Below are 55,268 nucleotides of genomic sequence, written 5' to 3' on the forward strand. Positions count from 1 at the left end.
GCCATGGCCCAAAATGTTAAAAAACTGGCTCTGCTCCTCTCGAAGAGAGGAAAAAGCCTTGTGATCCGGCTAATTAATAAATTGAATTTCCTTAATTTGTTTATCTCCCTGAAATATACAACCCCAAGCCCTTTTCTTGCGAAAAAGCTTGGGGTTTGTCATCAAGCTCACAACCCTGAAATCCAGGGTTGTTTTTTTCATACGAGTCAACGCAGGTTGAAAACGCCTAACGTGGATAAATGGTTGGATTCCTGCTGAATCACATCTGTCAGGGAAATTTGCAACAAATTGCATAGAGCGGTGAGATAGAAAAGGTTTTTTCCCATCTCCGTTTTGACAATATCCTGACAGTGGTCGCACAATTGTCCAGACAAGTGAGTCTTAAAGTAATCTTTCCATTCTTCACGGGGTGCATCTTTCGGATATGACTGTTTGTCCGCCTTGATCTTGATGCAACCGCATTCAGTCACGGCTTTGGTTAAAGCCCGGTTTACCCGGGAACTTGACTCCTGGTATTTGGATGTGACATCTAGAAAACTGCGATGCCGAAGCAACAGATCATTCACTTGTTCTTGAAAGGAATGAAGATGACCGTCGCTCATGCCTTTCACCTCTTTTTAAGAATGGAGACAGCTGGACACACCTTGAAAAACAGGATATATGAAAAGACCTTTCAGGTGGTTTTCATGAAATCATTCAAATCAACCGGGATCCAGGCGGCCACTCCAAACGAATCATATTTGATTTTATTATATAGGGTGCAGATTTGTAGTGTCAATTTTTTGACTTTATCCACGACATATTTTAAGAAAAGGGATTGACTATTTGCCGGATAATATGCTAATATATTCATTTTCATTGACTAAACCTTGTTTTTGTGATATCTTGGAAATAGATATTGCCTCTGGAGGTGGATCGTTTGTTCAATGTTGGCGATAAAGTGGTATATCCGATGCATGGTGCAGGTGTGATTGAATCAATCGAAGAGAAGGAAATATTGGGAGAACGGCAGAAATACTATGTTATGCGGATGCCCATAGGAAATATGAAAGTGATGGTTCCTTTGAACAATGTAGATATTATCGGTCTGCGCGAAGTAGTTGACGAAATGACGGTTGACAAGGTGTTGAAACAGATGAAAGAAAAAGACAATCATGACACGCTTAACTGGAACCGTCGCTATCGTGCCAATATGGACAAAATAAAGAGCGGAGACATCTATGAGGTGGCAGAAGTAGTCTGCTCTTTAATGCTTCGCGATGAGGAAAAAGGTTTATCCACCGGAGAGAGGAAAATGTTGGATAATGCCAGACAGATCCTGGTCAGTGAACTGGTATTGGCAAGTGACATGAATGAGGAAGAGGCACTGGAGTTGATTGAAGGAATTTTTTTAAAAAAGAACTAATCAATTATTATTCTCTTTTTGTTACAAAAAGGTCATAAGAAAAATTTCAAGTTTCGGGTTTTCATTATGGCAAAATGTCTATAATGATTACTAGCAGAGTTTTGGGAGGAGGTGAAGCCCCGTGCTGAAACGTTTTGTTGAATTAGCTTTCACTTTGGTCGGAGCATCCGCTGGTTATTACTTTGGTCCTGAATTTTTCGGGTTGCTTCAGGAGTCTCCTCTGAATTTTGGCGAAGTTCCTGGCCCGCAATATATTGGAGCTGTACTCGGAGCTCTCATCATGTTTGTTACAACTTTTTGGCTATCCAATAATGTGGTGAAATGGATTCGCTGGAGTGAAGAGCGGCTGGTAAAAATACCTGCTGCGGATGGACTCTTCGGGGCCCTCGGCTTGATTTTCGGGTTGATTGTCGCCTTTCTGATCCAGCAACCGCTGGCTCAGTTGCCGATCCCCGGCGTGAATCGTGTCCTGCCTTTTATTTTTTCCGGTTTGCTTGGGTACCTTGGATTCAGAGTGGGATATAAAAAACGGGATGAACTAATCTCTATTTTTACACTTGGACGCCAAAACAAAGAAAATAAACTGAAAAAAGAAGAAAAACCTTATGTTGAGCATAAAATTTTGGATACCAGTGTAATTATTGATGGGCGTATTGCCGACATTTGTCGCACGGGATTTTTGGAAGGAACTCTTGTCATACCAAGCTTTGTGCTGGAAGAACTTCAGCATATCGCTGACTCTTCGGATGTTTTGAAACGGAATCGGGGACGGCGTGGACTGGATATCCTTAATAAAATTCAAAAAGAGCTGGATGTAAACGTACTGATTTATGAAGGGGACTTTGAAGAGGTCCAGGAAGTTGACAGCAAACTTGTGAAACTGGCCAAGGTACTTTCAGGGAAAGTTGTGACCAATGACTTTAACCTGAACAAGGTGTGTGAATTGCAAGGTGTCAGCGTATTAAACATCAATGACCTGGCCAATGCTGTCAAACCTGTCGTTTTGCCGGGAGAAGAGATTAATGTTCAGGTCATTAAGGATGGGAAAGAACATAATCAGGGCGTTGCATACTTAGATGATGGAACCATGATTGTCATTGAAGGTGGGCGTGATTATATCGGTGAACGGATTGATGTGTTGGTAACCAGTGTTTTGCAAACATCGGCCGGCCGAATGATTTTTGCCAAGCCCAAACTTTTGGAGAAAGCTCTGTAAAAACCGTCCTCTCTTTCAAGAAAAACGAAAAATGCCGTTGCTTGAAGCCCGTGATTGGTTTATATTCAAAACCAAGGACGGGCATTATTTTGTGCAAAAAGCGAAAGGAGACAGATGTTTGAGCGTTGGAGTGATCATTCCTGCCGCTGGTCAAGGAAAAAGAATGGGAATGGGCGAACGGAAGCAATTTTTGCAGTTCCATGGGCAGCCTGTCATCATACATACGTTGGCGTTGTTTGAAGGATTGCCGGAAGTAGATGAAATTGTTGTCGTTACTCAGGAAGAGGAGATTGCACGGACACAGAAAATGATTGAAGAAGCCTGTATTCACAAAGTAACCTGTGTTGTTTCCGGAGGAAAAGAACGACAGGAAAGTGTTTATCTGGGCTTGAAAAAAATCAGGACGGACTGGGTAATGGTACATGATGCTGTCCGTCCTTTTGTAAGTCGTGAAGCGATTTCCCGTTTGTTAAAGGTAGCAAGGATGCATGGTGCGGCAATCCTGGCTGTTCCTGTGAAAGATACGGTAAAAATGGTTGATGATGCCGGGGTTGTAGAACAGACTCCCGACCGTAAACGTCTGTGGGCAGTACAGACTCCCCAGGCTTTTCGGCGGGATATTCTGCTTTCTGCTCATGAGCAGTTTTTAAAATGGGATGCCATGGCTACCGATGATTCCATGCTGGTGGAAGAAATGGGAATCGATGTGAGAGTGGTTGAAGGGGAGTATACGAATATCAAGCTGACAACACCAGATGATTTGTTCATGGCGGAAGCGATTTACCAGATGAGGAGTAAGAAGAAATGATTCGTATTGGACAGGGATTTGATGTGCATCGGTTTGCTGAAAACAGGCCACTGATTATTGGGGGAATCGACATCCCATATCATAAAGGGCTGTCCGGTCATTCAGATGCTGATGTATTGTTGCATGCCATTACGGATGCCATTTTGGGCGCGACGGCGATGGGAGATATCGGAAAGCACTTTCCCGATACCGATGAATCGTTTAAAGATGCAGACAGTGCAGTATTATTAAGTGAAATATGGAAACAAGTAATAAAAAAAGATTATTCTTTGGGTAATCTGGACGCGACCATTATTGCACAAAAACCAAAGCTGGCTCCATATATCCATAAAATCGAACAGAGAATTGCAGAAATCCTGGGAGTTGAAGTGGAACGGGTCAATGTTAAGGCAACGACCACGGAAAGGCTTGGTTTTACCGGCAGGGAAGAAGGAATTGCCTCAATGGCCGTAGTTTGCCTGGTAAAAAACAAAGCCTGGCATAAAATGGAAAAGGAGAGATAGAAATGGACAGGGTTCGCACGCGTTATGCACCAAGTCCGACGGGTCACTTACATATTGGTGGAGCAAGGACGGCGTTATTCAGTTATTTGCATGCCAGACATCATGGCGGCGATTTCATTGTTCGTATTGAAGATACTGATACAGAAAGAAATGTTCCGGGCGCGGATGAAAAGCAAATGACTATGTTGAAATGGCTTGGCATCCGTTGGGATGAAAGCGTGGATATTGGCGGTCCTTACGGACCTTACCGCTGTCTGGAAAGAATGGGCTTTTACAATCGGTATATTGAACAGCTTTTGCAAGAAGGAAAAGCTTATTTGAGTTACAGCACACAGGAAGAACGGGAAAAAGAACGCCAGGAGCAGCTTGCCCGGGGAGAAGTCCCGAAATACAGCGGTTGGGATCGGGAACTGACCGCAGAACAGCGGGCCAGATTTGAAGCGGAGGGGAGAGTTCCCAGCGTACGTTTTCGTGTGCCCGAAGGAAAAACGATTGTGATTGAAGATGAGATCCGCGGAACGGTAAAGTTTGACTCAGATGGAATTGGCGACTTTGTCATTCGCCGACCGGATGGGCGCCCCACTTATAATTTTGCGGTTGTAGTAGATGATGCTTTAATGAAAATTACCCATGTCTTGAGGGGAGAAGAACATTTATCAAATACACCCAAGCAAATCATGGTTTATGAAGCGCTCGGCTTTAAACCTCCCGTTTTTGCTCATATTCCGCTGATTTTGAATTCGGAAGGCAAAAAAATGAGCAAACGGGATGAAACGATTATTCAATTTATTGATCAATATAAGGAATTGGGATATTTACCGGAAGCAATTGTCAATTTCCTTGCCTTGTTAGGTTGGGCCCCGGAAGGGGAAGAAGAAATGTTTACGCAACAGGAATTAATAAATCTCTTTACTCTTGATCGGGTATCAAAAGCTCCGGCCGTGTTTGATGCAGGAAAGTTGAAATGGATGAATGGGCAGTATATTAAAAAAGCACCATTGGAACGGATCGTTGAATTGGCCATTCCTTATCTGGAAAAGGCGGGCCGGATTCAAACTCCGCTTGCGGAAGAGCAAAAAGACTGGGTAACCCGTTTGGTTGCCCTGTATCAGGAGCAGTTGGAATATATCGCACAGATTGTTGAATTGACCGATTTGTTCTTTCAGACAGAAGTCCGTTATTCGGATCAGGTCAAAGAAATTCTGCGGGAAGAACAGGTTCCGGCTGTACTGGAAGCATTTTCAAGGCAAGTGGAACAACAGAAGTCGTTTGAACCGGATGATATCAAGCAGATGTTCAAGCGTGTTCAGAAGGATACCGGTTATCGGGGGAAAAAACTGTTCATGCCTGTGCGCGCGGCAGTAACAGGGGTCGATCACGGGCCGGACCTCCGTGAATCGCTCGCGTTGATTGGCCGCGACCAGGTATTGAAACGGTTGCGTGCGGCAATTGACAACTTGTAATTTTATCCGGCAAAATAGTAATAGAATATAAAATAGCTATGATTGGGAGAGTAAGATGTTTGAGAATATTCCAGAGAGGGGCTGGCTGGTGTGAAGCCCTGTTCCTGAACATTTGAAGTGCACCCATGAGCTGACCTCCGAAATGTTTATAAAAGGCAGAGTAGGAGTGTTCCGGACTCCCGCCGTTATCGGATGAGAGAGGGGCAATCAAAGCCCAAGCAGAGTGGAACCGCGGAAAACCGTCTCTGCAGCCATCACGGCTGCAGAGATTTTTTATATTCAATCTGTTAAAGAGGGGGAACTGAAAATGTCACTGTGGAGCAGGAAAAAAGGGACGCAAAGAACTCTGCAGGCTGATATTCAAGCCGTGTTTGACCGTGACCCGGCAGCCAGAAGTACACTTGAAGTCATTTTGACTTATTCCGGGTTGCACGCCTTGTGGGCGCATCGGTTGGCTCACTGGTTCTACAAGAAACGTTTGTTGTTGATTGCACGTATAATATCGCAACTCAATCGTTTTTTTACCGGCATTGAAATCCATCCGGGGGCAAAAATCGGCCGTGGGGTGTTTATTGACCACGGAATGGGCGTAGTGATTGGCGAAACGTGTGAAATTGGGGACTATGTCACGATCTATCAGGGCGTTACCCTGGGAGGAACCGGTAAAGAAAAAGGCAAGCGGCATCCCACGATTGAGGATCATGTAATGATTGCTTCAGGTGCAAAGGTTTTGGGTTCGATTCGCATAGGGCGATTTGCCAAAATTGGTGCAGGTTCCGTTGTTTTAAGAGATGTTCCTGCCAATTCCACCGTTGTCGGGGTACCTGGCCGGGTAGTGATTCAGGATGGAGTGCGGGTGAAAGATGATCTGGATCAGGTTAACTTGCCCGACCCGGTTGCGGAGATGTTCCGTTCCATGCATGAGGAAATTGAATTGTTAAAAGTACAGTTGAAGGAAATGGAAAAAAAACTGAAGGCGCAGGAAGAGAAATCAACAAAGGGGGGAACTTCCAACGATGACGATAAGACTTTACAATACACTAACCAGAACGAAGGAGGAAATGCGGGTTCGCAATAATGAGGTTCGGATGTATGTATGCGGTCCGACCGTCTATAACTATATTCACATTGGAAATGCCCGTGTATTTGTCTTCTTTGATGTAGTGCGCCGGTATCTGGGCTATCTGGGGTATAAGGTAACCTATGTGCAAAATTTTACAGACGTAGATGACAAACTGATCAACGCTTCCAAGAAAACCGGGAAGCCCGTACCAGAGATTTCAGATCGTTATATCAAGGCGTATTTTGAGGATATGGATGCTTTGGGTGTAAAACAGGCTGATATTCACCCGCGCGCAACCGAACATATTCCGGAAATGATTGAAGCCATCAGTGCTTTGATCGAGAAGGGGTATGCTTATGAAAAAAACGGAGATGTTTACTTTCGCTCTCTGAGAAAAAAAGACTATGGCAAGCTGTCCCACCAGTCGCCCGAAGAATTGAAAGCAGGAGCGCGGATTGAATTGAATGAGCAGAAAGAACATCCGCTTGATTTTGCCCTGTGGAAAGCGGCAAAACCTGGTGAAATCAGCTGGAAAACACCATGGGGAAGGGGACGGCCCGGCTGGCATATTGAATGTTCCGTAATGGCACGCAAATATCTGGGTGATACTTTGGATATTCATGCAGGCGGGGCAGACCTCTGCTTTCCCCATCATGAAAACGAAATCGCACAGAGTGAAGCCTGGACCGGAGAAACTTTTGTACGTTATTGGCTGCATAACGGGTATATTAATATGGGAGACGAAAAAATGTCGAAATCCTTGGGGAATGTGAAGCGCGTGGTGGAATTGCGCCAGGAATATTTACCCGAGGCGATCCGATATTTTCTCTTGTCCGCCCATTACCGGCATCCGATTTCCTTTAGCGAAGAAGTGATGAAACAGGCTGAAGGAAGCGTTGAACGGATGCAAACGGCTGTAAATAATCTGAATCACCGTCTGAATGCCGCTTTGCCCGGAGATGTTGATGCGGATGTGGCGCAAAAGTTGTCGCAGTTTACGGACCAGTTTAAAGCTGAAATGAATGATGACTTTAACACGGCCAATGGCATCAGCGTGTTGTTTGAAGTAGTGAAACTGGCCAACGAAACAGTGGCTAAACCGGTTGTATCCAAAGAAACAATCCGTTTGCTTCTGTACTGGTTTAAAGTACACGGGGAAGAAGTTTTGGGACTGGTTAAGACCGAAGCCGAAAATACCCTGGAACAGGAAATTGAAGCGCTCATTGAGGAAAGGCAAAAAGCGAGAAAAGCACGTGATTTTGCAAAAGCAGATGCAATCCGCGGCCAACTGCTGGCTAAAGGGATTATTTTAGAAGATACACCACAAGGAGTAAGATGGAGAAGAAAATGAACAAAATGATCTTTGGAATGCTGGATCCACTGACAAAATTGCCTCACGAGCATAATCCGTTGCTGTTGGCCTATATTGGCGATGCGGTCTACGAAATGTTTATTCGGCATCATTTAATTGCCCGTGGGGTGGTACGTCCCCAGGATTTGCAAAAAGAGGCGGTTAAATTTGTATCTGCCTTCGCCCAGTCTCATGTTTACCGCACACTGGAAGACGGTTTAACAGAGGAAGAAAGGGACATTCTCAAACGCGGCCGAAACGCCAAGTCAGGGAGCGTCCCAAAGAATGCCAGAGTTTCTGATTACAGGCAGAGCACTGGTTTGGAGGCATTGATCGGTTATCTCTATTTAAAGGGAGAAGAGTGGCGTTTGCACGAGTTGATGAGAACAGCCATTGAGATAGTAGAAAAGAAGGAGTATAGAGAAAATGACTGATTTGGTCTATGGAAGGCACCCCGTTTTGGAAGCCTTGCAATCAGAACGCTCTGTGGAAAAGGTGCTTCTGGCTGAAAATATTAACAAAAACAGTGTGCGACAGATTGTTGAGCGGGCAAAAGAAGAAAAAATCCCATACCAGTGGGTGCCTCGTGCCCGCATTGACCAATTGGCGGAAGGGCAAAACCATCAGGGGGTTGTCGCACAGGTTGCCCCTTATAAATACGCTTCCCTCGACATGCTTTTCGCACGGGCCGCACAGAAACAGGAGAATCCGTTCTTTCTGATTCTGGATGGAATTGAAGATCCACATAACCTGGGCTCTATTTTGCGTTCAGCAGATGCAGCGGGAGTCCATGGCGTGATAATTCCCAAACGAAGAGCGGCAGGAGTCACTTCGGTGGCGGAGAAAACTTCGGCAGGCGCAGCCCAACATGTGCCGGTTGTCCGGGTAACCAATCTGAACCGGGTTGCTGATGAACTGAAAGAGCAGGGAATTTGGCTGGTTGGAAGCGATGGCAGTGCGGAGCAAACCTATACGGAAGTTGATTATTCCATGCCGGTTGTACTCGTGATCGGCAGCGAGGGAAGCGGAATCCATTCGCTTTTGAAAAAAAAGTGCGATTTTCTGGTGAAACTTCCGATGAAAGGAAAGGTCACCTCCTTAAATGCATCAGTGGCGGCGGGCATTCTCATGTACGAAGTTTTGCGCAGCCGGTCGGTATATGGTTAAGCGGGACGAGTGGCTGGTGGTGGATGGGTACAACGTGGTTGGGGCAAGGTTGGGCATGCGCTGGAACCCTGTTTCAATCGAGGAGGAACGCTTGAAATTGATCCGTGATTTGTCTGAGTACCAGGCGATCACGGGCAGGCAGGTTCACCTTGTATTTGATGCGCATTCCACTCCGGAAGCCCGGACGAAGACGGATGAAGAGAAAATTTTTGTTTATTACACCCGCCGGGAAGAAACGGCAGATGAATTTATTGAACGCTTTGTCAAGAAGCATAAGAGCCCGCATCGTTCCATATATGTGGCAACGTCCGATTATTTGGAGCAGAAAATGGTGTTTGGTCAGGGAGCTTACCGGATTTCTTCCAGGGAGCTGTTGGAGGAGATTCGGATCGCAAAAGAGAAATTAAGTGGAAAATTAAGAAAAAGGAAACAGGAAAGGCAAAGAAATACGCTGGAGGAAAGATTGAGCGTCGAACTGAAACAAATATTAGAAAAATGGAGAAGGAAAAAATAGGTGAAAATTTGACGTTTTTGTTTCGATTCGGATATAATAACGTTACTGTTACTGTTACTGTTACTGTGGGTTAATATACCGAGGGTTACAGGCTACTTGGTCGGGAGGGAAAGCGGTGAGTGTAAATCTTCAATCCAGTGATTTCGTCGTTTATGACAAGGATGTCGACTACAATACACTAGCCGACGAAGAGCTGGTATATGGCGTACGTGTTGGAGATCATCAAGCACTAGAATACTTGATTAATAAGTACAAAAATTTTGTCAGAGCTAAAGCCAGGTCGTATTTTCTCATCGGAGCCGATCATGAAGATATCGTGCAGGAGGGGATGATTGGGCTATTTAAAGCGATTCGAGACTTTAAAGGGGACAAGCTGGCTTCGTTTAAAGCATTCGCCGAGTTGTGCATCACACGCCAAATCATCACAGCGATTAAAACGGCTACCCGACAAAAACACATTCCGCTAAACTCTTATGTATCATTAGACAAGCCTGCTTATGACGACGATACAGACCGTACATTGTTGGATAAAATCCCTGGAAGTCTATCTAACCCTGAAGAGATTTATATCAGCCAAGAAGAGTATAACGATATTGAAGATAAAATAGCCAAGATTCTTAGTGACCTGGAGCGTAAAGTCCTGATGTTGTATCTGGATGGACGTTCCTACCAGGAAATCGCTGTCGACTTAAATCGACATGTGAAGTCCATCGACAATGCTTTACAGAGAGTAAAGCGAAAATTAGAGAGATATCTCGAAGTTCGTGAAATCTCTCTTTAATACAAAGGATATCATAATGGATTCATGTTCGCAAAAGAACAGGTACACTATACCTGTTCTTTTGCATACCCTTAATTTCGACAAAAATCACCATATTCCTTTCAAGTAAAAAAAAATGTATTAAAAATTTGTGCTGATTGTATATTATTTAACAATTTGTTCACAAACGGCGGACAAAAAGAATGAAAACATGGATGTTGAATTGTGTGTTTTTTGTCAATAATGTATTCAAAAAACGCATTACATTGACAGTTAATGGTCTGTGTGATAATGTAGTTTGGGTATTTTCTATAGTCATTCACAGGTTTGAACGTTGATTTTCAGATTGGGAGGTGTCGGAAATGCGGGTTAATATTACATTGGCTTGTACGGAATGTCGTTCGCGCAACTATGCTTTGACCAAAAACAAAAGAAAGCATCCGGATCGTATGGAATTGCGCAAATATTGTCCGCGCTGCAATGCACATCAAATCCATCGTGAAACCAAGTAATTTGGGTTTAGCTGCTTGATATGAGATGGGGGTGACAGCATGGCTGCTTTTCTCGTAAATCTCGGACGGGGAATTCGGAGAAGCATAAAGGGAACAACAGGTTTTTTCCGCGGCAGTGTGCAGGAACTGAAAAAAGTTCGCTGGCCGAACCGGCAGGAAATGGTTAACTACACAACCGTGGTGTTACTGATTGTTTTTTTACTGGCTCTCTTTTTCTTTCTGATTGATGCTGGAATTTATCAACTGGTTAGACTAATCACTAAATAACGCAGTCACTTTTATAAGGGGGGACAGGGTTAAGACCCTGATGAGCATGGAGAAGAATTGGTATGTGGTTCACACGTATTCCGGCTACGAGAACAAGGTCAAAACAAACCTGGAAAAGCGTGTCCAGTCCATGGATATGCAAGATAAAATTTTCCGAGTTCTTGTACCGATGGAAGAAGAGGTCGAACATAAAGACGGAAAAAAGAAAATGGTAATGAAAAAAGTCTTTCCGGGTTATGTGTTGGTGGAAATGGTCATGACCGATGACTCGTGGTACGTCGTGCGAAACACACCTGGAGTTACAGGCTTTGTGGGTTCATCAGGAGCTGGTTCCAAACCGACTCCCCTTATGCCGGATGAGGTTGATGCAATTTTACGTCAGATGGGTATGGAAGAGTCCAGAGCAACAGTTGACTTCTATGTTGGTGAAAGTGTAAGAGTAAAAGATGGACCGTTCGCTAATTTTGTTGGAAAAATTGATGAGATAGATGCCAGCCGTTCAAAAATCAAAGTGATGGTCAATATGTTTGGACGGGAAACACCTGTTGAACTTGAATACAGTCAGGTGGAAAAAATTTAGCGAATATAAAGCTTTTGTTTCTAGAATGGGTGTGGTAAAGTATAACTGTTTGTTACCCCCGTCTTTGGGGCGAGCGCAAGCCCGAGTGAAAAAGGGAACTTGCCTTTCCGTGGGAGGGTAATACCCGAGAAAACCACATGTTTGAAGGAGGTAGTTTTAGCGTGGCCAAAAAAGTTATCAAAGTGGTCAAGCTGCAAATTCCCGCTGGTAAAGCCAATCCGGCACCGCCAGTAGGTCCGGCACTCGGTCAAGCCGGTGTGAATATCATGGGTTTCTGTAAGGAATTCAATGCTCGCACCGCCGATCAGGCTGGACTGATTATTCCGGTTGAAATTACGGTCTTTGAAGATCGTTCCTTCACCTTTATTACCAAAACTCCCCCGGCAGCTGTTTTGCTGAAAAAAGCTGCTGGTATTGAATCTGGTTCCGGTGAACCGAACCGGAATAAAGTAGCGACCATTAAACGGGACAAAGTGCGTGAAATCGCTGAGATGAAAATGCCCGATCTCAACGCGGCAAACGTTGAGGCTGCCATGCGTATGGTGGAAGGCACAGCGAGGAGCATGGGGATCGTTATTGAAGACTGATGATTGGGAGCCAGGCTGCTCTGCCACGAGCAGCTTCAGGCTTGTGGGAGGATCTTCCGCTATGACCACGAAGGGAGGAAATGAACGTGGCGAAACATGGTAAAAAATATCTCGAGGCTGTAAAAAAAGTGGATCATGACAAGATTTATGAGCCTCAGGAAGCATTGGAACTCGTAAAAGAGATTTCTACTGCTAAATTTGATGAAACCGTAGAAGCTGCATTCCGCTTGGGGATTGACACCAAAAAAGCGGATCAACAGGTTAGGGGTGCTGTCGTGCTTCCGCACGGAACCGGGAAAACCAAACGTGTCCTTGTCTTTGCAAAAGGGGAAAAAGCAAAAGAAGCTGAAGCTGCGGGAGCAGATTATGTAGGGGATGAAGAAACCGTCAACAAAGTCAGCGAGGGATGGATCGATTTTGATGTTGTCGTTGCAACTCCTGACATGATGGGAAAAGTAGGCCGTTTGGGCCGTATTTTGGGCCCCAAAGGCATGATGCCAAACCCGAAAACAGGTACTGTTACTTTTGAAGTGGAAAAAGCCGTTAAAGAAATCAAAGCAGGTAAAATCGAATACCGTGCCGACAAAGCCGGTAACATCCACGCTGCAATCGGTAAAGTATCTTTTACAACTGAACAGCTTCTTGAAAACCTGCAGACACTGGCTGATGCATTGTTGAAAGCCAAACCCGCTGCAGCCAAAGGAACCTATATGAAAAGCGTAACGGTTTCTTCCACGATGGGTCCTGGAGTTGCTGTCAGCTCTCAACGGTTAGGTGCCAGCTGATTCCGCTTTTTGAAACAGGATTTGCCATGGTGAGGGGAAAAAGGCGCATTGACCCATCTCACCTTTTTTGATATAATCCATCCGTGGAATACCAAAAAACGTAAATTGCGATCCGAGTGTCAGCTCTGTTACGAATTTCAGGAACGGAATGGTTGCGGGTCAGAAGAACCTTGCAGTTTATTGTCTGAGCAGTTTACACTGGTCTTTGTAAAAATGGGATACAGCTTTTACCGTAGACAGTAGGTGCTTGTAACTGCGCTTAATATCCTACCGAGGTAAGTTTGAATATATGGATGACTGATCTGTGAATCCATATGGGTAACGAAGCCTTCGCCTGTCTACGGAGGCTTTTTCTATTTTCTAAAAACTCCTGGTGAGGAGGTGTGCCGCGTGTCCAAAATGATTGAAAAGAAAAAACAAATTGTAGCAGAGATCGCTGAAAAACTTGAGAAAAGCAAAAGCACAATTATAGCTGACTATCGCGGTTTGAACGTAAAACAGATGAATGAGCTTCGCAAACAATTGCGCGAAGCCGATGTGGATTTCCAAGTGCTCAAAAACACTTTGACCCGCCGGGCTGCTGAAAAAGCTGGCGTAAGTGAATTGAACGAGCATTTAACTGGACCAACCGCTGTTGCATTCAGCTATGAAGATGTAGTTGCGCCAGCGAAAATTCTTCATGGCTTTGCCAAAGAGAATAAAGAGCTGGAAATCAAAGGCGGGATGGTAGAAGGCAAAGTTGTTTCGATTGATGAAATAAAAGAGCTTGCCGAATTGCCATCTTACGAAGGATTGCTCTCCATGCTTCTTAGCGTATTGCAAGCACCTATTCGCAATTTTGCGTTGGTTGTCAAAGCTGTTGCTGATAAAGACGGTGAAGCGGGCGAAGCTGCGGAGGCTTAATAAAGAACGAAATTTTATTTGAACGTAGGGAGGTTTCCTTTATGTCTAAAGAACAAATTATTGAAGCGATTAAGGGAATGAGCGTTCTTGAACTGAACGAACTCGTAAAAGCAATTGAAGAAGAATTTGGTGTAACAGCTGCTGCCCCGGTTGCAGTAGTAGGCGGAGGAGCAGGCGGAGATGCTGTTGAAGAAAAAACAGAATTTGATGTAATTCTGGCCAGTGCTGGTTCCTCCAAAATCAACGTTATTAAAGCGGTTCGTGCAATTACCGGACTTGGCTTGAAAGATGCAAAAGCACTTGTTGACAATGCTCCGTCTCCTGTAAAAGAAGGAGTTTCCAAAGAAGAAGCGGAAAAAGTGAAAGGACAACTTGAAGAAGCCGGTGCAACTGTAGAAGTGAAGTAATTGGATCTGGCCAACCCGCCGTCGTCGGTCGGCGGGTTCTCTTTTATGCCCGGACACATCCCGGGAAAGAAGCGGCCATCAAGTATCCGGTGACCGAAAGCATCCGCAAAAGGAGATCAGAGTCCATGTCAGATCATTACTTTTCTGCCAAACCGGAGGCACAAGAAGAAGGACGCCGGGTTCGTGCTGTCCTGTTGGGACAGCCATTTACCTTTTATACAGATGCCGGTGTTTTTTCAAAAAAAGGTATAGACTTTGGCAGCCGACTCCTGATTGAAACTGTGAAGATTGAGCCGAGGTCTCATGTATTGGACCTGGGTTGTGGCTACGGGGCGATTGGAATCGCTGTTGCAAAGACGGTTCCGCACGTAAAGGTGACGATGGTTGATATTAATGAACGTGCGATCCGGTTGGCTAAAGAGAATACCGAGTTAAACCAGGTGGAGAATCAGGTGAAAATTATGATCAGTGACCGTTTTTCTGCCCTCGAAGGAGAAGCGTTTGATCACATTTTGTTAAATCCTCCGATCCGAACAGGCAAAAAAACGGTTTACGCTATGTTTGAAGAAGCATCCAAAGCACTTGTCTCAGGCGGATCTTTATGGATCGTTATCCGTAAACAGCAGGGAGCTGTTTCTGCGAAAAAGGAATTGGAGCAACTGTTTTCCAGTGTGGATGTCGTTGACAGGAAAAAGGGATATTGGGTGATTCGGTCACGAAATGATTGACACCAATTTTTGCTTATGATAGTGTTATAAATTGCAGAAAGTGGCTTCTCTTTTAGGACAAGTAATGAACAAATTGTGTAAAACCAGTTGGTTTATGAAATATTCCAACTGGATAAAATAGGTAAATAGACTGCTTCTAGGTAAAAATGAGGTTTTATTTTCACTCATTTTCTTTTTTTACTGTGACCTGTCGCTAAAAAAACTGAGCGACTTTGACTGGGTGCGAGGGGGGAGTTTGTGTGGCTGGTAAATTAATCCCGTGTGGTCGTCGGCAACGTCGGAGTTATGCTCGCATTAAAGAGGTTTTGGAATTGCCAAACCTGATTGAGATTCAGCAAAAATCATACGAGTGGTTTTTGGATGAAGGATTGCGCGAAATGTTTCGCGATATTTCGCCAATCGAAGATTTTACAGGCAACTTGGTGTTGGAGTTTATTGATTACAGTTTGGGTGAACCGAAATATACGGTTGAGGAAGCCAAGGATCACCAGGTAACCTATGCTGCACCTTTACGTGTGAAAGTCCGTCTGATCAACAAGGAAACGGGCGAGGTAAAGGAGCAGGAAGTATTTATGGGTGACTTCCCGCTCATGACTGAAACAGGCACCTTTATCATCAATGGTGCAGAACGTGTTATTGTCAGCCAACTGGTTCGTTCGCCTAGTGTGTATTATAACACGAAAGTGGACAAAAACGGGAAGCCTACTTTTACTGCAACCGTCATTCCAAACCGTGGTGCGTGGCTGGAGCTTGAAACGGACGCAAAGGATATTATTTATGTCCGGATTGATCGTACGCGCAAAATCCCTGTAACGGTTCTTTTGCGTGCTCTTGGTTTTAGCAGCGATGCTGAAATCCTTGATCTGCTGGGTGAAGATGAATTTATTCGCAATACCCTGGATAAGGACAATACGGGGAATACGGAAAAAGCGCTTATCGAAATTTATGAGCGGTTGCGTCCCGGTGAACCGCCAACTGCGGAAAATGCCCGCAATTTGCTGTACGCACGTTTTTTTGATCCGAAACGTTATGATCTGGCAAATGTCGGTCGCTACAAGATTAACAAAAAACTTCATATCAAGAATCGATTACTTAATCAAAAATTGGCTGAACCTATTGTCAATGCCGAAACCGGTGAAATTTTGGCAGAATCTGGACAAGTGCTTGAACGCCGGCTGCTGGACAAGTTGCTTCCTTACTTGACTGGCAAAAATGCCTATGGGCACAAGTCTTTCAAGGTGCGCAGGGGAGTACCTGATGAAGGTACGATTGAGCTGCAATCTATCGATATTTTTTCGCCCAATGAAGATGGAAAAGTGATCAAGGTTATTTCCAACGGGGAAATTGATGATTCGATCAAACATATTACTCCCGCGGATATTCTGGCTTCGATCAACTATTTCATCAATCTGCTGCATGGAGTTGGCTCCACGGATGATATCGATCACCTTGGAAACCGCCGCCTCCGTTCAGTCGGGGAACTTCTGCAAAACCAGTTCCGAATCGGTTTGTCCCGGATGGAGCGGGTAGTTCGCGAACGGATGTCGATTCAAGATGCCAATGCGATTACTCCGCAAGCTTTGATCAATATCCGTCCAGTCATCGCAGCGATTAAAGAGTTTTTTGGCAGCAGCCAGTTGTCTCAGTTTATGGATCAGACCAACCCGCTGGCCGAACTGACACACAAGCGTCGTTTGTCGGCATTGGGTCCTGGTGGTTTGACCCGGGAGCGTGCGTCGTTTGAAGTGCGTGATGTTCACCACTCACACTATGGTCGGATGTGTCCGATCGAAACTCCTGAAGGTCCAAACATCGGGCTGATCAACTCACTATCGACATTTGCCCGTGTAAATCAATACGGCTTTATTGAAACACCTTACCGTCGGGTCGATCCTGATACGGGACGGGTAACTGATCAGATTGATTATCTGACTGCAGATGAAGAAGACAATTATTACGTTGCACAAGCGAATGCACCACTGAATGAAGACAATACGTTTGCCAATCCAACGACGACTGTTCGTTACAAGGATGAGATTATCAACGTACCCCGGGAATGGGTGGATTACATGGATGTTTCTCCGAAACAGGTTGTATCTGTGGCAACCGCATGTATTCCATTTCTGGAAAACGACGACTCGAACCGGGCTTTGATGGGATCAAACATGCAGCGGCAGGCTGTTCCGTTGCTTAAGCCGGAAGCGCCGTATATCGGGACAGGCATGGAGCATATTGCAGCCCGCGATTCCGGGGTAATGATTCGTGCGAAACGGCCTGGCACCGTCGTTCGCGTTACGGCAGACGAAGTTTGGGTCCGTCATGAGGAAGAGGTTGACGGCCGTATTGTGCAAGGTGATATCGATAAATATAGATTGACGAAATTTGCTCGCTCGAACCAAGGAACATGCATTAACCAGCGCCCTGTTTGCCGGCATGGGGAAAAAGTCAAGGCAGGCGATACCCTGGCGGACGGTCCTTCGACGGAACAGGGGGAACTGGCGCTCGGGCGCAATGTCGTGGTTGCCTTTATGACCTGGGAAGGTTACAACTACGAAGATGCCATTTTGCTAAGCGAAAAGTTGGTTAAAGAAGATGTTTACACTTCAATTCATATCGAAAAACATGAATGTGAAGCACGAGATACAAAACTGGGACCGGAAGAAATCACACGCGATATTCCCAATGTCGGGGAAGACGCACTGAAAAACCTGGATGAACGCGGAATTATTCGTGTGGGAGCGGAGATCAAACCGGGGGACATCCTGGTAGGCAAAGTAACTCCCAAAGGAATGACGGAATTAACCGCCGAAGAACGTTTGTTGCATGCTATATTCGGCGAAAAGGCCCGTGAAGTTCGAGATACCTCGCTGCGTGTTCCTCATGGTGAAGCCGGAATAGTTGTGGATGTCAAAGTCTTTACCCGGGAAAACGGGGATGAGCTGCCACCTGGTGTCAACCAGTTGGTTCGTGTTTACATCGCCCAGAAACGGAAAATTTCCGAAGGGGACAAAATGGCGGGCCGTCACGGAAACAAAGGGGTTATTGCCCGGATTATGCCGGAAGAAGATATGCCGTTTTTGCCGGATGGAACTCCCGTCGAAGTTGTCCTGAATCCGCTTGGGGTGCCATCACGGATGAATATCGGTCAGGTCCTGGAAGTTCATCTTGGAATGGCGGCCAAAACATTGGGCTTGCATATGGCAACACCGGTATTTGACGGCGCTACGGAAAATGATGTATTTGAAACGCTGGAAGAGGCCGGACTTAATCCTGACGGCAAAACCATTCTGTACGACGGACGAACGGGTGAACCATTTGAGAATCGGGTAACCGTGGGTGTCATGTACATGATCAAACTGGCACACATGGTTGATGATAAAATCCACGCCCGTTCGACAGGGCCATATTCACTGGTTACGCAGCAACCGCTTGGAGGGAAAGCCCAGTTTGGCGGTCAGCGCTTTGGTGAGATGGAGGTTTGGGCATTGGAGGCATATGGTGCAGCTTATACCTTGCAGGAAATTCTCACTGTGAAATCGGATGATGTCGTTGGCCGTGTCAAAACATATGAAGCGATTGTAAAAGGTGAAAATGTGCCAGAGCCGGGTGTTCCTGAATCCTTCAAGGTTCTGATCAAGGAGCTGCAAAGTCTGGGATTGGATGTCAAGATTCTTTCCGAAGACGAGCAGGAAATTGAGATGCGTGAACTGGATGAGGAAGATGAACCGGCCAGTGAGAAATTAGGATTTGATTTACAAGTTGACGAGGAGAAAGTTCGATCCAACTCTTCATCGTAGTGCGTAACGGGATATCACTTTTTGCTATCCCGCACGCACAACGGGATGAATCCTGAGGGAGGAATCGCCCAATGCTCGATGTGAATAACTTTGAATGTATGAAAATTGGTCTCGCCTCTCCTGAAAAAATCCGTTCTTGGTCTCGTGGTGAGGTGAAAAAACCCGAAACAATCAATTACCGTACGCTAAAGCCTGAAAAAGAAGGCCTGTTCTGTGAAAAAATTTTTGGGCCGACCAAAGACTGGGAATGTCACTGCGGAAAGTATAAACGCGTACGTTATAAAGGGGTTGTTTGTGATCGATGCGGGGTTGAAGTGACACGGGCCAAAGTGCGGCGTGAACGCATGGGTCACATAGAACTGGCAGCTCCTGTTTCACATATCTGGTATTTTAAAGGAATTCCCAGCCGGATGGGTCTGGTGCTGGACATGTCCCCGCGTTCGCTGGAGGAAGTGATTTATTTTGCTTCTTACGTTGTTGTTGAACCGGGACCCACTCCGCTTGAGAAAAAACAACTTTTATCCGAGAAGGAATATCGCGCTTACCGCGAAAAATACGGCAATTCCTTTACAGCAATGATGGGTGCAGAAGCCATCAAGCGATTGCTCTCGGAAATTGATCTGGATAAAGAAGTGGAAGCATTGAAAGAGGAATTGCTGACAGCTCAGGGACAAAGAAGAAATCGTGCCGTCAAGCGCCTGGAGGTATTGGAGGCATTCCGCTCTTCCGGAAACAAGCCTGAGTGGATGATTTTGGATGTGCTTCCGGTGATCCCGCCGGAATTGAGACCGATGGTACAGCTGGATGGCGGACGGTTTGCAACTTCTGACCTGAATGACCTCTATCGCCGGGTAATTAACCGGAACAACCGGTTAAAAAGACTGCTTGATCTGGGTGCACCTGACATTATTGTCCAAAACGAAAAAAGGATGTTGCAGGAAGCGGTGGATGCCCTGATCGACAACGGGCGACGCGGTCGTCCTGTCACTGGTCCCGGAAATCGTCCTCTCAAATCGTTGTCACATATGCTGAAAGGGAAACAAGGGCGTTTCCGCCAGAATTTGCTTGGGAAACGGGTAGACTATTCCGGCCGTTCCGTTATTGTGGTTGGACCTTATTTGAAGATGTATCAATGCGGGTTACCCAAGGAAATGGCTCTGGAACTGTTTAAACCGTTTGTCATGAAAGAGCTTGTTGCAAAAGGGCTGGCCCATAATATCAAGAGCGCCAAGCGGAAAGTGGAACGTGTTCACCCGGAAGTTTGGGATGTTCTTGAAGAAGTGATTAGGGAACATCCGGTACTGTTGAATCGGGCTCCTACCCTGCACCGTTTGGGAATCCAGGCATTTGAGCCGGTTCTGGTTGAAGGGCGCGCCATCCGGTTGCATCCTTTGGTATGTACTGCATATAACGCTGACTTTGACGGGGACCAAATGGCTGTCCACGTTCCCCTGTCAGCGGAAGCCCAAGCGGAAGCCCGTTTGTTGATGCTGGCAGCACAAAACATTCTGAATCCGAAAGATGGCAAGCCGGTTGTAACCCCGTCGCAAGACATGGTGCTGGGTTCTTACTACCTGACAATCCAAAAGGATAACGAAATCGGGGAAGGCAGTGTCTTCTACTCAATTGGCGAGGCCATCAGTGCGTATCAGCAAGGATACATTACGTTGCATACGAAAATTGCCATTCCTGCCAGAAACATCAACAAAACGTCCTTTACGGAAGAGCAGCAGAACGCTTTGCTGGTAACGACTGTCGGAAAACTGATCTTTAATGAAATCTTCCCGAAAGATTTCCCTTATATCAATGAGCCGGGAAAAGCCAATTTCCAACGGACTCCGGACAAGTATTTCATTTTCGAAAAAGGAATTGACATCAAGGAGTTTGTTAAAAAAAACGAAAATCCAAGTGCGTTGAAAAAAGGAAACCTTGGAGCGATTGTTGCCGAATGCTTCCGCCGGTTTGGCACGACAGTCACTTCTGAGATTCTGGATAAGGTGAAAGAGCTGGGATATAAATATTCAACCAAAGCCGGAATCACGATTTCTGTCTCTGATGTTTCTGTTCCGGAAGAAAAACAGGAAATTCTGGCCAAGGCTGATGAAGATGTCCAAAAAGTATTGAAGCAGTACCGGCGCGGACTGATTACCGATGAGGAACGGTATGAGCGTGTCATCGCCATTTGGAGCAAGGCCAAGGACAAGATTACCGAAGTTCTGATGAAAAATATGGGTGAGTACAATCCGATTTACATGATGGCCAATTCCGGTGCGCGGGGGAATGTATCACAAATTACCCAGCTGGCCGGTATGCGCGGCTTGATGGCCAACCCTGCCGGCAAGATTATTGAGCAGCCGATTCGCACCAATTTCCGTGAGGGATTAACCGTGTTGGAGTACTTCATTTCAACCCACGGAGCACGGAAAGGCTTGGCTGATACGGCGCTAAGGACAGCCGACTCCGGTTACCTTACCCGCCGTTTGGTCGATGTTGCCCAGGATGTCATTGTGCGTGAAGAGGACTGCGGAACCGATAAAGGGATTACCGTTACCAGACTGGCCGATGGCAGTGAAGTGATCGAAGAGCTGTATGATCGGATTTTGGGGCGCACCTGTTTCCAAACCATTCGTCATCCTGAAACAGGTGAAGTGATTGTTGGCCGCAATGAATTGATCGATGAGGAAATAGCCGCAAAAATTATCGAAGCCGGTATTGAAGAAGTCGTCATCCGTTCCGTTCTCAAATGCCGCACCAAACACGGTGTATGCAAAAGGTGTTACGGACGCAACCTGGCTTTGGGCAAACAGGTGGAAATCGGCGAAGCGGTTGGAATTATCGCAGCACAGTCGATCGGTGAGCCTGGAACCCAGCTTACCATGCGTACTTTCCATACAGGCGGTGTTGCGGGAGACGACATCACGCAAGGTTTGCCGCGGATTCAGGAACTGTTTGAAGCCCGAAACCCAAAAGGACAGGCCGTAATCAGCGAAATTGCCGGTACCGTCAAGGATATCCGTGAAAACAAAGACCGCCGTGAAATTGAAATTGAAGGCATGGTAGAATCAAAAGTTCATGTAGTACCCTATGGTGCACGATTGAAAGTGGATGTGGGAGACGTTGTTGAAGCCGGTGACGAGTTGACAGAAGGATCGATCGACCCGAAAGAACTGCTTCGCATTAAAGGAGTCAGTGGCGTGCAGGCTTACATTCTGCAAGAGGTACAGAAAGTGTATCGTTTGCAGGGGGTGGAAATTGATGATAAACATGTCGAAGTGATGATTCGGCAAATGATGCGCAAGGTGCGTATTACCGATTCCGGTTCGACCGATTTGTTGCCGGGGTCTGTTGTGGATATTCATGACTATGAAGAAGCCAATCGAAAAGTATTGCTGTCAGGCGGAGATCCTGCTGTCGGCCGGCCGATTCTGCTTGGAATCACCAAGGCATCGCTAGAAACCGATTCGTTCCTGTCGGCGGCATCTTTCCAGGAAACGACCCGTGTTCTGACTGATGCGGCGATCAAAGGAAAAGTTGACCGTCTGCTCGGCTTGAAAGAGAATGTGATTATCGGCAAACTGGTACCGGCCGGTACCGGCATGTCACGTTACCGGGCATTGGGATATAAACTGGCTAATGAGGTTAAAAGCGATGATTCCAAGTCCAGGGAAACCGTGATGATTGAATAGAGATTGTTGTTGACTTTGCTCATTGTTGGTGGTAATATATGCTCGTGTGCTTGGAGGTAATTACTCACTTTGGAGGGCGAAACAATGTCTTATGAAAAAGTGAAACAAGCAAATTCGTTAACGATTGGTACCAAGCAAACCAAAAAGGCCATAGAACAGGGGAAAGCAACCCAGGTTATTGTGGCTGAAGATGCGGATCCGCATGTGATACAACCGGTTATCACGCTTTGTCATGAACGGGGAATCGCTGTGACACGTGTCGACTCAATGAAAAGGCTGGGAAAGGCTTGTGGCATTGAAGTTGGTGCGGCGACAGCGGCGATCATCGAATAGTGTCATCTTTGCAAGATGAGCGACGAAAATATGGGTCGGCTGCATGGAAATTGTGGTCGGCCTCCTGAAATAAAGGTCGTTCGGTTTTTTATAGTGGTGTATGAAACACCTGGATCTGTGGACTTGTTTATTCGTAAATATTCCGTTGAAGGGGGTGCCTGTAAATGCCAACAATTAACCAGCTTGTACGCAAAGGGCGTCAAAGCAAAACAACCAAATCCAAATCTCCAGCACTTCAATATACCTACAACACGTTTAAGAAACAATTCGTATCGCAAAGTGCGCCGCAAAAACGGGGAGTCTGTACCCGTGTAGGCACGATGACGCCAAAGAAACCGAACTCCGCCTTGCGTAAATATGCTCGTGTTCGTTTGAGCAATCAAACCGAGGTTACCGCATATATCCCGGGAATCGGTCATAACCTGCAAGAGCACTCCGTTGTTCTTGTGCGTGGTGGACGTGTGAAAGACTTGCCTGGTGTACGTTATCATATTGTACGTGGTACTTTGGATACGGCTGGCGTTGCCAACCGCATGCAAGGACGCTCGAAATACGGTGCAAAACGTCCAAAAAAATAATGTTGCCTAAGATCGAACAATACGGGATGAATAGGAGGGAGAAGCATGCCACGTAAAGGACCAGTACCTCGTCGGGATGCGTTGCCGGACCCGATTTATAACAGCAAGCTGGTAACCCGGCTTATTAACCGGTTGATGTATGATGGTAAAAAAGGGGTTGCCCAGCGTATTTTGTACGATGCTTTCGATCTCATTCGTGAGCGTTCCGGAAATGACCCGATGGAAGTGTTTGAACAGGCATTAAAAAATGTCATGCCGGTATTGGAAGTCAAGGCGCGCCGTGTAGGCGGTGCCAACTACCAGGTACCGGTTGAAGTAAAACCGGAACGCCGTACCAGCCTTGGGTTGCGTTGGATTGTATCCTACGCACGTCTTCGTGGTGAGAAAACCATGGAAGAACGGTTAGCCAACGAAATTATGGATGCGGCAAACAATACAGGGGCAGCCGTGAAGAAAAAAGAAGATACACACCGTATGGCAGAAGCGAACCGTGCATTTGCACATTATCGCTGGTAATACACTATATTTGTCAACATGAAAGGAGAAATTTCCGATGGCCCGTGAATTCTCCTTGGAAAATACACGTAATATTGGGATTATGGCTCACATTGATGCAGGTAAAACAACAACTACTGAGCGGATTTTGTTCTATACCGGTCGTGTGCATAAAATCGGTGAAACACATGATGGAGCAGCAACCATGGATTGGATGGAACAGGAGCAAGAACGTGGAATCACGATTACTTCGGCTGCAACTACTGCCCAGTGGAAAGGACATCGGATCAATATTATCGATACACCGGGTCACGTTGATTTTACTGTTGAAGTTGAGCGTTCTCTACGTGTATTAGATGGAGCTATAGGGGTATTTTGTGCGAAAGGTGGCGTTGAGCCACAATCCGAAACAGTTTGGCGCCAGGCTGAACATTATCGGGTACCTCGCATTGCCTATGTAAACAAAATGGATATCATTGGTGCCGATTTTTATGGCGCGGTTGAACAAATGCGTGAACGTTTAGGCGCGAATGCTGTTCCGATTCAATTGCCGATTGGTGCTGAAGACACCTTTGAAGGGATCATCGATCTCATCACCATGAAAGCAATTTTTTATACCGATGATTTGGGTACCACCGTCGAAACTCGCGAAATTCCTGAAGAATACAAGGAAAAAGCGGAAGAATATCATACGGCATTACTCGAAGCGGTTGCTGAACTTGATGAAGAGTTGATGATGAAATATCTTGAAGGGGAAGAGCTGACCGTTGACGAGATAAAGGCAACTCTTCGCAAAGGAACCTGTAATGTTGAAATCATTCCGGTTCTTTGCGGATCTTCCTACAGAAACAAAGGGGTTCAACCTTTGTTGGATGCAGTTGTCGATTATATGCCGTCTCCGGTGGATGTTCCGGATATCCGGGGTACATTGCCGGATGGTACGGAAACATCCCGCAAATCAGACGATGACCATCCTTTTGCAGCTTTGGCATTTAAAGTGATGACTGATCCATATGTCGGGAAACTGACTTTCTTCCGTGTATATTCCGGCACACTCAGTTCCGGTTCCTATGTGTTGAACGCAACCAAAGGTAAACGGGAACGGATTGGTCGTATCTTGCAAATGCATGCAAATCATCGTCAAGAAATCGATACGGTGTATGCCGGGGATATTGCTGCCGCTGTTGGACTGAAAGATACAACCACAGGTGAAACACTTTGCGATGAAAAAAATCCCATCATCCTGGAATCGATGGAATTCCCGGAACCCGTTATCGAGATTGCGATTGAGCCCAAGACCAAAAGTGACCAGGATAAAATGGCTGTGGCTCTGTCCAAACTGGCTGAAGAAGACCCGACTTTCAAAACCCATACGGATGAAGAAACCGGTCAAACCATTATCAGCGGAATGGGCGAACTTCATCTGGACATCATCGTGGACCGTCTGAAACGCGAATTTAAGGTGGAAGCCAATGTAGGTGCCCCTCAGGTTGCCTACAAGGAAACTTTCCGCAGCTCTGCCAAAGCAGAAGGCAAATTCATTCGCCAATCTGGTGGACGCGGTCAATATGGTCATGTCTGGGTGGAATTTGAACCGTTGGAAGAAGGAGCCGGTTTCGAGTTCGTGAACAAGATTGTCGGCGGGGTTGTTCCGAAAGAATATATCCCGGCGGTACAACAAGGGATCGAAGAAGCAATGCAAAATGGTGTCTTGGCAGGTTATCCCCTGGTAGATATACGTGCGACACTGTTTGATGGATCCTATCACGATGTTGACTCCTCGGAAATGGCCTTTAAAATTGCCGGTTCAATGGCTTTGAAAGCAGCCAAAAACAAATGTAACCCGGTTCTCCTTGAACCTGTCATGAAGGTAGAAGTTGTTGTGCCTGAAGAGTACATGGGAGATGTAATGGGAGACATCAACTCACGTCGCGGACGTGTTGAAGGTATGGAAGCCCGTGGTGGTGGACAAGTGATTCGTGCGATGGTGCCACTTGCTGAAATGTTCGGTTATGTCAATACCTTGCGTTCCCGTACACAAGGTCGCGGCGTCTTCACAATGTTCTTTGATCATTATGAAGAAGTGCCGAAAAACATTGCCGAAGATATTATCAAAAATGCAACTGGCGAATAACGGACGAGCCTGATAAACTACCTGGTGAAGCGGAAAAGAATTCGCTTCACTGATTACAATAGATCTATTAAAATATTACTTAGTCCTAAGTAAAGGGAGGATTAATAGTCATGGCAAAAGCCAAATACGAACGTACAAAACCTCACGTTAACATTGGAACAATCGGTCACGTTGACCATGGTAAAACCACTCTTACCGCTGCAATCACCACGGTTTTGTCTCAATCTGGTGGTGCTCAAGCACAAGCTTATGACCAAATTGACAAAGCTCCAGAAGAAAAAGAACGTGGAATCACCATTTCTACTGCTCACGTTGAGTATGAAACGGAAAAACGTCACTATGCTCACGTAGACTGCCCCGGACATGCTGATTATGTCAAAAACATGATTACCGGTGCTGCCCAAATGGATGGAGCCATTCTCGTTGTGTCCGCCGCTGACGGTCCAATGCCACAAACCCGTGAACATATCCTGCTTTCCCGTCAGGTTGGTGTTCCGTACATCGTTGTATACTTGAACAAATGCGACATGGTTGATGACGAAGAACTTCTCGAACTCGTTGAAATGGAAGTTCGTGAATTGCTGAGCGAGTATGAATTCCCGGGAGATGACGTGCCGGTTATTCGCGGATCTGCCTTGAAAGCACTTGAAGATCCGACTGGCGAAGCAGCCCAATCCATTCATGAACTGATGGACGCAATCGACGAATATATTCCGGCACCAGAACGCGACACCGACAAACCTTTCCTGATGCCGATTGAAGACGTATTTACCATTACCGGTCGTGGTACTGTTGCAACCGGTCGTGTTGAACGCGGAACCATTAATCTCAGTGATGAAGTAGAAATTGTTGGTTTGGCGGAAACCCGCAAAACGGTTGTAACCGGAATCGAGATGTTCCGTAAACTTCTCGACAGTGCCCAAGCTGGTGACAACATCGGTGCTCTCCTGCGTGGTATTGATCGCAAAGAAGTTCAACGTGGTCAAGTGCTTGCCAAACCAGGTACCGTAAACCCGCACACCAAATTCAAGGCACAAGTTTACGTTCTCTCCAAAGAAGAAGGTGGACGTCATACTCCATTCTTCTCCAACTATCGTCCGCAATTCTACTTCCGTACCACCGACGTAACAGGCGTCATCAAGTTGCCGGAAGGCGTGGAAATGTGCATGCCTGGTGATAACGTGGAAATGGAAGTTGAACTGATTGCTCCGATCGCCATCGAAGATGGCACCCGCTTCGCTATTCGTGAAGGTGGACGTACCGTAGGTGCAGGAGCCGTTACCGAAATCATCGAGTAATGGATGATTTATCGAACAAAGCCGTTATCCGTTTGGATAGCGGCTTTGCTTTAATAAAAGGAAGTTCCAGTTCCTATCATCTGGTAGAGTTTTTGGCTATGGGGAAAATAAGAAGTTTTTTTGCAAGAAAGATTTTTTGTCGTCGGTCAACTCCAGTTCCTGTTCCAGGCAGTACTGATCCGTAGAAATGTTTGATGAGGCAGAGAAGGAATGAATTCACAGATCTTCTTCTTTCAGACTGAGCAGATCCGTGTTGTTATCAGTATTTTCAAAATATACGAGGAGTTTTTTTTCCGGCAGACGGACTGGCGTTGGTAGCTGATTCCTTCCAGATTGGGAACAGGGTGTAAAACTTGTCCGCAAATCAAGGATTACTCTTAACCCCAATTTTTTCAGGCAGGATTTGTCCTTCTGGTCAACTGGACAAATTGGTCTGACCGGTACAGGCATCTCCAGCGGATTCTTGCGTCCGTCATGGGCTTCGGATCACCAGGATTACGGAATTTTGGGGGCTTTGTAAATGCAGGCGGTGTTCGGCTGAAATAATTTGTTTCGATGGAACTGAAAACGGAAATTCAGTCGCCGGCCTGGAGATGGACATGTAAGATAACATGATTTTGGCGGGAAAGCGTTGTAAGGTGGGTTCCTTTCTGAAATATTTTCTGAAGGGAATTATGTGCAAAGATTTTTACGGGGGCCAAGGTGAAAGCGTGAAATGAAACTTTAACCGTCCATCGCTCAGTTGATTGGCATCAACAGTGGATGCATAAGCTCACCTTCTTGTGCAGAATTAAGAAACAAACAATCAATTGTTGTATTATGATCACTTATTGGTATTTTGCCAAAAACAAACATCATACCGTTTTATTTGCTGATGTTTGATTAATTCGACAAAACGCTTCCATATCGGCAAATTTTGGACCTTGGCAAAGATAAACGGTATTTTTCCGAAAAGAAACGGAAAAAAACTTGCATATCGCTTGTTTTTTCTTTATAATCGTGAATGTTGTCATGAACGCGATGAAACGGAAGGTTGCCGACACACCCGGCCCCTTTGCCATGGCCGGGCGGGAAATTTTCGTGGAGAAGTTCATTTGAAAAATGGGCGAGAAGGAGGGTTTGACATGGCAAAACAAAAGATTCGCATTCGGTTAAAGGCTTACGACCACCGCGTATTGGACCAATCTGCGGTAAAAATCGTAGATACAGCCAAGCGGACGGGAGCCAGTGTTTCTGGACCCATTCCGTTGCCAACGGAAAAATCCGTCTATACGATTTTACGAGCGGTTCATAAATATAAGGATTCTCGTGAGCAATTCGAAATGCGCACTCATAAACGTCTTATTGACATCATGAATCCAACTCAGCAAACGGTTGATGCGTTGATGAGATTGGATCTGCCATCCGGTGTCGATATTGAAATCAAATTGTAATCTCTCACTCTGTTAATGGTAGGAGGTGTGCAAGGTGAAAGGGATTCTCGGAAAAAAAATCGGGATGACTCAAGTCTTTAACGAAGACGGAGTCGTAACCCCTGTAACAGTGATTGAAGCAGGTCCATGCGTAGTGTTGCAGAAAAAAGATGTTACGACTGACGGTTATGAAGCCATCCAGCTTGGTTTTGCAGAGAAAAAGGACCATCGTGCAAACAAGCCGGAACACGGTCATGCCAAAAAAGCCGGAGTGAAACCCCAAAAATTCGTCAAGGAGATTCGCGGTGTAAACCTGGCGGATTATGAATTGGGAAGTGTTGTGAAAGCAGATCTCTTTTCTGAAGGTGATATCGTTGATGTAACGGGTACTTCCAAGGGGAAAGGATTTGCCGGGGCAATCAAGCGGCATAATCAGGCACGCGGGCCGATGAGCCACGGTTCCCATTATCATCGCGGGCCAGGTTCTTTGGGTGCGATCGCCCCAAACCGTGTGTTTAAAGGACAAACATTGCCCGGTCGCATGGGCGGAGAACGTGTAACAACACAAAACCTGAAAATTGTACGTATTGATGCAGAAAAAAACTTGCTCTTGATCAAAGGGGCAGTACCAGGCCCGAAAAACAGCTATGTTGTAATCAGGTCTGCTGTGAAAGCAGGTAAGTGATTGAGTGAAGAAAGGAGGAGCATCCATGCCAAAGTTAGCAGTGTTAGATATGAGCGGTAAGCAAGTGGGAGATATCGAGCTTTCTGAAAAAGTTTTTGGTATTGTTCCCAACAAAGCGGTGTTGCATGAGGCAGTCGTAATGCAACAGGCATCCTTGCGCCGCGGTACACATGCAACCAAAAATCGTGCAGCAGTACGTGGTGGCGGCAGAAAACCCTGGAGACAAAAAGGAACAGGCCGCGCACGTCACGGAAGCATCCGTTCCCCGTTGTGGGTTGGTGGCGGAGTCGTCTTTGGTCCGCAACCACGGAGTTATGCTTACAAGCTGCCGAAGAAAGTACGCCGTTTGGCAATCAAATCTGCGCTTTCTTCCAAAGTGAACGATAGCGAACTGATTGTACTGGATGAATTGAAAATGGAACAGCCAAAAACGCGTGAAATGGCTAAGGTTCTCAAAAATCTGGGTGTAGATCGCAAAGCGTTGATTGTTGCAGATCAAGTGGAAGATAATGCAAAACTTTCAGCTCGCAATATTCCCGGAGTGAAGATTATTCCGGCTAACGGCTTGAATGTTCTTGATGTACTTTATCATGACAAGGTCATTCTCACCCGTGGAGCTGTGAATCAGATTGAGGAGGTGCTTGGCCAGTGAGAAACCCACGCGACATCATTCGTCGACCGGTCATCACCGAAGCTTCTACAGACCTCATGGAAGATAAAAAATATGTATTTGAAGTTGATCCGCGCGCAAACAAAGTTGAAGTGAAAAAAGCGGTCGAAGAAATTTTCGGCGTGAAAGTGGAAAAAGTGAACACCATGCGCGTTAAAGGGAAAATTAAACGTTATGGTCGTTACAGCGGACGTACGCCGGAAAAGAAAAAAGCAATTGTGACGCTTACTGATGACAGTAAAGCGATTGAAATGTTTGAAGTATAATTTTTGTGCAAGAAGGAGGGAAAATGAATGGCTGTGAAAAGCTTTAAGCCAACGACCCCATCCCGTCGTCACATGACTGTTTCTTCTTTTGACGAGATTACGACGGATAAACCGGAAAAGTCTTTGGTTGTTTCGCTGGTGAAAAAAGCTGGCCGCAACAACCAGGGAAAACTGACAGTCCGTCACCAGGGCGGGGGTCACAAACGCAAGTATCGTTTGATTGACTTTAAACGTAACAAAGATGGCATTCCAGGCAAAGTTGCCACGATTGAATATGATCCCAACCGTTCTGCAAACATTGCGCTGATCAACTATAAAGATGGAGAAAAGCGTTATATCCTGGCGCCAAACGGTTTGAAAGTCGGAATGACCATTATGTCCGGACCGGAAGCGGATATCCGCGTTGGTAACGCCTTGCCGCTTAAAAATATTCCGGTAGGTACGGTTATTCATAACATTGAAATGAAACCGGGTCATGGCGGACAATTGGTTCGCGCCGCAGGTGCTTCTGCGCAATTGCTCGGGAAAGAAGGAAATTACGCGATCATTCGCCTGACATCCGGCGAAACCCGTATGATTCATCTGGCTTGCCGGGCCACGATCGGTCAGGTTGGCAATCTGGATCATGAGCTGATCAATGTGGGTAAGGCAGGACGCTCTCGCTGGATGGGTAAACGGCCGACTGTACGCGGATCTGTAATGAACCCTGTGGATCACCCGCATGGTGGTGGGGAAGGTCGTGCACCGATCGGACGCAAATCCCCGATGACTCCTTGGGGCAAACCGGCGCTTGGTTATAAAACCCGCAAGAAAAACAAAACATCTGACAAATATATTATTCGTAGTCGCAAAAAGTAATAAAGGCTGTGAGAAAGCCTCACTCGAAGGGAGGTTGAACATATGGGCCGCAGCTTGAAAAAAGGACCATTTGCCGATGCACACTTGATGAAAAAAGTGGAAGAGTTGAACAACAAGAATGAGAAGCGTGTAATCAAAACATGGTCTCGTCGCTCTACTATCTTCCCTGAGTTTGTCGGGCATACATTTGCTGTGCATGATGGTCGCAGACATGTGCCGGTTTATGTGACAGAAGACATGGTTGGTCACAAACTGGGTGAGTTCGTACCAACTCGTACGTTCAGAGGGCATGCCGGTGATGACAAGAAAACAAAAAGACGGTAGAGGTCTCGGTTTAGAGAGGAGGTTACGTTATGGAAGCAAAAGCAGTAGCTCGTTATGTGCGGATTACTCCCCGTAAAGCGCGTTTGGTCATTGACTTGATCCGTGGCAAATCTGTTGACGAGGCACTCGCAATTTTACGCTTTACTCCTCGTGCCGCCTCGCCGATTATCGAGAAAGTGCTGACTTCCGCAGCAGCAAATGCGGAACACAACTACAATTTGGACACCAGCCGTCTGGTTGTAGCGAAAGCTTTCGTAGACGAGGGGCCGACAATGAAGCGTTATATGCCGCGAGCACGGGGAAGTGCGAGCCGGATCAATAAGCGAACCAGCCATATTACGGTAGTTGTATCTGAAAAGTAATCAACGATAAGGAGGGATGAAGCTTTGGGTCAAAAGGTTAATCCAGTAGGTCTGCGTGTTGGCATCATTCGTGACTGGGAATCCAAATGGTATGCTGATAAGGACTATGCTGACCTGTTGCACGAAGATATCAAAATTCGTGAATACATTAAAAAACGACTCAAAGATGCAGCAGTATCCAGCATCGAAATTGAGCGTGCCGCCAATCGGGTCAACATTACCCTTTATACCGCAAAGCCTGGAATGGTTATCGGTAAAGGTGGCACAGAAGTGGAAGCGCTCCGTCAGGCACTTTCGAAACTTACGAACAAGAAGGTTCATATCAATATCAGTGAAGTGAAAAATCCGGAACTTGATGCGTATCTCGTGGCTGAAAGTATTGCGCAACAATTGGAGCGTCGTGTGTCGTTCCGTCGTGCGATGAAACAGGCAATCCAACGTTCGGTTCGTGCTGGCGCCAAAGGAGTTCGCACCCTGGTCAGCGGACGTCTTGGCGGTGCTGACATTGCCCGCAGTGAAGGTTACAGCGAAGGGACTGTACCTCTTCATACATTGCGTGCGGATATTGATTATGGTTTTGCTGAGGCACATACCACATATGGTCGAATTGGCGTGAAAGTATGGATTTATCGTGGTGAAGTACTGCCAACGAAAAATAAAGAAGGAGCAGCGGAAGGAGGCGAGTAACCTATGCTAATGCCAAAACGCGTGAAATTCCGCCGTCCACATCGTCCCAGCCTGAAAGGTCAGGCTAAAGGCGGTACGGAAGTAGCTTTCGGCGAATACGGTATACAGGCTTTAGAACCGGCCTGGATTACCAACCGGCAAATTGAGGCTGCCCGTATTGCCATGACCCGTTATATTAAACGTGGCGGAAAAGTTTGGATCAGGATTTTTCCGGACCAGCCGATTACGCAAAAACCTCTCGAGGTACGGATGGGTAGCGGTAAAGGTTCTCCTGAAAAGTGGGTAGCGGTTGTTAAACCTGGCAAAATTTTGTTTGAATTAGCAGGGGTTCCAGAAGAAGTAGCACGTGAAGCACTGCGCCTTGCGGCTCATAAACTTCCAATCAAAACGAAATTTGTAAAACGTGAAGAAGCGGGTGGTAACGAATGAAAGCAAAAGAGCTGATCGAGTTGACCACCGCCGAAATCGAGCAAAAGCTCGCACAGTACAAGGAAGAACTGTTTAACCTCCGCTTCCAATCGGTAACTGGACAATTGGAAAACCCGGCCCGGTTGCGTCAGGTACGCAAAGACATTGCCCGTTGCAAAACGGTTTTGCGGGAACGCGAACTGGGGATTGAAAGGAGGAAACAGGGATGAACGAGCGTACAACTCGCCGTAAAGTACGTGTCGGCAAAGTGGTCAGCGATAAAATGGATAAGACGATCGTCGTTGCTGTTGAAACCTATAAAAAACATCCACTGTACGGAAAACGCGTAAAATACACCAAAAAATTCAAAGCCCATGATGAAGAAAATCGCGCAAAAATTGGTGATGTCGTAAAAATCATGGAAACTCGTCCGCTTTCGAAAGACAAGCGCTGGCGGTTGCTGGAAATTGTCGAAGAAGCAGTGATTATTTAATGAGACGCGCATGATTGACGCGGGAAGGAGGGAATATTGTGATTCAACCTCAAACACGTCTACGTGTAGCAGATAACTCTGGTGCGAAAGAAGTCATGTGCATTCGTGTACTGGGTGGTTCAAAAAAATCAACGGCCAGCATCGGAGACATCATTGTGGCTTCTGTAAAACAGGCTACACCAGGTGGCGTTGTCAAGAAAGGGGATGTCGTGAAATGCGTGGTCGTACGAACCGTCCGTTCGGTCCGTCGTCCAGATGGTTCCTACATTCGCTTTGACGAGAACGCTGCGGTTGTAATTAAAGATGATAAAAGCCCGCGCGGTACACGGATTTTTGGACCAGTTGCCCGCGAACTGCGTGATCGCGACTTCATGAAAATCATCTCTTTGGCGCCGGAAGTACTCTAAAATGTGTTACAAGGATGAAGTCAGAACACTTCGGTAGGTAAGGAGGTGTCCGGAATGCACATTAAAAAAGGGGATATGGTTATTGTCATGCGGGGTAAGGAAGCACCATATTTCGCTGATGGCAAAAAGGTTTATACTCGCGGCCGTGTAATCAAAGCGATGCCGAAAGAAAACCGTGTACTGGTTGAAGGTATCAACATGGTCAAAAAACACTCCCGCCCGTCCCAGGCCAATCCGCAAGGCGGAATTATCGAACAGGAAGCGCCAATCGATGTATCGAACGTGATGATTGAAGACCCGAAAACCAAACAGCCTACACGGGTTGGTTACAAGTTCGTGGAAGGAAAAAATGGCGAGTTGAAAAAAGTGCGTTATGCAAAAAAATCGGGTGAAATTCTTGACAAGTAATGTTTGAAGAAGGGAGGTAAACCCTGATGGCAGCACGCTTGAAAGAGCACTATATCAATGAGGTATCTCCTGCCCTCATGAAAAAATTTGGATACAAGTCAATCATGCAATTACCGAAAGTGGAAAAAATCGTTATCAACATGGGCGTAGGTGAAGCAATACAAAACTCCAAGGCTTTGGATGGTGCTGTGGAAGACCTCACGCTGATTTCCGGTCAGAAACCGGTGGTTACGCGTGCGAAAAAATCAATTGCCGGATTTAAAGTTCGCGAAGGAATGCCGATCGGAACCAAGGTAACACTTCGTGGTGAACGGATGTACCATTTCCTTGACAAACTGATCAATGTTGCTCTGCCTCGGGTTCGTGATTTTCGTGGTGTTTCCCCGAAATCCTTTGATGGTCGCGGAAACTATACACTTGGCTTGAAAGAGCAGCTGATCTTCCCGGAAATTTCTTATGACAAAGTCGATAAAATTCGTGGTATGGATGTAGTGATTGTCACAACAGCGAGCAATGATGAAGAAGCACGTGAACTGTTGGCCTTGATGGGAATGCCGTTTCGCAAATAAATGAATGAAAAATAATGTCAAAGGAGGGAATCACTTGGCCAAGAAATCGATGATTGTCAGGTCGAAGCGCAATCCGAAGTTTAAAGTGCGTGAATACACGCGTTGTGAACGTTGCGGGCGCCCCCATTCGGTTATGCGCAAGTTCCGTCTCTGTCGTATTTGCTTCCGTGAATTGGCCTACAAAGGGCAGATTCCCGGCGTTAAAAAAGCAAGCTGGTAATGAGGATAGGAAGGAGGGGTTCTTATGGTGATGACAGATCCGATTGCTGATATGTTGACCAGAATTCGGAATGCCAACATGGTACGTCATGAAAGTGTTGAGTTTCCTGCATCTCGTGTAAAACGGGAAATTGCCGAGATTTTGAAACGTGAAGGATTTATTCGTGATGCGGAATATATCGAGGACAACAAACAGGGGATTATTCGGGTTTTCCTGAAATACGGTGCTAACAACAAAAAAGTGATTACCGGGTTGAAACGAATCAGCAAGCCTGGATTACGCGTTTATGTAAAAGCCAATGAGATCCCACGTGTACTTCGTGGATTGGGTATCGCTCTCTTGTCGACAAACAAAGGGATTCTGACAGACAAAGAAGCTCGTCAGCAAAAAGTGGGCGGAGAAGTTATTGCATATATCTGGTAATTGGTTAACGGATGGAGGTGAACGGAATGTCTCGTATCGGTAAAAAGCCGGTTGTGATTCCAAACGGTGTTGAAGTAAAAATTGAAGGGAACATGCTCACGGTAAAAGGCCCGAAAGGTATCTTGTCCCGTAACTTCCATTCCGATATCAACCTCAAGGTTGAAAACAATCAGGTCATCGTTGAACGTCCCAGCGATAACCGCAATCATCGTGCTTTGCATGGAACCACACGCAGCCTGATTGCTGGGATGGTAGAAGGTGTCAGCAACGGGTTTACAAAAACACTTGAGTTGGTTGGTGTCGGATACCGGGCACAGAAAAAAGGAAACAAACTGCTGCTCAACGTTGGTTATTCTCATCCCGTTGAGGTAACTCCGTTGGAAGGCATTGAAATTGATGTTCCTTCGCAGACACAGATTGTTGTAAAAGGGATCGACAAGCAACGGGTTGGCGAAATGGCAGCCAACATTCGTTCGATCCGCGAGCCTGAGCCATATAAAGGCAAAGGAATCAAGTACAGCAATGAAGTGATCAGACGAAAAGAAGGTAAAACCGGGAAGTAATCGTAGCGTGATCAAGAAGGGAGTGAACTAGACCGTGATTCGTAAGGAAGATCGTAACAAAAAACGGAAAAAACGTCACTTGCGTGTTCGGAACAAAATAATGGGTACGGCTGAACGTCCGCGTTTGAACGTTTTCCGTTCTTCCAAAAATATTTATGCTCAACTGATTGATGATATGGCCGGACATACCCTGGCAGCCGCTTCTTCCCTGGATGAAGAAGTAAAAGGCAAAGGCGTAAATGGAGGAACGGTTGATGCGGCACGCGCAGTTGGCGAACTGATCGCAAAACGCGCCGTAGATAAAGGATATCAATCTGTTGTGTTTGACCGCGGTGGATATATTTATCATGGTCGTGTGAAAGCTTTGGCAGAAGGAGCAAGGGAAGGAGGTCTGGACTTTTGAGCAAACAGGATAAGCCACGCAAAAGAGATGCTGCACAATCCGAGTTTATCGAAAAAGTGGTCAATATTAACCGTGTGGCAAAAGTTGTAAAAGGTGGACGCCGTTTTAGCTTCAGCGCCCTCGTGGTTGTAGGTGACGGCAAAGGAAGAGTTGGCGCCGGAATCGGAAAAGCATCTGAAGTGCCGGAAGCGATTCGCAAGGGAATTGAAGATGCGAAAAAGAACATGATTCACGTGCCGCTGATGGGAAATACCATTCCGCATGACATTATCGGTGAATATGGTGCCGGACGGGTTATTCTGAAACCTGCCATGAAAGGTACCGGAGTCATTGCCGGTGGTCCTGTTCGTGATGTGCTGAATGCGGCTGGAGTTGGTGATATCCTTACCAAATCTACGGGTTCAAACAATCCGATCAACATGGTACGTGCCACATTAACCGGATTAAAAAACTTGAAACGTCCGGAAGAAGTAGCAAAACTGCGCGGCAAAAGCGTAGAGGAATTGTTGGGATAAGGAGGGGATGACCGTGGCAAAAAAATTGGCGATAACCCTCAAGCGGAGCATGATTGGCCGCCCGGAAGTCCAACGGGTCACCCTGCGTACACTGGGTTTGACAAAACGTGAACAAACTGTTACGCATCAGGACAATCCGGCCATTCGTGGCATGCTGAACAAAGTAAAACATCTGGTTGAGGTGCAGGAACTTGGCGAATAATTTGTATGACATGCTGAAGAGGAGGTGCGAGGGATGAAGTTGCATGAACTGAAACCTGCTGCGGGTGCCCGCAAGGCCAAAAAACGTCTTGGGCGCGGAATTTCAGCGGGTCAGGGAAAAACTTCGGGACGTGGTCATAAAGGACAAAATGCACGTTCTGGCGGTGGAGTCCGGCCCGGTTTTGAAGGAGGCCAAAACCCGATTTACCGCCGTTTGCCAAAACGTGGTTTTACCAATCCGAATCGTGTCGAATATGCGATTATCAATATGGATACCTTGAATCGCTTTGAAGAAGGCACGGTGGTAACACCGGAATTCCTGGTGGAAAAAGGCGTCTTAAAGAACCTCAAAGGCGGACTGAAAGTTTTGGGCAATGGTGAACTCGAGAAAAAACTGACTGTAAAAGCTCATAAATTCTCTGCTTCTGCGATCGAGAAAATTAACGCCGCTGGTGGATCGACGGAGGTAATCTAATGATTCGGAACTTGGGAAATATCTTTAAGGTGGAAGATCTTCGTCGTCGCATTTTGTATACTTTAATGATGTTAGTGATATTTCGGATCGGAAGCTTCATTCCGGTTCCGAACACTAACGCGGAAGTTCTCCAAAGGTTGATGGAACAAGCTCAGGGAGTTTTTGGCCTCATCAACGCGTTTTCAGGAGGCGCTTTTACGAACTTCTCCATTTTCGCAATGGGAATCATGCCTTATATCACCGCTTCGATCATTGTGCAGCTGCTGACGATGGATGTCGTTCCGGCTTTTGCGCGTTGGGCGAAGGAAGGTGAAGTTGGACGCCGCAAGCTGGCACAATTCACCCGCTACTTTACCATTGGACTGGGATTGATCCAGTCGATCGGTTTGGCAGTAGGTTTTAACCGCTATGTTACCGGGTTTGTGGAGGACCAAAGCATATGGTCTTACGCTTTGATTTCCCTGACACTTACTGCGGGTACCGCGTTCCTGATGTGGATGGGGGAACAAATTACGGATAAAGGAATCGGCAACGGGATTTCCATTTTGATTTTCGCCGGGATTGTTGCTGCGATTCCAGGGCATGCCGGTGCCATTTACACCACGTTGTTTGTTGAAGGAAACGAACTGTTCCTTGGCATTCTGAAAGCCGTAGGTATTTTGTTGGCTGTGGTTCTTGTGGTTGTTGGAGTCATTTATATTCAACAGGGCGTTCGCAGAATTCCTGTGCAATACACGAAACGAGTCGTTGGCCGTAAAATGTATGGTGGTCAGTCAACACATATTCCATTGAAAGTAAATGCAGCCGGGGTTATTCCCGTCATTTTTGCGCTTGCTCTGTTGATGTTCCCGGTTACCATCGCCAGTTTTTGGCAAGGTCATCCGGTTGCAAACTGGATTCAGGCCAATTTCGACTATACCAAGGTTGGCCTGGGTATGGTGCTGTATGTTGTATTGATCATCGGATTCACTTATTTCTATACTTTTGTTCAGATTAACCCGATTCAGTTAGCTGACCAAATGAAGAAAAATGGTGGCTTTATTCCAGGAATTCGTCCCGGCAAGAATACCTCGACCTATTTGACGAAACTGATGAACCGTTTAACGTTGACCGGTTCGCTTTTCCTGGCTGCCGTTTCGATTCTGCCGATCTTCTTCATCAGTTTTGCGGGTCTGCCAGACTCCGTACAAATTGGGGGAACTTCACTCCTCATCGTGGTTGGGGTTGCGCTTGAGACAATGAAAACGATCGAAAGTCAGTTGATAAAACGACACTATAAAGGTTTTATGCATAAATAAAGTCGTCCATTCCCCGGATGGATGTCCGGGGAGACGGAATGGATTTGATCCGAACTTTGGTTAATGAAACTGTATTTGCGGACCACCCGTAGACAGTTGAACCGGGAGGGATAAGATTGAATATTGTACTCATGGGCTTACCCGGAGCTGGAAAAGGGACGCAAGCGGCACATATTGTTGACGAATTGAATATTCCGCATATCTCGACAGGTGATATGTTTCGCCAGGCTGTAAAGGAAGAAACGCCGCTCGGCTTGGAAGCAAAATCTTACATGGATCAGGGTAAACTGGTTCCTGACCACGTAACGATCGGTATTGTGCGTGACCGTTTGGGCAAAGATGATTGTGCAAACGGATTTTTGTTGGATGGTTTTCCCAGAACCGTTCCTCAGGCAGAAGCACTGGATAACCTGACAGCAGAATTGAATCGTCCTGTTAATTATGTGATCTATATTGATGTGGATGAGGAGGAACTCCTGAAACGTCTGACGGGTAGACGCATCTGTCGCAGTTGTGGTGCGACATATCATGTTGTTTTTGCTCCGCCGAAAGAGAATGGGGTTTGTGACCGCTGTGGGGGCGAGCTGTACCAACGGGATGATGATCGAAGTGAAACGGTCCAAGAGCGTTTGAAAGTAAACCTGGAACAGACAAAGCACCTGCTTTGTTATTATGAATCAACTGGCAAACTTCATCGCGTGGATGGGAAACAGCCGATTGGAGCTGTGACCGATGAGATCCTGGCATTGATTAGAGGGTCAAAAGAATGATTATATTAAAATCGGCTAAAGAGCTTGAGCGAATGAAACAAGCGGGAAGAATCGTATATTTGACTCACCAGGAATTGAAAAAGGCCATTCAGCCGGGAATAACCACCAAGGAACTGGATCGGCTGGCTGAGAAAGTCATTCGTGGATATGGTGCCACTCCTTCATTTAAGGGATATAATGGATTTCCGGGGAGTATCTGTACATCAGTCAATGAAGAATTGGTACACGGTATTCCCGGTAAAAGGCAATTAAAAGAAGGAGATATCATTTCCCTGGATATCGGAGCTTGTTATGAGGGATATCATGGTGATTCTGCATGGACTTATCCGGTTGGAAAGATCATTCCCGAAGCGGAAAGACTTCTGAAAGTGACCGAAGAATCCCTCTATAAAGGCTTGGAACAGGCCAAGCCGGGTGCCAGATTGGGTGATATTTCTCATGCCATACAAACAGTGGCGGAGGATGCCGGGTTCTCCATCGTCCGTGAATATGTCGGACATGGAGTGGGTCAAAACTTGCATGAGGCGCCGAGCATACCCAATTACGGACTTCCTGGAAAAGGTCCCCGCCTGAAACCAGGAATGACCCTCGCCATTGAACCGATGGTTAATTACGGGAAGCGGTTTGTACGGACATTACCTGACAACTGGACAGTTGTAACAACGGATGGTTCCCTTTGTGCACACTTTGAGCATTCGATTGCGATCACGGATGAAGGCCATGAGATTCTGACCACGGAGTAATCCAGGTGAAGGGTGATGAACGTGACAGATGTTGACAGTCGCCCCCGTCCCGGGCAAATCGTACGCATTTTGCGTGGACGTGATGCGGGAAACTTCGCAATTGTTGTTGGCCTGAAACCTCCGCATTTTGTTCTTCTCGCAGATGGTGACTGCAGGAAAATGGACTGCCCCAAGAAGAAGAATATCAGGCATATTCAAGTAACCAACACGATTAATCATGAAGTAGCAGATCTTTTGGAGAAAGACGGTCGTGTGAACAATGCGAAGTTACGATACGCCCTGAACCAGTACCTGCTCAATATGGAGCATAAAGGAGAGTGAATCGATGGCCAAAGAAGATGTGATCGAGGTAGAAGGAATTGTAAAAGAACCTTTACCAAATGCGATGTTTCGTGTAGAGTTGGAAAATGGTCATGAAGTTCTGGCACATGTCTCCGGAAAGATTCGCATGCATTTCATCCGGATCTTGCCAGGGGACAAAGTAACTGTGCAACTTTCACCTTATGATTTATCCCGTGGACGGATCACTTATCGTTACAAGTAACGTCTGCGAGCTGGCCCTAGAAGGAATAGGAGGATGCTGAAATGAAAGTGAGACCTTCAGTAAAGCCTATTTGCGAAAAATGCAAAGTGATTCGTCGCAAAGGGGCTGTCATGGTAATCTGTGAAAATCCAAAGCACAAGCAAAAACAGGGTTAATGACGGGAGGTGTATGAAATGGCGCGTATTGCCGGAATCGATTTGCCACGTGAAAAGCGCGTAGAAATTGCTCTCACATACATTTATGGGATCGGTCGTTCACTATCCAACAAAATCCTGCGTGAAACAGGAGTCAATCCGGATACCCGTGTTCGCGACCTGACTGAAGATGAAGTGACCAAATTGCGTGGCTATATTGATAAGAACCTGGTGATCGAAGGAGATCTTCGCCGGGAAGTGGCTTTAAATATCAAACGGTTGATTGAGATCGGCAGTTACCGTGGAATCCGCCATCGCCGTGGCTTGCCTGTGCGTGGCCAAAGTTCAAAAACGAACGCCCGGACACGCAAAGGTCCACGCCAGACGATAGCGAACAAGAAAAAATAAGGATAGCAAGGAGGGAAAATTGTGGCAAAACGTAAAACAACAACTCAACGTGTTAAACGCCGTGCGAAAAAGAATATTGAATCGGGAACAGCCCATATTCGTTCCACTTTTAACAACACGATTGTAACGATTACTGATCCGCGTGGGAACGCAGTTGCATGGGCAAGCTCCGGGACAATGGGATTTAAAGGGTCCCGCAAAAGCACACCATTTGCAGCGCAAATGGCTGCGGAACAGGCAGCAAAAGTTGCGATGGAAAATGGCATGAAATCAGTAGATGTACTGGTAAAAGGACCGGGAGCAGGTCGTGAGGCGGCAATTCGTTCTCTGCAAGCGGCAGGTTTGGAAGTAAGCTTGATCAAAGACGTAACACCTATCCCTCATAATGGATGTCGTCCACCGAAACGTCGCCGTGTTTAATCTTTGCTTCTAATCTGATCCGTGGTTTATTTTTGCATGAAATGGTGTATACTGGATAAGACTAATTTGTTTGTGTCCTGGTTCCCTAATCCATGCATATTGGCTACAAGTAGGTTGGATTTCGCCCGGAACGCGACGTTCTGAAGGAGGGTTTGTGAGCCGTATGATTGAAATTGAAAAACCGAAGATCGAAGCTGTTGAGATCAGTGAAGATCATCGTTATGGAAAGTTTGTGGTGGAACCCTTAGAACGCGGATACGGCACTACCCTGGGCAACTCTCTGCGCCGTGTATTGCTCTCATCATTGCCAGGAGCCGCCGTTAACGCCATACAGATTGACGGGGTATTGCATGAGTTCTCCACGATTCCGGGAGTTGTGGAGGATACCACAGAAATTATTCTCAATTTGAAACAGTTGGCTTTAAAAATTCATTCGGATGAAGAAAAAATCCTGGAGATTGACTATGAAGGATCGGGAGAAGTAAAAGCACGTGATATTCGGGCTGACAGTGATGTAGAAGTGTTAAACCCGGATCTTCACATCGCTACCCTGAGTGATAACGCCCATCTTCACATTCGAATGAGAGCAAACCGTGGCCGCGGATATGTATCTGCTGAAAAAAACAAACGTGAAGATCAGATGATTGGTGTGATTCCAATTGATTCGATCTACACACCAATTGAACGCGTAAACTACCAAGTGGAAAACACTCGGGTTGGACAAGTTACCAACTACGATAAATTAACTTTGGAAGTTTGGTCGGATGGCAGCTTGAAGCCGGATGAAGCAGTCAGTCTTGGCGCTAAAATCCTGAATGAACATCTTATGTTGTTTGTCGGCTTGACCGAACAGGCAAAAGACGCTGAGATCATGGTCGAAAAAGAAGAAGATAAAAAAGAAAAAGTTATGGAAATGACAATTGAAGAGCTCGACCTCTCCGTACGTTCATATAACTGTCTAAAGCGGGCTGGCATCAACACGGTTCAGGAGCTGACGCAAAAAACGGAAGAAGACATGATGAAAGTGCGCAACCTTGGGCGCAAATCGCTTGAAGAAGTTCAGGAAAAGTTGCATGAACTTGGACTTTCTTTGCGCAAAGACGATTAAGACGGTAGGGGGAGGGAAGTAGAATGGCATATGCAAAATTGGGCAGAAACAGTGGTGCGCGTAAAGCGTTGCTCCGCGATTTGGTGACGGACCTGATTATCAATGAACGGATTGAAACCACTGAAGCCAAAGCAAAAGAAGTGCGTTCCATCGTGGAAAAAATGATTACGCTCGGGAAACGCGGAGATTTGCATGCGCGTCGTCAGGCAGCTGCGTTTGTTCGCAAAACCCGTTCCAACACGGTAAAAGAGGGGGACGAAGTAACCCATCAAAAAGTGGATGCCGTGAAAAAACTGTTTGATGAAATTGCTCCTCGTTATCAAGAGCGTAATGGCGGTTACACCCGCATTCTCAAGTTAGGGCCTCGCCGGGGTGACGGCGCACCAATGGTCTTTCTTGAACTTGTCGAGGAGTGATCTTATTCGTTCCAAAGGGTGAGGGCAGGATCCAAAACTGGTCCTGACGTTTACCCTTTTTTCTTTTAAGGAGATAAGATGGATGGAACCGATCATTCAGTTTGAACATGTTTGGTTTCGTTATCAGGTTGATGAACCGGATCCTCCCTGGGTATTGAAAGATATTCGGTTAAACATTGATCCAGGTGAATACGTGAGCATCGTCGGGAACAATGGTTCCGGCAAATCGACACTGGCCCGGCTGGCAAACGGTCTTTTGCTTCCCACAAAAGGCCGGGTCATGATATCGGGCATGGAAACCTCATCAGAACAGGACATATGGCAAATACGCCGCACAGTAGGAATGGTTTTTCAAAATCCTGAAAATCAAATCGTTGCGACATCGGTTGAGGATGATATTGCTTTTGGTTTGGAAAATATCGGGGTTCCCCCTTTGCAAATGGAAGAAAAAATAAAAAATGCCGTAAAAGCGGTGGGACTCGAAGGATTTGAACATCATGAACCCCATACCCTTTCAGGCGGTCAAAAGCAGCGCTTGGCGATTGCCGGAGTGATTGTTCTGGAACCGGATGTGATCATATTTGACGAATCGACTTCCATGCTGGATCCGGTTGGACGGAAAACTATATTAGAAATAATGCAGTCCCTGAATCGCAGAGGAAAGACGATCATCCATATCACCCACTCTGCAGAAGAAGCATTCATGGCTGATCGCATGATCGTGATGCACCAGGGAGAATGCAAGCTGGATGAAGCGACAGGCCGGTTGTATCAGGAGGCTATGCGCCTGAAAGAGTGGGAATTGGATGTTCCGCTTGAAATTGAACTGTGGGACCGACTTCGGCAAAAAGGCTGGCCCCTGCCAGACAAGATTATCAACAAAGAGGAACTGGTAAGTGAAATATGGAGATTGTTGTCAAGGACCTAAGTGTTGTCTACATGCCGGATACCCCTTATGAGAAACAGGCCTTGTCGCATATTGACCTGAGAATTGAGAGCGGATGTTTTGCGGCGATTGCCGGAGCAACCGGATCGGGCAAGTCTACACTCATCCAGTGTATGGCCGGCTTAATCCGCCCCGCATCGGGACAGGTCCAGGTTGGTGATAAAATCTTCCATGCCGGTAGCAAATCTGGTGCTGCGCTGAGAAAACACGTGGGAATCGTTTTTCAATATCCGGAACATCAATTGTTTGAAGAAACGATTGCCAAGGATATTGCTTTTGGATTGAAAAACAGAGGAATCACCGAGCCGAAACTCGACCGTGAGGTTCATCGGATGATGGATCTGGTTGGTTTGCCGGGAGAATTGTCTGACCGCTCGCCTTTCCACTTGAGTGGCGGGCAGATGAGGCGGGTGGCGATTGCCGGTATCTTGGCCCTGAAACCGGATGTTCTGATCATGGATGAGCCAACAGCGGGATTGGATCGGCAAGGAAAACAGGAGTTGTTCCGTTTGTTAAAAGATCTGCACGAAAAGCAGGGCTTGACTGTCATCCTGGTAACGCATGATATGAATGATGTTGCCAAATATGCGGATCAGGTTTTCGTGCTCAGTGGCGGGAAACTGGCTCTCTCCGGTACACCAGCTGAAGTATTTGAACAATATCAGATCTGGCAGGAGTTATCATTGGAGCTGCCGCAGGTTTCCCAACTGGTTGCAAAAATAAACGAACAATTGGATGTCCCGCTTCCTTACTCCATATTTACTCTGGAAGAACTGGAACAGAGCCTTGCAAAAAGGTTTGTCCAAAGGGAGGCGCCAACATGAACGGGTTTATCGTCGGGATGTATTTGCCAGGAGATTCTTTTGTCCATCAATTGGATCCCCGGGCCAAACTGGGATTTGCCTTCATCTTCATGTTCATGGTTTTTTTCGCCGATCGTCTTTTGGCTTGCGCGATTTTTCTTGCTTTTGTCCTCGTTGCCATCCATATTGCCAAAGTTCCATACCGCCTGTTTTTTACAGCACTCAAACCAATTATTTTTATCATCCTTTTATCCTCATTGCTGCACTTGTGGATGACCAAAGGCGGAGAAATGATTCTGGCTTTTCCCGGCATAACCATTTACGAGGAAGGAATCCGGCAAGCAGGCATCATTTCAATTCGGCTTCTGTTGCTGGTGGCGATTGCTTCATTGCTGACATTTACGACATCTCCTGTTGATCTGACAGACGGAATGGAGAGCCTTTTGTCCCCGTTAAGAAAAATCGGGGTTCCTGCACATGAACTGGCCTTGATGATGTCGATTGCACTCAGGTTTATTCCTACCTTGTGGGAAGAAACGGAAAAGATTCGCAAAGCCCAGATGGCACGCGGGATCGATTTTGAAGAGGGGCATATTCTAAAACGGTTGAAAAAACATCTTCCGATTCTTATTCCTTTGTTCATCTCTGCTTTCCGCCGGGCTGAAGACCTGGCATTGGCGATGGAAGCCAGGTGCTATCGCGGTTCGGAAGGAAGGACCAAGTGGCGTCAGCTTCATTACACCCGCAGGGATCTTTGGCTGTTACTGATCCTGATCCTGCTGGGAATGGTTCTGTTGATTTTCCGCCACTAGGAGGTGCAAGTCAGATTGAAAAAGATCAAACTGACCGTTGCCTATGACGGAACGGATTTTTCCGGTTTTCAGAAGCAGCCGGGGCGCCGGACGGTTCAGGGGACGCTGGAAGAAGTGTTGGGGAGAATCACTGGCGAATCTGTTCAGATCTATGGTTCTGGCCGGACAGATGCCGGTGTGCATGCCTTGGGTCAGGTTTGTCATTTTACAACGTCTGGTTTGATTCCCGTGGAAAAATACCCCTATATTTTACGGAGAACCTTGCCTCGTGATTTGCTGGTCTATGCAGCCGAAGAAGTTCCCCACGATTTTCATGCCCAAAAAAGTGCCATGTGGAAGACTTACAGGTATCAACTGGATCTGCAGCCGCTCCCGGGAATTTTTGAACGCCGCTACCGCACACATGTACCGGTATCGCTTGATATCGGAGCTATGCAGGAAGCAGCAAACCATCTGACCGGCACGCATGATTTTACCTCGTTCTGTTCCGCCAAAACTGAAGTGATTGACCGGGTGCGCACCATCTTCCGCTGCCAGGTCTGTCAGGAAGCGGGAGGCCTGGTCATTGAAGTGACCGGAAACGGATTTCTTTACAACATGGTGCGAATAATTGCGGGAACTTTGGTGGAAGTAGGGAAAAAACGGGTGAAACCGGAAGAGATTCCTTTCATTATCCAAGCAAAAGACCGGCAAAAGGCTGGGCCTACCTTTCCGCCGGAAGGGCTTGTTCTGGTTCAGGTCGGATATCATCCCTGGACAGATAATTATGCCCGGGAATCTTGACATTGTATGCTATTTGCGATATGATAACGCTTGGTATTTTCCACTCCATGCCCCGGTGGAGTAATGTTCGGCGCAAAAATTTGTCACTTGAAAAATGCTTCTAACCGAAGACAGGAACGGATCTCCGTTTTTTGATAGAGGAGGGATTACGATGCGTACCACATATATGGCAAAGCCCAATGAAGTGGAACGGAAATGGTATGTGGTTGATGCCAAAGGCAAAAGACTGGGCCGTCTGGCATCGGAAATAGCGATATTGCTTCGCGGAAAACATAAGCCTGAGTTTACCCCACATGTGGATACAGGCGACTTCGTGATTGTAATCAATGCAAATCAAGTCGAATTGACCGGCAAAAAATGGGCCAAGAAAATGTATTATCGCCATTCCCAATATCCGGGCGGATTGAAGGCGACCCCGGCACATGAAATGCGTGACAAGCATCCGGAACGGTTGATCCAGTTCGCAGTGAAAGGCATGCTTCCAAAGGGGAGACTTGGTCGTCAACAGTTGAAAAAATTAAAAGTATATGCGGGTTCCGAGCATCCTCATCAGGCACAACAGCCAGTTGAGTGGGAACTGCGCGGATAATAAAAGGAGGTAACCGATTTGGCACAAGTTCAATTTTATGGAACCGGTCGCCGTAAGGAATCGGTCGCTCGGGTTCGCCTCGTTGCCGGAGATGGACGGATTGTAATCAACGGTCGCAGCATAGATGAATATTTTGGGCTGGAAACTCTTAAAGCCATTGTACGTCAACCTTTGGTATTGACGAATACGTTGGATCGTTATGATGTTCTCGTCAATGTAGCCGGAGGCGGCTTTACAGGGCAAGCAGGAGCCATTCGCCACGGGATTTCCCGCGCACTGCTGAAAATTGATCCGGAGCTTCGTCCAGCTTTGAAAAAAGCCGGCTTCCTGACACGTGACCCACGGATGAAAGAACGTAAAAAATATGGACTCAAAGGCGCACGCCGTGCACCGCAATTCTCAAAACGTTAACATATATATGTATTTCAAAGACTCCCGGGCAAAAAGCCTTGGAGTCTTTCTTATGATTAAAAAAGCTTGTGAATATTACGTTTAGCATATCCAAAAAAAGCTTGCTACATTGATTAAAAAACACAAATTCACAGAATTGCTATCATGTTTCCCTTTATTCGAAACAGGAGACGGTACAAATAAGGTTCAGGAGCGGTTAGGACTCTCTCAATTATAACGTCCTCCCAAACAGCTTCCTGCGGTTCAACGGTATGAAATCCAAACCGGAACAAGCGGAGGATCTGTGTGAATACATAAACCCGGAAGGATCTAATCCACAAGGTGCCAGTGTTTGTCATGGTTCTCGGCTAATCCCGGGCGATCTATGTGGTCCAAGCGCTGTGACATCCATAGTTTTCTCCCTGCCTGGTTCATGTGGTTGCGTATTTTGGCTGGATTCCTGATATTATCCTGACGGAGCAATGTAAACAGTGGTCTTGGGCATGGGGACGACCGAAATTCGCAGTGCATGACTATTTACCGATTTCGCGGCGATCCCGCGGGTATAAAGCGTTCGGCGTCCGCAAACCGAGGCAAGGTGGAACGAAGCATCCGGTTTGTGAAGGAAAACTTCCTGACCTCTAACGCCGGAACCCGTATTTGCACAAAAAACACCGTGTAAGTCAAGACGGATTTGTCAGTTATAACGGAGTACGATACGGGGTCCCCTGGCACTACAGTGGTCGTGAGGCGACGGTATGTGAGCAGAACGGCCATGTGGAAATCTGGATCGTTCCGAAACTTATTGTCCGTCTACTTCATAAGCCTGAACCTCATTGGGGAAGCTGTGAAGATAACGGTTGGACAAGCGGCTAAGGGTTTGTGTACGGCCTCGGATTCTCATGATCGATGAGGTGTGCTATTTTCCCCTGGACAGCTTGGCAGCCAACTTGTTCTTCCAAGTAGTTAGGGGTATGAATGCGGAAGCATTCTGCTCCTATGAGTGCTTTGTGGACTGGGGTGAGCTCCTTCTTGGTGATTCCATATCGAACAGGTAGACAGAGTAGAACGACTTATTCGACAGGTAAACAAACAGTCGAACTATAGAGAGAGGTATGGGAAAAGCCTGTAGAATGTTTGCTTCGGGAATATATTCATTAATCTCCATTCCTGGAAAGGTAAGTCCTGTACCTGACTTTCTATATCTGTTCCAAGTGATTGTAAGACAATACCTTGTTTAACCATCAAGATTGTTAAAATATAAAGTAAAGAAACTCCAACCCAACTTAATCCTCCTGACTAGACATAATGATTCTGTCCTGAAAAAAGTTTCTTAATCAAATGGTTTCAAGGCATTGTTCAGCGAACGGGGATCGATAGCTGATATACGGATGCTGAAGCATCCTTTTTGTCCTGCTAACGAGCATGATGGGTTACCGCCTTATCGTTTTTTATACTCGTGCCAAGGGGGTAAGAAATGATCTCGTTCAATCGTTTTATAATTGGATTTATTGTAAGTTTTGTTTTGCTTACCTGGTGGACGTTCCATTGGATTCCGTATGATTATCCCTCTTACCCATTTTGGATAGTATGGTACATGCAGGCCAGAGACCAACTGTTCAGGGTAAACCAATACGGGTATCTAATTGTTCCAATTTCGTTGTTGATCGGTTTCCTTTTGGGGTACAGGAAGAACAGGAAAAATACCTAATCTTGATGTTTGTTGAACCACGACCAAGGTGTCTGTTACGTGTGGATAGATGTTCATTGTCATTTGAGAGAGACCTGACCAAGAGACCTGACCACTCTTGAACCTTTTTTATGCCGACTCTTGCTTCGAATAATGGGAAACATGTGTATGACGTAACCCGATAGTAATTCTGTTTCACTTCTTGTTTTTGGCGCTTCCACCATTTTGTGTGCATATAGCCCATCGATCTTGGCCCTGGTCATTCTGCGTTTTATTCAGGGTTTTTCCGGTGCTGGTGTCGTCCTGTCTCGTGCTATTGTCCGGGACCTTTATTCAGGTTTTGAGGTAACGAAATTCATGGCCATATTAACACTGATTAATGGGATCATTACGATCATGGCGCCAGTTGCAGGCGGGCAACTGTTGAAAATAACAGATTGGAGAGGGATCTTCTTTATTTTGGGGATTCTTGGCGTTATCATATGTACAAGTGTGATGTTTGGCATAAAGGAATCATTCCAAGCAGACAAGCGTACAGAAAGCGGACTGAAGAATACAGTCTCAAATTTCGGGAATCTGTTCAAAGACAAATCTTTATGGGATATACCCTGACTTCCGGGCTAATCTTTGGGGGATTTTTTGCATATATGTCCGCTTCTCCCTTTGTGCTTCAGGATCTTTACGGATTATCTGCCCAGGAATACAGTTATTCCTTTGCCGTCAATGCAACCGGTGTTATTATCGCACCGCTGTTTGCGGAAAGATTGGCAAAAAAACTTGGTGAAATCAAAATTTTCCTGCATGTGTTATTATTGGCAAGTGTCATTTTGTTGTGTTCGATTCTGTTTAAAGCTGATCTCGCTTTTATTTTACTCGCTTTCTTTTTGATCTTTGCCTGTATGGGAGTGATCAGCATGCTATGCAACTCTTTGGCGCTGCAAAGCCAGGGGCAACATGCGGGAAGTGCTTCAGTATTGTTGGGACTGGTGCCGTTTATTCTGGGGCTATGATAGCTCCGTTAGTTGGAATCGGCGGAGGTTATACCGCAGTGCTGATGGCTATTGTGATCGCAGTATGCGACACAGGTGCATTGGTTTGTTTCAGGAAATGGGTAAGGCAATAGATGCAAAAGAGTTCCCGCTCTCTTTGCCTTTGGAGAAGAAGAAAGAATGATATTAAAGGGAAAGTATTGATAAACAAGGAAAAAATATGTTTTATTTCAGGAGGGGAACATGAAACCGCCGGTTGGGATCCTGCTGGCTATTTCGATCATTGCCGTCTCCTTTGCGGCAATCTTCGTGAAATGGTCTGATGCGCCAGCTACAGTATCCAGCATGTATCGGATGTATTTCGCCAGTGTTTTGTTATTGCCGGTTGTCTGGGCGAAAAAAGGGAAATTCAGGGAGCTGTGCAAAGAAGAATGGCTTTATCTGTCTCTGGCGGGCATATTTTTGGCCCTGCATTTTGCGTTGTGGTTTGGTTCTTTAAAACTGACCACTGTAGCCAGTTCAACCATCATTCTTTCCTTTCAGCCCATCATTGCCCTGGTGGGAGGCTACTTCTTTTACAAGGAAAGAACGAGTATTTCTGTCTTAATGACTATTGGTATTTCGATTACAGGGGCCATAATGATTGGGTGGGGAGATTTCGGGCCAGGCAACCTATCGGCTTTTATTGGTGACATATTGTCTTTTTTTAGCGTGATTGCCGTTGTCTGTTATTTGTTAATCGGTCAAAACAAGGTGAAGAAAATATCCCATTGGATCTACAGTTTTTGTGTGTTCTTTTTTGCCGGTCTCACACTAAATGTATACAACCTTGCCGCAGGGGTTTCAATTGTCGGATATGACCCGCGGGAATGGGCCATTTTTCTGTTATTGGCCATCTTCCCTACCATTGCCCACGTCATATTTAATCTGTTATTAAATTATGTAAACACCACAACGATTTCAATGAGCATTTTGGGAGAACCGGTAGGAGCGACCATCTTGTCTGTCATCCTGTTAGGTGAACAGGTTACCGGTTTGCAGATGGCCGGCGGGTTCTTTGTTTTGCTTGGCGTATTTTTGTTTTTAATCCAAAGAAAGAAAATGAAGCAATTGCAAAACAGTACAAACCATTATCCCATTGAATCATGACGAGAAAACAAAGAAACTGTCACGCATTTGTTGTGACAGTTTCTATAAAGGGGAAGTATAGGTGAAATTTTGGTTAACTACGTTTTTAATAGCTTAATAATAACTTTCCCTTCTTTATTTTTTGATAAACCAACTGATTCATCGGGAGCAGGCAACGATTCCTGTCCATGTTCAAGAAAAACAACCACTACCAATACCTGATGCTATTTGCCAGGAACATACATTTTATCTGTTCTGAAATACCATCATCATACGATGGTATTCATTGTCGCTTTTTTGCATCATTCCATTTTTCCGTGGCAGGCAATCAACCAACTGTTTTTTTCTTTCGTTGATAAATCAGTGTGTATTTCTTCAATATGCTGTTTTATTTGTCCGAATTTTAAGATTCCATTATCATTTGCATTTGAGTCTGCGAAAACTACCTGATACGATTGTCAGGCTGAATATGACAACAATAATTTTTATATGTTTCGCGCCCCTTATCTTACCGATAACGTATGAAGAACCTGTGGGGAAATTCCAATATCCTCGCCAGGAAGGGGATGACAGCAGTGCTCATCGGGTTTCTTCTGAAGTTTCTTTGTCAACACTGACTGGTAAGTAGATCGGACAAAGGAGCAAAATCCGGTGGCGCAAATCTTATATTGGGATGATTGGCAAATAAGAAGAAACGAACAGATCCGCATTAAAGCTTTGTATCTTTTCCCATGGTCCCAACTGGAAAAAATCAAACAGGATTTTATCGACCCGTTTACAAACTACTGGTCAGCAACAAGAAAAATCATGTTGCTTGAGCTGGTATATCGTATTGTATATGAGGCGTATGTAGCGGGGATGATTGAACGCAAGAAGGCAGGGAAAACAAGGTATCCGGTTATCTTCAAACCAGCCGGGCAGGCCGGCAGGAAGAATAAGGGTTCAACAGCCGGGATCCGTATTGAGTCTACTTCTTGTCCTTATTTTCAATTGATTTTGTCCAAAGCGGCTCCTCTTGACATTATGATTCGAAACCGGGAAAAGATTTGCCAGCAGTTAATCGATCAATTGGTCCAGGAATTTTCTGTATTTCGCTGGCTGGATGAATGGAATGTGGAATCGGTTATCATCCTGCTGCAGGAACTGAGCCGCACCTGGTTTCAAAAAGGCTGGGCCGAGTATAATTGAAGGTTTGTACATATCCTGAATTCTCATCCATATACATGAAGATAAGAGGCTGAAGTAAGTGAGGCGAGATGGATGGGAAAATGGATAAAAAGCCGTTGGGCGTGGATCAGTATCGGACTTATTATAATGATGGGCCTGGTCTTATTTTTATTTCCTCCCGACCATATTGTACAAACCTGGGGCATGCCTCTGAGTGGCAAAGTAATCGTTCTGGACCCGGGTCATGGAGGACCTGATGGTGGGGCAGTCAGTCAGTCCGGGATACAGGAAAAAGATATTGCCTTGCAGATCGTCTTTTATCTGCGTGATTATTTGCAAGAGGCAGGAGCGTTGGTTTATCTGACAAGGGAAAAGGATCAGGATTTGGCTTCCCCCGGGAAGGAAAGGCTTCGCTCAAGAAAAGCAGAGGATTTGATGCGGAGGATCCATTTTGTTAAGGAAAAAAAGGCAGATGCACTGATCAGCATTCATTTGAATGCGATTCCTTCCCCTTTGTGGTCTGGGGCACAAACATTTTATTTTCCGGCAAAAGAAGAAAATAAGCGTCTTGCTGCATTTATCCAGTCGGAACTGGTACGTAACCTGGAAAATACAAAACGGTTTGCCAAACAAAAAGGGGATGTTTATATTCTCAGGACATCACCGGTACCGACAGCACTGGTTGAGGTTGGATTCTTATCCCATCCCGGTGAAGCAGAACTTCTGGCCGATACAAGGTATCAGAAAAAAATTGCAGCATCGATTTTCCTGGGAATTATTCAGTATTATACCGGAAAGGAAGCTCCTCCTATGGTTGATGAATGATGTGCTATAATGGAAAAGAATTCGCTTACGATCGAGGTGCTTAGGGATGTTAACCAGGGAAAAAGTATTAGATGCGTTAAAGGAAGTAAAAGATCCAGAGATCAATCGGAGCCTCGTTGAATTGAATATGATTCGAAATATCCGGATCGATGGAAAAAAGGTTTCATTGGATGTTGTTTTAACGATCCAGGGTTGCCCATTAAAAGTGAAAATCCAGGAAGATGTGGAACGGGCCTTGTATCAGTTAGGTGCTGAAAAAGTGGATATTCAGATAAAATCCATGACAGATGAAGAAAGAGCTGCTTTGTCAGCCAAATTGCGCCAGAGGCAGGGGGCAAGCCAGAAAGCAAAAGTTCCGCCACTGCTTGACTCTTCATCGGAAACGCAATTTATTGCCGTGGCAAGCGGTAAGGGAGGTGTCGGCAAATCCACCGTTACCGTAAACCTTGCTGTTAACCTGGCCCGGGCCGGCAAAAAAGTCGGGATCATCGATGCGGATATTTATGGTTTCAGTGTTCCGGATATGATGGGAATCGAAAACCGTCCCGTTGTAATCGGAGAAACCATATTGCCGGTGGAACGGTTTGGGGTCAAAGTGATGTCAATGGGCTTTTTTGTGGAAGACAATACGCCGGTGGTGTGGCGCGGCCCCATGCTGGGAAAAATGCTAAACAACTTTTTCAGTGAAGTTCACTGGGGCGAACTTGACTACATGCTGCTGGATCTGCCTCCTGGCACAGGTGATGTAGCTTTGGACATTCATCAAATGATTCCTTGCAGTAAAGAAATTATTGTAACTACTCCCCATGCAACAGCGGCATTTGTAGCGGCCCGTGCCGGAGCCATGGCCCATGCAACCAGACATGAAGTGCTCGGTGTGGTTGAAAACATGTCCTGGTATGAAAATAAATATGGTGAACGGGAATATGTCTTCGGTTACGGGGGCGGCGAAAAATTGGCCAAGGAATTAAAGGCTGATTTGCTGGTACAAATTCCTTTGGGAGTTCCCGAATATAAAAAAACGGACGATCCCGATTTTGCACCATCGGTTTATGCTCCGGATCATCCGATTGGGAAAAAATACGGGGAACTGGCACAAAAAGTTCTGGAAAAAACGGCAAAAAACTGAGCGAAAGAAGGAGGCGGTTTAAGAACCGCCTCCACCCTGACTTTCGCTACCCTGGCTTCCCCCGCCCTGGCTTTCTCCCCCTTGCTCTTCTTCTCCGCCCTGCTCCTGTTGGCCGGCCTGTTTTAAAACTTGTCCCAATTTTTTCTGTATGCTTGGGACTTGCATCAATTCTTCCATGATTTTTCTTGTTTCCTCCCGGTATTTTTGACTCTTGAGTACTTGCAGCAATTGTTCTGACATTTGCGGGTCTTTAAAGATCTCGATCAGCATTTTTTGGTATTCGGGATCTTTCATCAATGTTTTCAATAATTGCTTGGTTTGTTCCTCAGTTGCCTGAGCCAGATTTGAGGCAACTTCCGGTTTTTTAAGGATGCCTTCCCATTCCTTTTTCGTTTTGGGATCAGTAAACGTTCGGGAGAGTGCTTTTTCCAATTCCTGTGATTTCATCATTACTTTTTGTTTAAATTCCGGTTCCTGCATCAATTCT

The 55,268-nt window shown here is 46.0% G+C and carries 71 protein-coding genes, 1 pseudogene and 2 other annotated features (1 of these 74 running past the window's edge); of the genes and pseudogenes, 70 read left to right on the forward strand and 2 right to left on the reverse strand.

Annotated features, from left to right (window positions below; translation table 11 throughout):
* Positions 1 to 206: 206 nt before the first annotated feature.
* Positions 207 to 602 (reverse strand): nucleoside triphosphate pyrophosphohydrolase family protein, encoded by a 396-nt coding sequence (locus H2C83_RS12855; protein WP_181741393.1) that lies wholly within the window; start codon positions 600 to 602, stop codon positions 207 to 209.
* A 308-nt stretch (positions 603 to 910) separates the two neighbouring features.
* On the opposite strand from H2C83_RS12855, the gene H2C83_RS12860 reads away from it, so the two are divergent.
* From H2C83_RS12860 to salA, 70 genes and pseudogenes are all read left to right on the forward strand, one after another.
* Complete coding sequence (locus tag H2C83_RS12860; RefSeq protein ID WP_312853917.1) at positions 911 to 1,405, forward strand: CarD family transcriptional regulator; 495 nt, start codon at positions 911 to 913, stop codon at positions 1,403 to 1,405.
* Between the two features lie 121 nt (positions 1,406 to 1,526).
* The gene (locus H2C83_RS12865) at positions 1,527 to 2,621 is read left to right on the forward strand and encodes a PIN/TRAM domain-containing protein (protein ID WP_181741395.1); all 1,095 of its coding nucleotides are present in this window, start codon (positions 1,527 to 1,529) and stop codon (positions 2,619 to 2,621) included.
* Between the two features lie 118 nt (positions 2,622 to 2,739).
* Positions 2,740 to 3,429 (forward strand): 2-C-methyl-D-erythritol 4-phosphate cytidylyltransferase, encoded by a 690-nt coding sequence (gene ispD, locus H2C83_RS12870; protein ID WP_246333905.1) that lies wholly within the window; start codon positions 2,740 to 2,742, stop codon positions 3,427 to 3,429.
* Positions 3,426 to 3,932, forward strand: a complete 507-nt coding sequence (gene ispF / locus H2C83_RS12875) for a 2-C-methyl-D-erythritol 2,4-cyclodiphosphate synthase (protein WP_181741399.1) — start codon at positions 3,426 to 3,428, stop codon at positions 3,930 to 3,932. The genes ispD and ispF overlap by 4 nt, the downstream gene beginning before the upstream one ends.
* A gap of 2 nt (positions 3,933 to 3,934) precedes the next feature.
* Positions 3,935 to 5,395 (forward strand): glutamate--tRNA ligase, encoded by a 1,461-nt coding sequence (gltX, locus tag H2C83_RS12880; RefSeq protein ID WP_181741401.1) that lies wholly within the window; start codon positions 3,935 to 3,937, stop codon positions 5,393 to 5,395.
* 29 nt (positions 5,396 to 5,424) lie between these two features.
* Positions 5,425 to 5,645 (forward strand) — a binding site (T-box leader).
* Positions 5,646 to 5,702: 57 nt separating this feature from the next.
* Positions 5,703 to 6,473 (forward strand): serine O-acetyltransferase, encoded by a 771-nt coding sequence (gene cysE, locus H2C83_RS12885; RefSeq protein WP_181741527.1) that lies wholly within the window; start codon positions 5,703 to 5,705, stop codon positions 6,471 to 6,473.
* Positions 6,412 to 7,809 carry a cysteine--tRNA ligase gene (gene cysS, locus H2C83_RS12890; protein WP_181741403.1) on the forward strand — a complete coding sequence of 466 codons (1,398 nt, stop codon included), beginning with the start codon at positions 6,412 to 6,414 and terminating at the stop codon, positions 7,807 to 7,809. The genes cysE and cysS overlap by 62 nt, the downstream gene beginning before the upstream one ends.
* The gene (locus H2C83_RS12895; protein WP_281364164.1) at positions 7,806 to 8,243 is read left to right on the forward strand and encodes a Mini-ribonuclease 3; all 438 of its coding nucleotides are present in this window, start codon (positions 7,806 to 7,808) and stop codon (positions 8,241 to 8,243) included. The genes cysS and H2C83_RS12895 overlap by 4 nt, the downstream gene beginning before the upstream one ends.
* Positions 8,227 to 8,976, forward strand: a complete 750-nt coding sequence (gene rlmB, locus H2C83_RS12900; protein WP_181741531.1) for a 23S rRNA (guanosine(2251)-2'-O)-methyltransferase RlmB — start codon at positions 8,227 to 8,229, stop codon at positions 8,974 to 8,976. Before H2C83_RS12895 ends, rlmB begins: the two co-directional genes overlap by 17 nt.
* Positions 8,969 to 9,490, forward strand: coding sequence for an NYN domain-containing protein (locus H2C83_RS12905; protein ID WP_181741405.1), 522 nt, complete (start codon positions 8,969 to 8,971; stop codon positions 9,488 to 9,490). The genes rlmB and H2C83_RS12905 overlap by 8 nt, the downstream gene beginning before the upstream one ends.
* 115 nt (positions 9,491 to 9,605) lie before the next feature.
* Complete coding sequence (gene sigH, locus H2C83_RS12910) at positions 9,606 to 10,271, forward strand: RNA polymerase sporulation sigma factor SigH (protein WP_181741407.1); 666 nt, start codon at positions 9,606 to 9,608, stop codon at positions 10,269 to 10,271.
* A gap of 341 nt (positions 10,272 to 10,612) precedes the next feature.
* The gene (gene rpmG, locus H2C83_RS12915; protein ID WP_181741409.1) at positions 10,613 to 10,762 is read left to right on the forward strand and encodes a 50S ribosomal protein L33; all 150 of its coding nucleotides are present in this window, start codon (positions 10,613 to 10,615) and stop codon (positions 10,760 to 10,762) included.
* 39 nt (positions 10,763 to 10,801) lie between these two features.
* Positions 10,802 to 11,029 carry a preprotein translocase subunit SecE gene (gene secE, locus H2C83_RS12920; protein ID WP_181741411.1) on the forward strand — a complete coding sequence of 76 codons (228 nt, stop codon included), beginning with the start codon at positions 10,802 to 10,804 and terminating at the stop codon, positions 11,027 to 11,029.
* Between the two features lie 46 nt (positions 11,030 to 11,075).
* Complete coding sequence (gene nusG / locus H2C83_RS12925; protein WP_181741533.1) at positions 11,076 to 11,609, forward strand: transcription termination/antitermination protein NusG; 534 nt, start codon at positions 11,076 to 11,078, stop codon at positions 11,607 to 11,609.
* Between the two features lie 161 nt (positions 11,610 to 11,770).
* Positions 11,771 to 12,196 (forward strand): 50S ribosomal protein L11, encoded by a 426-nt coding sequence (rplK, locus tag H2C83_RS12930; RefSeq protein WP_181741413.1) that lies wholly within the window; start codon positions 11,771 to 11,773, stop codon positions 12,194 to 12,196.
* Positions 12,197 to 12,282: 86 nt separating this feature from the next.
* Positions 12,283 to 12,981: a 50S ribosomal protein L1 gene (rplA, locus tag H2C83_RS12935; protein ID WP_181741415.1), complete on the forward strand. Its 699-nt coding sequence runs from the start codon at positions 12,283 to 12,285 to the stop codon at positions 12,979 to 12,981.
* A gap of 212 nt (positions 12,982 to 13,193) precedes the next feature.
* Positions 13,194 to 13,346: a sequence feature (ribosomal protein L10 leader region), on the forward strand.
* 25 nt (positions 13,347 to 13,371) lie between these two features.
* A complete protein-coding gene (rplJ, locus tag H2C83_RS12940; protein ID WP_181741417.1) occupies positions 13,372 to 13,884 on the forward strand; it encodes a 50S ribosomal protein L10 in 513 nt (170 codons plus the stop codon).
* Positions 13,885 to 13,925: 41 nt separating this feature from the next.
* Positions 13,926 to 14,291 carry a 50S ribosomal protein L7/L12 gene (gene rplL, locus H2C83_RS12945; RefSeq protein WP_181741419.1) on the forward strand — a complete coding sequence of 122 codons (366 nt, stop codon included), beginning with the start codon at positions 13,926 to 13,928 and terminating at the stop codon, positions 14,289 to 14,291.
* Between the two features lie 125 nt (positions 14,292 to 14,416).
* A complete protein-coding gene (locus H2C83_RS12950) occupies positions 14,417 to 15,019 on the forward strand; it encodes a class I SAM-dependent methyltransferase (RefSeq protein WP_181741421.1) in 603 nt (200 codons plus the stop codon).
* A gap of 239 nt (positions 15,020 to 15,258) precedes the next feature.
* Positions 15,259 to 18,816 (forward strand): DNA-directed RNA polymerase subunit beta, encoded by a 3,558-nt coding sequence (rpoB, locus tag H2C83_RS12955; RefSeq protein WP_181741424.1) that lies wholly within the window; start codon positions 15,259 to 15,261, stop codon positions 18,814 to 18,816.
* 71 nt (positions 18,817 to 18,887) lie between these two features.
* Positions 18,888 to 22,502: a DNA-directed RNA polymerase subunit beta' gene (rpoC, locus tag H2C83_RS12960; RefSeq protein WP_181741426.1), complete on the forward strand. Its 3,615-nt coding sequence runs from the start codon at positions 18,888 to 18,890 to the stop codon at positions 22,500 to 22,502.
* Between the two features lie 84 nt (positions 22,503 to 22,586).
* Positions 22,587 to 22,835 (forward strand): 50S ribosomal protein L7ae-like protein, encoded by a 249-nt coding sequence (locus H2C83_RS12965; protein ID WP_181741428.1) that lies wholly within the window; start codon positions 22,587 to 22,589, stop codon positions 22,833 to 22,835.
* A gap of 164 nt (positions 22,836 to 22,999) precedes the next feature.
* The gene (gene rpsL / locus H2C83_RS12970; RefSeq protein WP_181741430.1) at positions 23,000 to 23,413 is read left to right on the forward strand and encodes a 30S ribosomal protein S12; all 414 of its coding nucleotides are present in this window, start codon (positions 23,000 to 23,002) and stop codon (positions 23,411 to 23,413) included.
* A gap of 45 nt (positions 23,414 to 23,458) precedes the next feature.
* Positions 23,459 to 23,929, forward strand: coding sequence for a 30S ribosomal protein S7 (gene rpsG, locus H2C83_RS12975; RefSeq protein WP_181741432.1), 471 nt, complete (start codon positions 23,459 to 23,461; stop codon positions 23,927 to 23,929).
* 37 nt (positions 23,930 to 23,966) lie between these two features.
* The gene (gene fusA, locus H2C83_RS12980; protein ID WP_181741434.1) at positions 23,967 to 26,042 is read left to right on the forward strand and encodes an elongation factor G; all 2,076 of its coding nucleotides are present in this window, start codon (positions 23,967 to 23,969) and stop codon (positions 26,040 to 26,042) included.
* A 110-nt stretch (positions 26,043 to 26,152) separates the two neighbouring features.
* The gene (gene tuf, locus H2C83_RS12985; RefSeq protein ID WP_181741436.1) at positions 26,153 to 27,340 is read left to right on the forward strand and encodes an elongation factor Tu; all 1,188 of its coding nucleotides are present in this window, start codon (positions 26,153 to 26,155) and stop codon (positions 27,338 to 27,340) included.
* A gap of 1,124 nt (positions 27,341 to 28,464) precedes the next feature.
* Positions 28,465 to 28,773 carry a 30S ribosomal protein S10 gene (gene rpsJ / locus H2C83_RS12990; protein ID WP_181741438.1) on the forward strand — a complete coding sequence of 103 codons (309 nt, stop codon included), beginning with the start codon at positions 28,465 to 28,467 and terminating at the stop codon, positions 28,771 to 28,773.
* 34 nt (positions 28,774 to 28,807) lie between these two features.
* A complete protein-coding gene (gene rplC / locus H2C83_RS12995) occupies positions 28,808 to 29,437 on the forward strand; it encodes a 50S ribosomal protein L3 (protein WP_181741440.1) in 630 nt (209 codons plus the stop codon).
* Between the two features lie 25 nt (positions 29,438 to 29,462).
* The gene (gene rplD, locus H2C83_RS13000) at positions 29,463 to 30,089 is read left to right on the forward strand and encodes a 50S ribosomal protein L4 (protein ID WP_181741441.1); all 627 of its coding nucleotides are present in this window, start codon (positions 29,463 to 29,465) and stop codon (positions 30,087 to 30,089) included.
* Positions 30,086 to 30,373 (forward strand): 50S ribosomal protein L23, encoded by a 288-nt coding sequence (gene rplW / locus H2C83_RS13005; RefSeq protein ID WP_181741443.1) that lies wholly within the window; start codon positions 30,086 to 30,088, stop codon positions 30,371 to 30,373. The genes rplD and rplW overlap by 4 nt, the downstream gene beginning before the upstream one ends.
* Before the next feature lie 27 nt (positions 30,374 to 30,400).
* On the forward strand, positions 30,401 to 31,231 hold the full coding sequence (gene rplB / locus H2C83_RS13010) for a 50S ribosomal protein L2 (RefSeq protein WP_181741445.1): 831 nt from the start codon (positions 30,401 to 30,403) through the stop codon (positions 31,229 to 31,231).
* Between the two features lie 42 nt (positions 31,232 to 31,273).
* Positions 31,274 to 31,555: a 30S ribosomal protein S19 gene (gene rpsS / locus H2C83_RS13015; RefSeq protein ID WP_181741447.1), complete on the forward strand. Its 282-nt coding sequence runs from the start codon at positions 31,274 to 31,276 to the stop codon at positions 31,553 to 31,555.
* A 29-nt stretch (positions 31,556 to 31,584) separates the two neighbouring features.
* Entirely contained in the window at positions 31,585 to 31,917 is a 333-nt protein-coding gene (gene rplV / locus H2C83_RS13020) for a 50S ribosomal protein L22 (protein WP_181741449.1), read from the forward strand.
* A gap of 24 nt (positions 31,918 to 31,941) precedes the next feature.
* On the forward strand, positions 31,942 to 32,604 hold the full coding sequence (gene rpsC / locus H2C83_RS13025; RefSeq protein ID WP_181741451.1) for a 30S ribosomal protein S3: 663 nt from the start codon (positions 31,942 to 31,944) through the stop codon (positions 32,602 to 32,604).
* Between the two features lie 3 nt (positions 32,605 to 32,607).
* Positions 32,608 to 33,033, forward strand: a complete 426-nt coding sequence (rplP, locus tag H2C83_RS13030) for a 50S ribosomal protein L16 (RefSeq protein ID WP_181741453.1) — start codon at positions 32,608 to 32,610, stop codon at positions 33,031 to 33,033.
* Positions 33,030 to 33,242 (forward strand): 50S ribosomal protein L29, encoded by a 213-nt coding sequence (rpmC, locus tag H2C83_RS13035; protein ID WP_181741455.1) that lies wholly within the window; start codon positions 33,030 to 33,032, stop codon positions 33,240 to 33,242. Before rplP ends, rpmC begins: the two co-directional genes overlap by 4 nt.
* Positions 33,239 to 33,505: a 30S ribosomal protein S17 gene (gene rpsQ, locus H2C83_RS13040; RefSeq protein ID WP_181741457.1), complete on the forward strand. Its 267-nt coding sequence runs from the start codon at positions 33,239 to 33,241 to the stop codon at positions 33,503 to 33,505. Before rpmC ends, rpsQ begins: the two co-directional genes overlap by 4 nt.
* Before the next feature lie 38 nt (positions 33,506 to 33,543).
* Complete coding sequence (gene rplN, locus H2C83_RS13045; protein WP_181741459.1) at positions 33,544 to 33,912, forward strand: 50S ribosomal protein L14; 369 nt, start codon at positions 33,544 to 33,546, stop codon at positions 33,910 to 33,912.
* Between the two features lie 54 nt (positions 33,913 to 33,966).
* Positions 33,967 to 34,320: a 50S ribosomal protein L24 gene (gene rplX / locus H2C83_RS13050; RefSeq protein ID WP_181741461.1), complete on the forward strand. Its 354-nt coding sequence runs from the start codon at positions 33,967 to 33,969 to the stop codon at positions 34,318 to 34,320.
* Between the two features lie 26 nt (positions 34,321 to 34,346).
* A complete protein-coding gene (gene rplE, locus H2C83_RS13055) occupies positions 34,347 to 34,889 on the forward strand; it encodes a 50S ribosomal protein L5 (RefSeq protein ID WP_181741463.1) in 543 nt (180 codons plus the stop codon).
* Positions 34,890 to 34,923: 34 nt separating this feature from the next.
* Positions 34,924 to 35,109, forward strand: coding sequence for a type Z 30S ribosomal protein S14 (locus H2C83_RS13060; RefSeq protein ID WP_181741535.1), 186 nt, complete (start codon positions 34,924 to 34,926; stop codon positions 35,107 to 35,109).
* Positions 35,110 to 35,133: 24 nt separating this feature from the next.
* Entirely contained in the window at positions 35,134 to 35,532 is a 399-nt protein-coding gene (gene rpsH / locus H2C83_RS13065) for a 30S ribosomal protein S8 (RefSeq protein WP_181741465.1), read from the forward strand.
* A gap of 26 nt (positions 35,533 to 35,558) precedes the next feature.
* Entirely contained in the window at positions 35,559 to 36,095 is a 537-nt protein-coding gene (rplF, locus tag H2C83_RS13070; protein WP_181741467.1) for a 50S ribosomal protein L6, read from the forward strand.
* A 34-nt stretch (positions 36,096 to 36,129) separates the two neighbouring features.
* Positions 36,130 to 36,498, forward strand: coding sequence for a 50S ribosomal protein L18 (gene rplR, locus H2C83_RS13075; protein ID WP_181741469.1), 369 nt, complete (start codon positions 36,130 to 36,132; stop codon positions 36,496 to 36,498).
* Complete coding sequence (rpsE, locus tag H2C83_RS13080; RefSeq protein WP_181741471.1) at positions 36,495 to 37,013, forward strand: 30S ribosomal protein S5; 519 nt, start codon at positions 36,495 to 36,497, stop codon at positions 37,011 to 37,013. Before rplR ends, rpsE begins: the two co-directional genes overlap by 4 nt.
* A 7-nt stretch (positions 37,014 to 37,020) precedes the next feature.
* A complete protein-coding gene (rpmD, locus tag H2C83_RS13085) occupies positions 37,021 to 37,215 on the forward strand; it encodes a 50S ribosomal protein L30 (RefSeq protein WP_181741473.1) in 195 nt (64 codons plus the stop codon).
* A 33-nt stretch (positions 37,216 to 37,248) separates the two neighbouring features.
* A complete protein-coding gene (rplO, locus tag H2C83_RS13090; protein ID WP_181741475.1) occupies positions 37,249 to 37,689 on the forward strand; it encodes a 50S ribosomal protein L15 in 441 nt (146 codons plus the stop codon).
* A complete protein-coding gene (gene secY, locus H2C83_RS13095) occupies positions 37,689 to 38,987 on the forward strand; it encodes a preprotein translocase subunit SecY (RefSeq protein ID WP_181741477.1) in 1,299 nt (432 codons plus the stop codon). Before rplO ends, secY begins: the two co-directional genes overlap by 1 nt.
* A 116-nt stretch (positions 38,988 to 39,103) precedes the next feature.
* Positions 39,104 to 39,757, forward strand: a complete 654-nt coding sequence (locus H2C83_RS13100) for an adenylate kinase (RefSeq protein ID WP_181741479.1) — start codon at positions 39,104 to 39,106, stop codon at positions 39,755 to 39,757.
* Complete coding sequence (map, locus tag H2C83_RS13105; protein ID WP_181741481.1) at positions 39,754 to 40,500, forward strand: type I methionyl aminopeptidase; 747 nt, start codon at positions 39,754 to 39,756, stop codon at positions 40,498 to 40,500. The genes H2C83_RS13100 and map overlap by 4 nt, the downstream gene beginning before the upstream one ends.
* A gap of 15 nt (positions 40,501 to 40,515) precedes the next feature.
* A complete protein-coding gene (locus tag H2C83_RS13110) occupies positions 40,516 to 40,821 on the forward strand; it encodes a KOW domain-containing RNA-binding protein (RefSeq protein WP_220184166.1) in 306 nt (101 codons plus the stop codon).
* A 4-nt stretch (positions 40,822 to 40,825) separates the two neighbouring features.
* Positions 40,826 to 41,044, forward strand: a complete 219-nt coding sequence (infA, locus tag H2C83_RS13115; protein WP_037997807.1) for a translation initiation factor IF-1 — start codon at positions 40,826 to 40,828, stop codon at positions 41,042 to 41,044.
* Between the two features lie 41 nt (positions 41,045 to 41,085).
* Positions 41,086 to 41,199 (forward strand): 50S ribosomal protein L36, encoded by a 114-nt coding sequence (gene rpmJ / locus H2C83_RS13120; RefSeq protein ID WP_022738894.1) that lies wholly within the window; start codon positions 41,086 to 41,088, stop codon positions 41,197 to 41,199.
* 18 nt (positions 41,200 to 41,217) lie between these two features.
* Entirely contained in the window at positions 41,218 to 41,586 is a 369-nt protein-coding gene (gene rpsM, locus H2C83_RS13125) for a 30S ribosomal protein S13 (RefSeq protein ID WP_181741483.1), read from the forward strand.
* Between the two features lie 21 nt (positions 41,587 to 41,607).
* Positions 41,608 to 42,006: a 30S ribosomal protein S11 gene (rpsK, locus tag H2C83_RS13130; protein WP_181741485.1), complete on the forward strand. Its 399-nt coding sequence runs from the start codon at positions 41,608 to 41,610 to the stop codon at positions 42,004 to 42,006.
* Positions 42,007 to 42,169: 163 nt separating this feature from the next.
* The gene (locus H2C83_RS13135) at positions 42,170 to 43,114 is read left to right on the forward strand and encodes a DNA-directed RNA polymerase subunit alpha (protein WP_181741539.1); all 945 of its coding nucleotides are present in this window, start codon (positions 42,170 to 42,172) and stop codon (positions 43,112 to 43,114) included.
* A gap of 23 nt (positions 43,115 to 43,137) precedes the next feature.
* Entirely contained in the window at positions 43,138 to 43,530 is a 393-nt protein-coding gene (rplQ, locus tag H2C83_RS13140) for a 50S ribosomal protein L17 (protein ID WP_181741487.1), read from the forward strand.
* Between the two features lie 82 nt (positions 43,531 to 43,612).
* A complete protein-coding gene (locus tag H2C83_RS13145) occupies positions 43,613 to 44,458 on the forward strand; it encodes an energy-coupling factor transporter ATPase (RefSeq protein WP_181741489.1) in 846 nt (281 codons plus the stop codon).
* Positions 44,434 to 45,300, forward strand: coding sequence for an energy-coupling factor transporter ATPase (locus H2C83_RS13150; RefSeq protein ID WP_181741492.1), 867 nt, complete (start codon positions 44,434 to 44,436; stop codon positions 45,298 to 45,300). The genes H2C83_RS13145 and H2C83_RS13150 overlap by 25 nt, the downstream gene beginning before the upstream one ends.
* Complete coding sequence (locus tag H2C83_RS13155) at positions 45,297 to 46,091, forward strand: energy-coupling factor transporter transmembrane component T family protein (RefSeq protein WP_181741494.1); 795 nt, start codon at positions 45,297 to 45,299, stop codon at positions 46,089 to 46,091. Before H2C83_RS13150 ends, H2C83_RS13155 begins: the two co-directional genes overlap by 4 nt.
* A 15-nt stretch (positions 46,092 to 46,106) precedes the next feature.
* Positions 46,107 to 46,874: a tRNA pseudouridine(38-40) synthase TruA gene (gene truA / locus H2C83_RS13160; RefSeq protein WP_181741496.1), complete on the forward strand. Its 768-nt coding sequence runs from the start codon at positions 46,107 to 46,109 to the stop codon at positions 46,872 to 46,874.
* A gap of 151 nt (positions 46,875 to 47,025) precedes the next feature.
* Positions 47,026 to 47,463 (forward strand): 50S ribosomal protein L13, encoded by a 438-nt coding sequence (gene rplM, locus H2C83_RS13165; protein WP_181741498.1) that lies wholly within the window; start codon positions 47,026 to 47,028, stop codon positions 47,461 to 47,463.
* Between the two features lie 18 nt (positions 47,464 to 47,481).
* Entirely contained in the window at positions 47,482 to 47,874 is a 393-nt protein-coding gene (gene rpsI / locus H2C83_RS13170; protein ID WP_181741500.1) for a 30S ribosomal protein S9, read from the forward strand.
* Positions 47,875 to 48,513: 639 nt separating this feature from the next.
* On the forward strand, positions 48,514 to 48,729 hold the full coding sequence (locus H2C83_RS13175; RefSeq protein WP_181741502.1) for a Mu transposase domain-containing protein: 216 nt from the start codon (positions 48,514 to 48,516) through the stop codon (positions 48,727 to 48,729).
* A 26-nt stretch (positions 48,730 to 48,755) separates the two neighbouring features.
* Positions 48,756 to 48,911: a hypothetical protein gene (locus H2C83_RS18595; RefSeq protein WP_220184167.1), complete on the forward strand. Its 156-nt coding sequence runs from the start codon at positions 48,756 to 48,758 to the stop codon at positions 48,909 to 48,911.
* 881 nt (positions 48,912 to 49,792) lie between these two features.
* Positions 49,793 to 50,553 (forward strand): annotated as a pseudogene (locus H2C83_RS17825) (MFS transporter).
* A 222-nt stretch (positions 50,554 to 50,775) separates the two neighbouring features.
* Positions 50,776 to 51,681, forward strand: a complete 906-nt coding sequence (locus H2C83_RS13190) for a DMT family transporter (protein WP_181741508.1) — start codon at positions 50,776 to 50,778, stop codon at positions 51,679 to 51,681.
* Positions 51,682 to 52,311: 630 nt separating this feature from the next.
* Entirely contained in the window at positions 52,312 to 52,848 is a 537-nt protein-coding gene (locus H2C83_RS13195; protein ID WP_181741511.1) for a hypothetical protein, read from the forward strand.
* Between the two features lie 72 nt (positions 52,849 to 52,920).
* On the forward strand, positions 52,921 to 53,652 hold the full coding sequence (cwlD, locus tag H2C83_RS13200) for an N-acetylmuramoyl-L-alanine amidase CwlD (RefSeq protein WP_181741513.1): 732 nt from the start codon (positions 52,921 to 52,923) through the stop codon (positions 53,650 to 53,652).
* A 46-nt stretch (positions 53,653 to 53,698) separates the two neighbouring features.
* Positions 53,699 to 54,781: an iron-sulfur carrier protein/transcriptional regulator SalA gene (gene salA / locus H2C83_RS13205; protein WP_181741515.1), complete on the forward strand. Its 1,083-nt coding sequence runs from the start codon at positions 53,699 to 53,701 to the stop codon at positions 54,779 to 54,781.
* An 18-nt stretch (positions 54,782 to 54,799) separates the two neighbouring features.
* Here the strand turns inward: salA and gerD are convergent, their stop codons facing one another.
* Positions 54,800 to 55,268, reverse strand: partial view of a spore germination lipoprotein GerD gene (gene gerD, locus H2C83_RS13210; protein ID WP_181741517.1) — the 3' portion only. 158 nt of this gene lie beyond the right edge of the window; only the last 469 of its 627 coding nucleotides appear in the window; its start codon lies off the right edge, out of view — the gene reads right to left on this strand; it ends in the stop codon at positions 54,800 to 54,802.

Origin of the sequence: Thermoactinomyces mirandus, from assembly GCF_013868055.1 — a bacterium.
Classification (GTDB): Bacteria; Bacillota; Bacilli; order Thermoactinomycetales; family Thermoactinomycetaceae; genus Thermoactinomyces; species Thermoactinomyces mirandus.

Excerpts from the sequence above, each read along its gene's own strand:
- H2C83_RS12855 (WP_181741393.1), bottom strand. The coding sequence starts at position 602 with ATGAGCGACGGTCATCTTCATTCCTTTCAAGAACAAGTGAATGATCTG.
- ispF (WP_181741399.1), top strand. The coding sequence starts at position 3,426 with ATGATTCGTATTGGACAGGGATTTGATGTGCATCGGTTTGCTGAAAAC.
- gltX (WP_181741401.1), top strand. The coding sequence starts at position 3,935 with ATGGACAGGGTTCGCACGCGTTATGCACCAAGTCCGACGGGTCACTTA.
- cysE (WP_181741527.1), top strand. The coding sequence starts at position 5,703 with ATGTCACTGTGGAGCAGGAAAAAAGGGACGCAAAGAACTCTGCAGGCT.
- cysS (WP_181741403.1), top strand. The coding sequence starts at position 6,412 with ATGACGATAAGACTTTACAATACACTAACCAGAACGAAGGAGGAAATG.
- H2C83_RS12895 (WP_281364164.1), top strand. The coding sequence starts at position 7,806 with ATGAACAAAATGATCTTTGGAATGCTGGATCCACTGACAAAATTGCCT.
- H2C83_RS12905 (WP_181741405.1), top strand. The coding sequence starts at position 8,969 with ATGGTTAAGCGGGACGAGTGGCTGGTGGTGGATGGGTACAACGTGGTT.
- rpmG (WP_181741409.1), top strand. The coding sequence starts at position 10,613 with ATGCGGGTTAATATTACATTGGCTTGTACGGAATGTCGTTCGCGCAAC.
- secE (WP_181741411.1), top strand. The coding sequence starts at position 10,802 with ATGGCTGCTTTTCTCGTAAATCTCGGACGGGGAATTCGGAGAAGCATA.
- nusG (WP_181741533.1), top strand. The coding sequence starts at position 11,076 with ATGGAGAAGAATTGGTATGTGGTTCACACGTATTCCGGCTACGAGAAC.
- rplL (WP_181741419.1), top strand. The coding sequence starts at position 13,926 with ATGTCTAAAGAACAAATTATTGAAGCGATTAAGGGAATGAGCGTTCTT.
- H2C83_RS12950 (WP_181741421.1), top strand. The coding sequence starts at position 14,417 with ATGTCAGATCATTACTTTTCTGCCAAACCGGAGGCACAAGAAGAAGGA.
- rpoC (WP_181741426.1), top strand. The coding sequence starts at position 18,888 with ATGCTCGATGTGAATAACTTTGAATGTATGAAAATTGGTCTCGCCTCT.
- H2C83_RS12965 (WP_181741428.1), top strand. The coding sequence starts at position 22,587 with ATGTCTTATGAAAAAGTGAAACAAGCAAATTCGTTAACGATTGGTACC.
- rpsL (WP_181741430.1), top strand. The coding sequence starts at position 23,000 with ATGCCAACAATTAACCAGCTTGTACGCAAAGGGCGTCAAAGCAAAACA.
- rpsG (WP_181741432.1), top strand. The coding sequence starts at position 23,459 with ATGCCACGTAAAGGACCAGTACCTCGTCGGGATGCGTTGCCGGACCCG.
- fusA (WP_181741434.1), top strand. The coding sequence starts at position 23,967 with ATGGCCCGTGAATTCTCCTTGGAAAATACACGTAATATTGGGATTATG.
- tuf (WP_181741436.1), top strand. The coding sequence starts at position 26,153 with ATGGCAAAAGCCAAATACGAACGTACAAAACCTCACGTTAACATTGGA.
- rpsJ (WP_181741438.1), top strand. The coding sequence starts at position 28,465 with ATGGCAAAACAAAAGATTCGCATTCGGTTAAAGGCTTACGACCACCGC.
- rplD (WP_181741441.1), top strand. The coding sequence starts at position 29,463 with ATGCCAAAGTTAGCAGTGTTAGATATGAGCGGTAAGCAAGTGGGAGAT.
- rplB (WP_181741445.1), top strand. The coding sequence starts at position 30,401 with ATGGCTGTGAAAAGCTTTAAGCCAACGACCCCATCCCGTCGTCACATG.
- rpsS (WP_181741447.1), top strand. The coding sequence starts at position 31,274 with ATGGGCCGCAGCTTGAAAAAAGGACCATTTGCCGATGCACACTTGATG.
- rplV (WP_181741449.1), top strand. The coding sequence starts at position 31,585 with ATGGAAGCAAAAGCAGTAGCTCGTTATGTGCGGATTACTCCCCGTAAA.
- rplP (WP_181741453.1), top strand. The coding sequence starts at position 32,608 with ATGCTAATGCCAAAACGCGTGAAATTCCGCCGTCCACATCGTCCCAGC.
- rpmC (WP_181741455.1), top strand. The coding sequence starts at position 33,030 with ATGAAAGCAAAAGAGCTGATCGAGTTGACCACCGCCGAAATCGAGCAA.
- rpsQ (WP_181741457.1), top strand. The coding sequence starts at position 33,239 with ATGAACGAGCGTACAACTCGCCGTAAAGTACGTGTCGGCAAAGTGGTC.
- rplX (WP_181741461.1), top strand. The coding sequence starts at position 33,967 with ATGCACATTAAAAAAGGGGATATGGTTATTGTCATGCGGGGTAAGGAA.
- rplE (WP_181741463.1), top strand. The coding sequence starts at position 34,347 with ATGGCAGCACGCTTGAAAGAGCACTATATCAATGAGGTATCTCCTGCC.
- rpsH (WP_181741465.1), top strand. The coding sequence starts at position 35,134 with ATGGTGATGACAGATCCGATTGCTGATATGTTGACCAGAATTCGGAAT.
- rplF (WP_181741467.1), top strand. The coding sequence starts at position 35,559 with ATGTCTCGTATCGGTAAAAAGCCGGTTGTGATTCCAAACGGTGTTGAA.
- rpmD (WP_181741473.1), top strand. The coding sequence starts at position 37,021 with ATGACCGTGGCAAAAAAATTGGCGATAACCCTCAAGCGGAGCATGATT.
- rplO (WP_181741475.1), top strand. The coding sequence starts at position 37,249 with ATGAAGTTGCATGAACTGAAACCTGCTGCGGGTGCCCGCAAGGCCAAA.
- secY (WP_181741477.1), top strand. The coding sequence starts at position 37,689 with ATGATTCGGAACTTGGGAAATATCTTTAAGGTGGAAGATCTTCGTCGT.
- map (WP_181741481.1), top strand. The coding sequence starts at position 39,754 with ATGATTATATTAAAATCGGCTAAAGAGCTTGAGCGAATGAAACAAGCG.
- H2C83_RS13110 (WP_220184166.1), top strand. The coding sequence starts at position 40,516 with ATGAACGTGACAGATGTTGACAGTCGCCCCCGTCCCGGGCAAATCGTA.
- infA (WP_037997807.1), top strand. The coding sequence starts at position 40,826 with ATGGCCAAAGAAGATGTGATCGAGGTAGAAGGAATTGTAAAAGAACCT.
- rpmJ (WP_022738894.1), top strand. The coding sequence starts at position 41,086 with ATGAAAGTGAGACCTTCAGTAAAGCCTATTTGCGAAAAATGCAAAGTG.
- rpsM (WP_181741483.1), top strand. The coding sequence starts at position 41,218 with ATGGCGCGTATTGCCGGAATCGATTTGCCACGTGAAAAGCGCGTAGAA.
- H2C83_RS13135 (WP_181741539.1), top strand. The coding sequence starts at position 42,170 with ATGATTGAAATTGAAAAACCGAAGATCGAAGCTGTTGAGATCAGTGAA.
- rplQ (WP_181741487.1), top strand. The coding sequence starts at position 43,138 with ATGGCATATGCAAAATTGGGCAGAAACAGTGGTGCGCGTAAAGCGTTG.
- H2C83_RS13145 (WP_181741489.1), top strand. The coding sequence starts at position 43,613 with ATGGAACCGATCATTCAGTTTGAACATGTTTGGTTTCGTTATCAGGTT.
- H2C83_RS13150 (WP_181741492.1), top strand. The coding sequence starts at position 44,434 with ATGGAGATTGTTGTCAAGGACCTAAGTGTTGTCTACATGCCGGATACC.
- H2C83_RS13155 (WP_181741494.1), top strand. The coding sequence starts at position 45,297 with ATGAACGGGTTTATCGTCGGGATGTATTTGCCAGGAGATTCTTTTGTC.
- rplM (WP_181741498.1), top strand. The coding sequence starts at position 47,026 with ATGCGTACCACATATATGGCAAAGCCCAATGAAGTGGAACGGAAATGG.
- H2C83_RS18595 (WP_220184167.1), top strand. The coding sequence starts at position 48,756 with ATGATCGATGAGGTGTGCTATTTTCCCCTGGACAGCTTGGCAGCCAAC.
- H2C83_RS13190 (WP_181741508.1), top strand. The coding sequence starts at position 50,776 with ATGAAACCGCCGGTTGGGATCCTGCTGGCTATTTCGATCATTGCCGTC.
- cwlD (WP_181741513.1), top strand. The coding sequence starts at position 52,921 with ATGGGAAAATGGATAAAAAGCCGTTGGGCGTGGATCAGTATCGGACTT.
- salA (WP_181741515.1), top strand. The coding sequence starts at position 53,699 with ATGTTAACCAGGGAAAAAGTATTAGATGCGTTAAAGGAAGTAAAAGAT.